The 57,671-nt window shown below is 37.8% G+C and carries 52 protein-coding genes (1 of these 52 running past the window's edge); 21 read left to right on the top strand and 31 right to left on the bottom strand.

Annotated features, from left to right (window positions below; translation table 11 throughout):
• Window positions 1–98: 98 nt before the first annotated feature.
• The 9 genes from SJ312_RS19670 to cpxR form a co-directional block, all read right to left on the bottom strand.
• Complete coding sequence (locus tag SJ312_RS19670) at window positions 99–917, bottom strand: glycosyltransferase (RefSeq protein ID WP_319868232.1); 819 nt, start codon at window positions 915–917, stop codon at window positions 99–101.
• 6 nt (window positions 918–923) lie between these two features.
• On the bottom strand, window positions 924–1,994 hold the full coding sequence (locus SJ312_RS19675) for a hypothetical protein (RefSeq protein WP_319868234.1): 1,071 nt from the start codon (window positions 1,992–1,994) through the stop codon (window positions 924–926).
• Entirely contained in the window at window positions 1,984–3,207 is a 1,224-nt protein-coding gene (locus SJ312_RS19680) for a hypothetical protein (protein WP_319868235.1), read from the bottom strand. Before SJ312_RS19680 ends, SJ312_RS19675 begins: the two co-directional genes overlap by 11 nt.
• Window positions 3,204–4,307, bottom strand: coding sequence for a glycosyltransferase (locus SJ312_RS19685; RefSeq protein ID WP_319868236.1), 1,104 nt, complete (start codon window positions 4,305–4,307; stop codon window positions 3,204–3,206). Before SJ312_RS19685 ends, SJ312_RS19680 begins: the two co-directional genes overlap by 4 nt.
• Window positions 4,304–5,554, bottom strand: coding sequence for a lipopolysaccharide biosynthesis protein (locus tag SJ312_RS19690; RefSeq protein WP_319868237.1), 1,251 nt, complete (start codon window positions 5,552–5,554; stop codon window positions 4,304–4,306). The genes SJ312_RS19685 and SJ312_RS19690 overlap by 4 nt, the downstream gene beginning before the upstream one ends.
• The gene (locus SJ312_RS19695; RefSeq protein ID WP_319868238.1) at window positions 5,551–6,624 is read right to left on the bottom strand and encodes a hypothetical protein; all 1,074 of its coding nucleotides are present in this window, start codon (window positions 6,622–6,624) and stop codon (window positions 5,551–5,553) included. The genes SJ312_RS19690 and SJ312_RS19695 overlap by 4 nt, the downstream gene beginning before the upstream one ends.
• Before the next feature lie 628 nt (window positions 6,625–7,252).
• Complete coding sequence (locus SJ312_RS19700) at window positions 7,253–8,689, bottom strand: capsule assembly Wzi family protein (RefSeq protein WP_319868239.1); 1,437 nt, start codon at window positions 8,687–8,689, stop codon at window positions 7,253–7,255.
• A gap of 471 nt (window positions 8,690–9,160) precedes the next feature.
• Window positions 9,161–10,531, bottom strand: a complete 1,371-nt coding sequence (cpxA, locus tag SJ312_RS19705) for an envelope stress sensor histidine kinase CpxA (protein WP_319868240.1) — start codon at window positions 10,529–10,531, stop codon at window positions 9,161–9,163.
• Window positions 10,528–11,226 (bottom strand): envelope stress response regulator transcription factor CpxR, encoded by a 699-nt coding sequence (cpxR, locus tag SJ312_RS19710; protein ID WP_004265224.1) that lies wholly within the window; start codon window positions 11,224–11,226, stop codon window positions 10,528–10,530. The genes cpxA and cpxR overlap by 4 nt, the downstream gene beginning before the upstream one ends.
• A 150-nt stretch (window positions 11,227–11,376) precedes the next feature.
• Between cpxR and SJ312_RS19715 the strand changes: the two genes are divergently transcribed.
• The 8 genes from SJ312_RS19715 (at window position 11,377) to pfkA (ending at window position 17,629) form a co-directional block, all read left to right on the top strand.
• Window positions 11,377–11,949 carry a Spy/CpxP family protein refolding chaperone gene (locus tag SJ312_RS19715; RefSeq protein ID WP_004265226.1) on the top strand — a complete coding sequence of 191 codons (573 nt, stop codon included), beginning with the start codon at window positions 11,377–11,379 and terminating at the stop codon, window positions 11,947–11,949.
• 256 nt (window positions 11,950–12,205) lie between these two features.
• Window positions 12,206–12,508 carry a type II toxin-antitoxin system RelE/ParE family toxin gene (locus SJ312_RS19720; RefSeq protein WP_096863599.1) on the top strand — a complete coding sequence of 101 codons (303 nt, stop codon included), beginning with the start codon at window positions 12,206–12,208 and terminating at the stop codon, window positions 12,506–12,508.
• Window positions 12,505–12,789, top strand: a complete 285-nt coding sequence (locus SJ312_RS19725; protein WP_004265229.1) for an addiction module antidote protein — start codon at window positions 12,505–12,507, stop codon at window positions 12,787–12,789. Before SJ312_RS19720 ends, SJ312_RS19725 begins: the two co-directional genes overlap by 4 nt.
• Window positions 12,790–12,871: 82 nt before the next feature.
• Entirely contained in the window at window positions 12,872–13,453 is a 582-nt protein-coding gene (locus SJ312_RS19730) for a HutD family protein (RefSeq protein WP_172767500.1), read from the top strand.
• A gap of 219 nt (window positions 13,454–13,672) precedes the next feature.
• Window positions 13,673–14,425 carry a M48 family metallopeptidase gene (locus SJ312_RS19735; protein WP_004265231.1) on the top strand — a complete coding sequence of 251 codons (753 nt, stop codon included), beginning with the start codon at window positions 13,673–13,675 and terminating at the stop codon, window positions 14,423–14,425.
• A 237-nt stretch (window positions 14,426–14,662) separates the two neighbouring features.
• The gene (locus SJ312_RS19740; RefSeq protein WP_094961883.1) at window positions 14,663–15,304 is read left to right on the top strand and encodes a lysophospholipid acyltransferase family protein; all 642 of its coding nucleotides are present in this window, start codon (window positions 14,663–14,665) and stop codon (window positions 15,302–15,304) included.
• On the top strand, window positions 15,301–16,245 hold the full coding sequence (locus SJ312_RS19745) for a phosphatidate cytidylyltransferase (RefSeq protein WP_319868241.1): 945 nt from the start codon (window positions 15,301–15,303) through the stop codon (window positions 16,243–16,245). Before SJ312_RS19740 ends, SJ312_RS19745 begins: the two co-directional genes overlap by 4 nt.
• A 406-nt stretch (window positions 16,246–16,651) precedes the next feature.
• Complete coding sequence (pfkA, locus tag SJ312_RS19750; protein ID WP_004265237.1) at window positions 16,652–17,629, top strand: 6-phosphofructokinase; 978 nt, start codon at window positions 16,652–16,654, stop codon at window positions 17,627–17,629.
• Window positions 17,630–18,159: 530 nt separating this feature from the next.
• Here pfkA and SJ312_RS19755 read toward each other — a convergent pair.
• Window positions 18,160–19,059, bottom strand: coding sequence for an AraC family transcriptional regulator (locus tag SJ312_RS19755; protein WP_319868242.1), 900 nt, complete (start codon window positions 19,057–19,059; stop codon window positions 18,160–18,162).
• Between the two features lie 404 nt (window positions 19,060–19,463).
• Here SJ312_RS19755 and SJ312_RS19760 point away from each other — a divergent pair, with 404 nt between their 5' ends.
• Window positions 19,464–19,967, top strand: coding sequence for a DUF4334 domain-containing protein (locus tag SJ312_RS19760; protein WP_004265242.1), 504 nt, complete (start codon window positions 19,464–19,466; stop codon window positions 19,965–19,967).
• A 172-nt stretch (window positions 19,968–20,139) separates the two neighbouring features.
• Window positions 20,140–21,183 (top strand): NAD(P)-dependent alcohol dehydrogenase, encoded by a 1,044-nt coding sequence (locus tag SJ312_RS19765; protein ID WP_110592813.1) that lies wholly within the window; start codon window positions 20,140–20,142, stop codon window positions 21,181–21,183.
• Window positions 21,184–21,538: 355 nt separating this feature from the next.
• Here SJ312_RS19765 and SJ312_RS19770 read toward each other — a convergent pair whose 3' ends face one another.
• The 5 genes from SJ312_RS19770 to SJ312_RS19790 form a co-directional block, all read right to left on the bottom strand.
• Window positions 21,539–22,483: a nucleoside hydrolase gene (locus tag SJ312_RS19770; RefSeq protein ID WP_319868243.1), complete on the bottom strand. Its 945-nt coding sequence runs from the start codon at window positions 22,481–22,483 to the stop codon at window positions 21,539–21,541.
• 36 nt (window positions 22,484–22,519) lie between these two features.
• Window positions 22,520–23,512, bottom strand: a complete 993-nt coding sequence (locus tag SJ312_RS19775) for an ABC transporter permease (RefSeq protein WP_004265248.1) — start codon at window positions 23,510–23,512, stop codon at window positions 22,520–22,522.
• Window positions 23,513–23,525: 13 nt separating this feature from the next.
• The gene (locus SJ312_RS19780; protein ID WP_319868244.1) at window positions 23,526–25,052 is read right to left on the bottom strand and encodes a sugar ABC transporter ATP-binding protein; all 1,527 of its coding nucleotides are present in this window, start codon (window positions 25,050–25,052) and stop codon (window positions 23,526–23,528) included.
• A gap of 72 nt (window positions 25,053–25,124) precedes the next feature.
• Window positions 25,125–26,087, bottom strand: a complete 963-nt coding sequence (locus tag SJ312_RS19785; RefSeq protein ID WP_319868245.1) for a sugar ABC transporter substrate-binding protein — start codon at window positions 26,085–26,087, stop codon at window positions 25,125–25,127.
• A gap of 10 nt (window positions 26,088–26,097) precedes the next feature.
• Window positions 26,098–27,342, bottom strand: a complete 1,245-nt coding sequence (locus tag SJ312_RS19790) for a PfkB family carbohydrate kinase (RefSeq protein ID WP_319868246.1) — start codon at window positions 27,340–27,342, stop codon at window positions 26,098–26,100.
• A gap of 690 nt (window positions 27,343–28,032) precedes the next feature.
• Here SJ312_RS19790 and ssuE point away from each other — a divergent pair.
• The 7 genes from ssuE to SJ312_RS19825 all read left to right on the top strand — a co-directional run bounded on the left by ssuE (window position 28,033) and on the right by SJ312_RS19825 (window position 34,427).
• Window positions 28,033–28,554: an NADPH-dependent FMN reductase gene (ssuE, locus tag SJ312_RS19795; RefSeq protein ID WP_004265252.1), complete on the top strand. Its 522-nt coding sequence runs from the start codon at window positions 28,033–28,035 to the stop codon at window positions 28,552–28,554.
• A gap of 64 nt (window positions 28,555–28,618) precedes the next feature.
• On the top strand, window positions 28,619–29,398 hold the full coding sequence (gene ssuC / locus SJ312_RS19800) for an aliphatic sulfonate ABC transporter permease SsuC (RefSeq protein WP_004265254.1): 780 nt from the start codon (window positions 28,619–28,621) through the stop codon (window positions 29,396–29,398).
• Between the two features lie 2 nt (window positions 29,399–29,400).
• Window positions 29,401–30,135, top strand: a complete 735-nt coding sequence (locus SJ312_RS19805; protein ID WP_405030007.1) for an ATP-binding cassette domain-containing protein — start codon at window positions 29,401–29,403, stop codon at window positions 30,133–30,135.
• 49 nt (window positions 30,136–30,184) lie between these two features.
• Window positions 30,185–31,336 (top strand): FMNH2-dependent alkanesulfonate monooxygenase, encoded by a 1,152-nt coding sequence (gene ssuD, locus SJ312_RS19810; RefSeq protein WP_004265268.1) that lies wholly within the window; start codon window positions 30,185–30,187, stop codon window positions 31,334–31,336.
• Window positions 31,337–31,383: 47 nt separating this feature from the next.
• Window positions 31,384–32,322 (top strand): sulfonate ABC transporter substrate-binding protein, encoded by a 939-nt coding sequence (locus SJ312_RS19815; RefSeq protein WP_319868249.1) that lies wholly within the window; start codon window positions 31,384–31,386, stop codon window positions 32,320–32,322.
• 248 nt (window positions 32,323–32,570) lie between these two features.
• Window positions 32,571–33,011 (top strand): PACE efflux transporter, encoded by a 441-nt coding sequence (locus tag SJ312_RS19820; protein ID WP_004265273.1) that lies wholly within the window; start codon window positions 32,571–32,573, stop codon window positions 33,009–33,011.
• A gap of 402 nt (window positions 33,012–33,413) precedes the next feature.
• Entirely contained in the window at window positions 33,414–34,427 is a 1,014-nt protein-coding gene (locus SJ312_RS19825; RefSeq protein WP_319868251.1) for a sulfate ABC transporter substrate-binding protein, read from the top strand.
• A gap of 213 nt (window positions 34,428–34,640) precedes the next feature.
• Here the strand turns inward: SJ312_RS19825 and SJ312_RS19830 are convergent, their stop codons facing one another.
• The 5 genes from SJ312_RS19830 to SJ312_RS19850 form a co-directional block, all read right to left on the bottom strand.
• A complete protein-coding gene (locus tag SJ312_RS19830; RefSeq protein WP_004265276.1) occupies window positions 34,641–35,597 on the bottom strand; it encodes an OmpG family monomeric porin in 957 nt (318 codons plus the stop codon).
• 123 nt (window positions 35,598–35,720) lie between these two features.
• Window positions 35,721–37,601 carry a glycoside hydrolase family 3 protein gene (locus SJ312_RS19835; RefSeq protein WP_319868252.1) on the bottom strand — a complete coding sequence of 627 codons (1,881 nt, stop codon included), beginning with the start codon at window positions 37,599–37,601 and terminating at the stop codon, window positions 35,721–35,723.
• Between the two features lie 425 nt (window positions 37,602–38,026).
• Window positions 38,027–38,971, bottom strand: coding sequence for an OmpG family monomeric porin (locus SJ312_RS19840; protein ID WP_153674053.1), 945 nt, complete (start codon window positions 38,969–38,971; stop codon window positions 38,027–38,029).
• 425 nt (window positions 38,972–39,396) lie between these two features.
• Complete coding sequence (gene tpiA, locus SJ312_RS19845) at window positions 39,397–40,167, bottom strand: triose-phosphate isomerase (RefSeq protein WP_036959102.1); 771 nt, start codon at window positions 40,165–40,167, stop codon at window positions 39,397–39,399.
• Window positions 40,168–40,345: 178 nt separating this feature from the next.
• The gene (locus tag SJ312_RS19850) at window positions 40,346–40,975 is read right to left on the bottom strand and encodes a DUF1454 family protein (RefSeq protein WP_172412255.1); all 630 of its coding nucleotides are present in this window, start codon (window positions 40,973–40,975) and stop codon (window positions 40,346–40,348) included.
• A gap of 35 nt (window positions 40,976–41,010) precedes the next feature.
• Here SJ312_RS19850 and SJ312_RS19855 point away from each other — a divergent pair, with 35 nt between their 5' ends.
• Window positions 41,011–41,430 (top strand): DUF805 domain-containing protein, encoded by a 420-nt coding sequence (locus tag SJ312_RS19855; protein WP_319868254.1) that lies wholly within the window; start codon window positions 41,011–41,013, stop codon window positions 41,428–41,430.
• 74 nt (window positions 41,431–41,504) lie between these two features.
• Here the strand turns inward: SJ312_RS19855 and fpr are convergent, their stop codons facing one another.
• Window positions 41,505–42,251: a ferredoxin--NADP(+) reductase gene (gene fpr, locus SJ312_RS19860; RefSeq protein ID WP_112308376.1), complete on the bottom strand. Its 747-nt coding sequence runs from the start codon at window positions 42,249–42,251 to the stop codon at window positions 41,505–41,507.
• A gap of 183 nt (window positions 42,252–42,434) precedes the next feature.
• Here fpr and SJ312_RS19865 point away from each other — a divergent pair, with 183 nt between their 5' ends.
• A complete protein-coding gene (locus tag SJ312_RS19865) occupies window positions 42,435–42,563 on the top strand; it encodes a hypothetical protein (RefSeq protein ID WP_256372551.1) in 129 nt (42 codons plus the stop codon).
• A 144-nt stretch (window positions 42,564–42,707) separates the two neighbouring features.
• Window positions 42,708–43,892, top strand: coding sequence for a multidrug efflux MFS transporter EmrD (gene emrD / locus SJ312_RS19870; protein ID WP_094961898.1), 1,185 nt, complete (start codon window positions 42,708–42,710; stop codon window positions 43,890–43,892).
• A 41-nt stretch (window positions 43,893–43,933) separates the two neighbouring features.
• Here emrD and SJ312_RS19875 read toward each other — a convergent pair whose 3' ends face one another.
• The 3 genes from SJ312_RS19875 to SJ312_RS19885 all read right to left on the bottom strand — a co-directional run bounded on the left by SJ312_RS19875 (window position 43,934) and on the right by SJ312_RS19885 (window position 50,322).
• Window positions 43,934–47,707: a hypothetical protein gene (locus tag SJ312_RS19875; protein WP_319868255.1), complete on the bottom strand. Its 3,774-nt coding sequence runs from the start codon at window positions 47,705–47,707 to the stop codon at window positions 43,934–43,936.
• A gap of 224 nt (window positions 47,708–47,931) precedes the next feature.
• Window positions 47,932–49,458: a glycerol kinase GlpK gene (gene glpK, locus SJ312_RS19880; RefSeq protein ID WP_004265295.1), complete on the bottom strand. Its 1,527-nt coding sequence runs from the start codon at window positions 49,456–49,458 to the stop codon at window positions 47,932–47,934.
• Window positions 49,459–49,461: 3 nt separating this feature from the next.
• Complete coding sequence (locus SJ312_RS19885; RefSeq protein WP_004265297.1) at window positions 49,462–50,322, bottom strand: MIP/aquaporin family protein; 861 nt, start codon at window positions 50,320–50,322, stop codon at window positions 49,462–49,464.
• A gap of 305 nt (window positions 50,323–50,627) precedes the next feature.
• Between SJ312_RS19885 and zapB the strand changes: the two genes are divergently transcribed.
• On the top strand, window positions 50,628–50,867 hold the full coding sequence (gene zapB, locus SJ312_RS19890) for a cell division protein ZapB (RefSeq protein ID WP_110592824.1): 240 nt from the start codon (window positions 50,628–50,630) through the stop codon (window positions 50,865–50,867).
• Between the two features lie 369 nt (window positions 50,868–51,236).
• Here zapB and rraA read toward each other — a convergent pair whose 3' ends face one another.
• The 7 genes from rraA to priA form a co-directional block, all read right to left on the bottom strand.
• A complete protein-coding gene (gene rraA, locus SJ312_RS19895; protein ID WP_004265300.1) occupies window positions 51,237–51,761 on the bottom strand; it encodes a ribonuclease E activity regulator RraA in 525 nt (174 codons plus the stop codon).
• A gap of 119 nt (window positions 51,762–51,880) precedes the next feature.
• On the bottom strand, window positions 51,881–52,804 hold the full coding sequence (locus tag SJ312_RS19900) for a 1,4-dihydroxy-2-naphthoate polyprenyltransferase (RefSeq protein WP_004265301.1): 924 nt from the start codon (window positions 52,802–52,804) through the stop codon (window positions 51,881–51,883).
• A gap of 187 nt (window positions 52,805–52,991) precedes the next feature.
• Entirely contained in the window at window positions 52,992–54,326 is a 1,335-nt protein-coding gene (gene hslU, locus SJ312_RS19905) for an HslU--HslV peptidase ATPase subunit (RefSeq protein WP_004265302.1), read from the bottom strand.
• 11 nt (window positions 54,327–54,337) lie between these two features.
• Window positions 54,338–54,868 (bottom strand): ATP-dependent protease subunit HslV, encoded by a 531-nt coding sequence (hslV, locus tag SJ312_RS19910; RefSeq protein WP_004265304.1) that lies wholly within the window; start codon window positions 54,866–54,868, stop codon window positions 54,338–54,340.
• A gap of 169 nt (window positions 54,869–55,037) precedes the next feature.
• Complete coding sequence (gene ftsN / locus SJ312_RS19915; RefSeq protein ID WP_004265307.1) at window positions 55,038–55,844, bottom strand: cell division protein FtsN; 807 nt, start codon at window positions 55,842–55,844, stop codon at window positions 55,038–55,040.
• A gap of 73 nt (window positions 55,845–55,917) precedes the next feature.
• Window positions 55,918–56,946, bottom strand: coding sequence for a DNA-binding transcriptional regulator CytR (gene cytR / locus SJ312_RS19920; protein ID WP_004265308.1), 1,029 nt, complete (start codon window positions 56,944–56,946; stop codon window positions 55,918–55,920).
• 341 nt (window positions 56,947–57,287) lie between these two features.
• Window positions 57,288–57,671, bottom strand: partial view of a primosomal protein N' gene (gene priA, locus SJ312_RS19925; protein WP_004265310.1) — the 3' end only. Its footprint extends 1,815 nt past the window's final position; only the last 384 of its 2,199 coding nucleotides appear in the window; the start codon falls outside the window, past its right edge; its stop codon occupies window positions 57,288–57,290.

Raw genomic sequence — 57,671 nt, forward strand, 5'->3', positions numbered from 1 at the left:
CGCTAATTCAATCTATTTCTGAAAATTTTATCCCGAAATTCGATTAAAAGGTGCGTCAATAACATGCGCGGACCGTGGATAGTTAGCATATTGAACCTTTATTTTCTTAATTTTTTATAAACTTTGGATAACATGTAAGTTGGTAATAGTCTAGGGAGACTACGCATGATGAAATTTGAATAGGCTCCGATAGGTGAATCAATATTTTTTTCTATTTTCAATTTTGCAAGTTGTAATTCGCTTTTTATATATACTAAGCCTTTTCGTCTTTTAACCATGGAATCGCCACCACGAACATTAACTAATACTTCATCAATATTACCTACTTGGTGACCTGCCGAAATAACTCTTATCCATAAGTTGTAGTCTTCCATATAAAGATGATGTTGATAGCCTCCAACAGATTCAATGACATCTTTACGAAAGGCTACGGTCATATGATTAAAAGGATTTCTTCGTTTTATATATTTCTTGATTTCATTATGACTAGCTGGAACTTTTCTCAAACCTAGTGAATTGGACATGCTGGAGTCAAATTCTTCTGTACAAGAACCGAAAAGTGAAATGTTAGGATTTTTTTGTATATATTCAATTTGTTTTATAAATCTATTAGGAGTACACAAATCATCTGTATCCATTCGAAATACCCAGTTATTTGAGCAGTACTTTAATCCTTCATTGAGGGCATTTCCTAAACCTACATTTTTAGGTAGCTGTACTGTTTTTATTAAGGAGAGATAACTTTTATCTAAATTATTAATATATGATTTAAGTTCTATACTCAAAGGCCCATCTAATATAATTAAAATTTCATTCGGTAAAATAGATTGGCTAAATATGCTTTTCAGACAATCATCAAGATAAACTGAATTTTCTTTATAATATAAAGACATTAGAACCGAAAAGTTATTATTCATATGCACTCAGTTTAAGTTTTTAATAAGTTGTAATAGTGGTTTTGAAGAGTTATTTTCATGTAAAAAAAACTGCGCTACTTTGTTTTTTTCTACAAATTCTTGTGGCTGAAAACCATCTAGTAGATTAAAGAAATCATCATGACTATTGTAGACATAAAGTATTTCTTTTAATTTTTCGGAATCGAAAAAAGATGATATAAATATAGGTATCTCCATCGATATAGATAATATAAGTTTCGCGGGGAATACTCCATCCATATTTCCGATATAAGGTATTATTATAGCGTCTGATTTCTCTAATATTTTTTTTGCAAGTATATTTTGGTCGCTTTCATAACCCATTATCTTTATGCTGTTAGGTAGGGTAATATCTTTATCGACTACTCCCCAAAAATATATATCAATGTTTCTCTCCAGTATTTTTTCAAATAGGGATATGTCTATATGCTTTGATATTGAACCGAAATAACAAATTGACTTTATTTCGTTTATCTCTCTCGGTTTTATTTGTAATGCTTCTATTGGCGTGATGATTTGAGTTACTTTATTGTTTTTCAAGTATATATCTTTAATAAAGAACGAGTCACAAATTATATTTTTAGAGTTTTTATATATGTATTTTTCGTTCTTATATAAGGATGTTGAATATCCTGACCATATAGAAAAGGCTCTAACACAATCGAAAATAAATTTATTGTTATTTTTTTTCAAAAGATAAACTGACAAATCAGTAGGGACGTAGCTTATTATTATGTCGTATTCTTTAGATAAAATGTCTCTATGAAAAAATATTGACAAGACTCTATTTATATAATAGCTGAATTTAATTGGTGGTATTTGCCAAGATGTTTTTATTTTTATTTTTTCTGGGGTTTTATTTTTATTTTTATTTTTATTTTTATTTTTATTGACTAATATATTCTTTATTTTTCCTAAGGAAGGAATAGTGGTTTTATTAGCCTGTAAAAAATCAACTTGATATCCATTATTAGCTAGAATACTGGAAAATTCTTGATGTCTTTGCCAAGTAGCATTCCAATGGATTCCTGAAATTACTAATGCTTTTTTATCTTTCATATAAGCGCTCTAATTTTTCGACTATGTCATTTTCATAATTATCTCCTGAAAAAAAATCTATATCAAAGAGATAATCAAATAAATAATAGTACAATAAATGTGGAGAAATAAGATACCTATAGAATGATTTTCCAAGGAACTCTACTTCTTTATCTAATAAAATTGCTTCAAATCCAGCAGTTGAGTTAATTACACAGACCTTGTCAGAATTTTTCATCAACAAAAAAGTATTCTCAGTTGATATTATTATGTTTCTTTCTTTTGATTTTTCTATTATGTTTTTTATGAAATCACTATTTTTTTCTGCAGGATGAAATTTAATTACCAGCCTTTTATTTTTTAATTCAGCTTGTTTTAAAAAGTAATCGATAGCTTGGCTGTTATCATAGTTGCTATTTATTTTTATCTGAGAGTCATCAGTTACTTGTAATGGTAGAAAGTAATATTTATAGTTTAAATTAACTTCAGTTGATGGTATTAATAAACTCTTGTTTCTTAATATGCCTTTTTTTCTGCTTTTATATTTTAACATGGAAAAAGATGGTATTTTAAATACTAGCTCTATTAGATTATAAAGCCGCCATTGAATTAGTTTTAATAAACCCATTTTTTTTGCTTGTTTAACAATGTGGGAACATTCTTTTTTCAAAATGTAATTTTTTTTCCAATCAATTAATTTCTCTTTTTGGATTTCATTCAATGAAGGGGTAACTTCTTTGTTGAAAAAGGTCTCTGCATGCTTATAGAAAGAAGATGATGCATTTGTTCCTTTAGTATCAAAAAAGGTTTTTCCATCTAGATTTGATAATTCGCTAAAATAAATTTTGAAATTTATATTTTTTTTTAATTCTAGTAAAAGAAAATCTTGGATATGATAGCCGTTGCCAGAAAAAACTATATCATTGTCTTTTATTTTGAGCTTGTGTAATAACATATCAAAATTATATGCAAGTTTGAGGCCTATTTCATAGCTGAAATGTTCAGATTTTATATCAATAGAATTTTTTATAACTTCACATTTATAAGTATTGGGAGGTGTTTTTTTCATTCTTAGTAAATATGTGGCTATTTGTTCTTTTTTAAAGAATAAATAACTGAATAAATCTTGAGTAATGATTATTGAATCATAACCAAGCTTCTTATATTCTTTTAAAATTGAATTGTATAAGTTGATTCTAAAAGGGCTGTATATAAAGAAAAATACTGTTTTCATTTTAAATCCAAATATTTTTTACAGATTATATCTATTTCAAATCTATTCATGTCAAATGAATCTATAGGGTAATCATGATCTGAAAATAATTTTAATGCTCTTATCAAGCTTTCTGTGGAGTTTACTGTATAAAGATACTTATCTAATGGAGGCAGCATTATTTCTCTTGGTCCACAAGGGCAATCAGAGGAAATTACAGGTGTTTTTAAAATCAGGGATTCGACAATAGTATTTCCAAATCCTTCTAGTAAGGATGCTGAAACAACTACAGTAGCACTTTTTATATAAATATAAGGGTTTGATACAAAACCTAACAAAAACACCTTTTCATTTAGATTTAATTCATTTATGAGGCTTATAATACTTTCTTTTTCAGGCCCATCACCAAGTATCAATAATGTATCATATTTATCTTTTACAGAATGGAATGCTTTGATAACTTCAGACTGATTTTTTATTTTATCTAATCGGCCTATATTAAGAATGTATTTACCATAGTTAGTTAAATCTAAATTTGTTTTTTGAGATTCTATTATTATGTGGCTTATATCAAATGGGTTATAAATTGTTTCTGCTGTGATATAAAACTCTTCTTTTAGGTCTGACTTTATTCCTTTAGATACGCAAACATTATTTTTTAAATTCCCAGCTAAGGAAATCATTAATTTATTTTTCCATTTAGATAAAAACCTTTTATTCTTAAAAAGTAATTCAGATTTTACCGAATGAAAAATGTTAAAGCAATTTTCACGTCGTAGATATAGAAACTGTAAAATAGAAGCTAAACTATGAATATATATATAATCATAGCTTTTTATATTTAACTTTTTTTTTAGGTAGTATATGAATATAGGAGATGTGATTGTATATGCTAGATTACCAAATAATTTTAGACAAAAAGAATGAAAGGTTCTAAATGCTTGTGGCATGTCTGATATATATATATTTATTCTTTTGTCCAAATTGTAAACATTAATGTTTTCCCATAGGAATATATCAACTTCATGGCCATTCTTTACTAAGTTATTTGAAATTTCTGATATTATTCTTTCTGCACCACCACCGTGAAGAGATGTTCTTATCATTAATACTTTTTTCATATGATTTTTTTCTTTCTTAAAAATTGAAATTTCCAACTAATATTCATGATTACTTGTATCAGTATAGCCATCAGCACACCATAAAACTGTAACTTTAGAGTTAATATATATAATAAAATTGAAAAAAATAAATTTATTGTAGCTGTACATGTAAACATTTGCCATCCGTTAGCTATGGATAAAAATGCACTATTTATTATAACGGATGAACCAATTATTACTTGTATTATTATATATATAGTGAAAAATATGTAATAATTAATGTATTGATTGGTAAAAAATACAGAAACCCAGTATTTGTAGCTCACGATTAGGCCGATAGATATAATGGCTAATACTATGAAACTAATGTAGAATATCTTCTTTATTATATGTTTGGCTAACTCTTCTTTTTTATTATTTATGACAGAAACTAACTCACTATAACTTGCCTGATATATTGGTTGTGTAAGTTTAGTGTAAGCGCCACCTATCTGTGTTAATATACGATAAAAACCAACAAGCTCTGAACCAAAATATTTATTTATAATAAATATGATCAGATCTCTAATTGGACTATCAGTTAGTATAGTTATATAAAATGGAAAACAGTATTTAAATGAATCTTTTATGTGTATTTTATTTTTTCTTATTTTTTTTATTTTAATCATTTTTAATATAAGTACTACTGAAAAAAGGTATGATATCAAATAAGAAACAAATACATAGATAAAAAAATCATGAACAGAATTGTGGGTGGTATTATTGGTAAAGTAAAAAATAAAAATAAAAATAAAAACAAGACTACATTGTAGTATTTGAATGATATTAATCAGTTTATGTTTGTTTTTATATCTAAAATAGCCAAAAAAAGCATTGTTTTGACTAAATATAATAATAAGAATACCAATGTCAGGTAGCTCTCCAGAGTAATTAAAAAAATGCAATATATTGTTTCCTACAAATATTGCTAATATTACGCCCGAAAATGAAAATAATAATTCACTAATGTAAAATGATAAAAATATATCACGCTCATTTCTCGTTTTATCATTTTGAAGAGTTCTTACTAGTGGCTGCCAAGCCTGAGTGCTAAATACTGAAGATAAAAATATGAAATATGCAAGAATAAATGTATATTGACCAAAGAAATCTATCCCGAAATTTTTTATTATAAAGGAAGATGTAAGGAAATTTAATATTGAGGTTGCTGCCCCTCCAATTAAGAGTATCTTAAATGAGTTGAATATTCTATTTATGTTATTCATTTTTTATTATTTCTAATAGATAGGTATAATAATACTAGCGTTATATTAAATTCTAGATTGAATAAAACATTTTCAAATAAGGAGTAACATAATATATAAAAACTAAGTATAAAAACCTGTGGTTCTATTTTCTTTTTATTTAATCCAGTTAGGTATAAGTAAAAAATAAATATAATATAAAAAAAACCATGATAAATAAGTAGGGGGATGTAACTATTATCTAGTGGAAGTAAATTTTCTTTATCTTCTAATGGTTGGCCAATTACAGATTGGAAAGATAATTCATTTGAAAGATAACTATTCCATATATATGGCCTATTGCTTAAAGCATAATTTAATATATAATCATCATAAAAATAAACGGCAATAATTAGTGTGATGAAAGAGAATATTAATATACTATTTTTTGTCAATAAACTCATTGCATTAGGGATTAATTTTATTAAATATATAGATATGAGTGATATTGAATTTACAGCTAAACCGGTACGAGATAGGGATATTGAATATATGATATATATCACAGCTATGTATAGCATTGTATCTATATAATTCCATCTTTCAAACCTTTTGTAAATATAACATAATGCAATAGGTGTGAAATACAGAAATACAGAGTTGGGATTTTTAAATCCTAGGTCATCACGGTTCTCTTTTATATTATCGATTAATCTATAGTGAATGTCTTGCGACGGTAATATATTTAAATGATTTAATAAAACTATTGCCAAAAAGTATAAAAAACTAATTATAAATATTAAGTTGATATATTTTTCTTTGCTTATCTTTTTGGAATTTAATAAATATAGAACTAAAATTATAAATTCCGGATTTAGTGTTGTTATATATGTTATTGAAGATGCAATCAAGAGTGCTATCTCAATCTTCTTTAAAGATTGGAAAAATAAACCAGTAAAAAGAATTAATATGTTTGCAGCTAGTAATGATTTTGTTATCTCTGGATAATCAAATAGACTGGAATACTTTTTTGATATTATTAATAATGTGGATATATAAAATATAAGATTAGGTATTATAAATTGTTTTTTTGAAATACTTGAGCTATGCATAGATTGTTGTTGCCTGATTATGAAATTTTTTTAATTTTATTGGATTAACCCATAGCTACCGCACTGGGTTGTCGGGTCCCAGAGCACCATTGAATTTGTAAATGCATACTTATTAATTGAAAACATTGCATTTTTTGCTAACTTGTTCAATTGATAAGCATAGCTTATTGTTTCTTGACTGCCAAAGGGTATGCCTCAGCATTTATTTGGTCAAGTAAAAAGCGCTTAATAATACCATTAAAGCTAGTTACTGACTATCACTGTGATAGTGTTAGGGAATAGTCCTAATGGGAGTAGTAATACAATAAATTATTTTAAATTATCAGGTTATAATCCTATTCTTACGCCTTGTATGTGATTATATATTTAAGTTAAGTTATTCCTTGTATATCATTGCTTTTAGTGTGGGTTTAATAAAAACGAGATGCTTATATCTCCATATTTATCCTAATTTAGAGTAGTAATAGATTAATAAAATGCTTAATTGATTATATTAATTCACTTGGCTATCGGTAGAAATTATATGTGTAATATATTTTTGACTAGGATGACAATTTTTTTTGGATAAAAAAACGGATTATGCCAAAACATAACCCGTTTTCGATTAAATATACTCAATGTGTGCCAATTACCACTTAAACGGCACGTTTACTGTAACGGCTGCACCTAAGTCATTGCGTGTTTCGTAATCAGTTTTAGATACCCAAACCTTCGCGTCAGTGCTGATGTCATAGCCAAAGTTATGCCACCAACCGAAATCAACACCTTTGATGGTTTCTGATTTAGGGAATAACTTGTTGCCATCAAAGTTAGATTTATTCACTTTCGCATACATGAGGCGGGTGCTGACACGGTTGTCATCATCGAGAGTGTATTCCACTTTGGTCGTGAGCATGCGCCCGTCACCGCCCATTGCGTGGCCTAGTGATGCACCTTGCTGATAGTAGCCTTCAGTATAGATAAAGTGGCGATACATGACGTTATCTTTATTCCACTCTGTGTGGGTGTTCGCGCCTTCAATATACCAATTTAGTGGCTGGCCCCATAAGGTGTGGTAGCCTTCGATACCACCCATAAAGGCGTTTTTCGATGGGAAGAGGTTAGCTTCGTCTTCACCGACCATTTGGCCATATAAGCTGACAGGTAGGTCGACTAATGGGTAAAGTTTTAGTTTGAAATCTAAACCGGCTAACTGGTTACCTGGGTCTTTGTTTTTGTCGCCTGTATTATCTTTCCCGCCCATGGCATCCCAGAAGGAATCCCAGTTATTAGGGCGGCCATCGCCTCCCCACATGACCACGCGTGAACCACCGAGTTCGAAGAAATCAGTTGGGTTCATGGTCATGCGCAGGCCAATCAGTTTAGTATTTTTGGGGTCATACTGTTTGAATTGTGCAGCTGTTAACTGATATTGCCATGAACCAATCCAAGAAAGCCATGGTGTTTCAAATGGGCTTTGGTCTGCACGCTGAATTAAGAAACCGGTCATAGGGCGTGCGGCATCAGTACGAATTAAGCTACCGTCGTGACCGGGGCCCCACCATTGTGGGATCTCACCAAAAGTTACCCACTGGTTCCAAATTTTTACACCACCATATGAACCATTGAGGTTGTAATCAGAACCATTTTCAACACGTAAAGCACGTTCGCCATTCGCGGTGAGGTTTAAGTCTACATCGTCAGTGCTGTAGTTACCTGAAACGGTATAGCGAATATCACTATATTCACTTTGAGCAAAGCCTTGTGGCATTGAGTTGTGGCTAGAGGCAAGGTGAGTTTCTAGTTGAACACTGTTTTTCTTACGGTCAAGGTTCTTTTTAATGCGCTGAATAATGGCTTCTTGTTCGCTATTAGTAATATTTGCATTATTTAAAGAACGCGTGATTTCTTCTTGGGACAGTGGCCAAGTGGATAAGCTAATTTGAATAACGTTACGTTCAGAAAGCCAAGCAAGGTCACTGCGTAAGTTGTTATCTGGTAGAACTAATCCCCCTGCAATGCTTTGTGCACTGATGGTTCCGAGCACAGCAAGTATTGCTAGCTTAGTGAGCTTGAAATTTTTCATTGATAAATCCATTTGAAGTTGAGTTCGCCTAATATTGAACAGGTTAATAAATGAAAACCTATAAATAGAGTTAAAATATGATTATTATCCGCCACATTATAAGTATCTTAATTTGCATTGAGTTGGGCTTCTGTGCTTTCTATTAATTCAGCTATCACACTTTAACTAAGTAATAACAGAATATCAGATTAATATGTTAGGTATAGGAATTAGTAACATATTAAGATGTAAAGCGATATGCTTTTTACTAGGCTAGTACGTTGCTAATTTCAAAAATTCTTTTCTATTATTCTTTTTTTTGCGTGTGAAAAACAGCAAAATAGAGTTTTATATTGGTTAGGTATTTGGGGGTTGTTGTTTTTAGATGCAATATAGGACTATTCCCTATTAATAGGTATAAGTTGACTGAAAAAATAAACCCCCATATTGAGAATGAAAATAAGGGGGTTTATTTGTATGAATAAAATTAATTTACCGGCCGTGTTCAGGTAGCCAGATTTGTAACCTTAAACCACCTAATGGGCTATCATCCGCCTTCACCCAACCTTTATGTTGTGTTATTGCGGTTTCAACAATTGCAAGACCTAAACCAGTCCCACCGGTTTCCCTGTCTCGAGCTTCATCCGTGCGGTAGAACGGACGGAAAATGTGCTCACGGTCAGCAGGGCTAACACCAGGGCCATCATCATCGACAGTGATTAAAATACCGTTATTTTCTTCTTTGAAATCAACGGCAATATGCGTGTGCGAATAGCGTAGTGCGTTACGCACAATATTTTCAAAAGCACTCCCGACAGCAGAAGGGTTGCAATATAGCGGCCAAGGTCCGGGGTTAGAAGTGACCTCGAGGGTTTTGTTCATTTGTTCGGCTTCAAAGCTAGCGTCATCTAAGATATCGCCCCAAAGTTCATCGGCTTTGATATTTTCACGCAAGATCTCGTTTTTGTGCTGGCTACGAGATAGCACCAGCAAATCGTTAATCATGCTATCTAGGCGATGGGTCTCGGTTTCGATGCGTTCTAACTCTTTACTTTCCCCATGGCGACGGCGCAATAAGGCTGTTGCTAGCTGTAAGCGTGTCAATGGAGTTCGTAATTCATGAGAAATATCAGAGATTAAGCGTTGCTGTGCGCTAACCATACCATCAAGGGCGCTGATCATCTGGTTAAAGCTATTCCCAGCAGACAAGAACTCTTGTGGGCCGGCTTCTAGCTCTGGGTGTGGCCGTAAATTTCCTTTCGCCACATCGTCGGCCGCCATTTTTAGCTTACGAGCAGGGCGGGCAAGACTCCAAGATAGCCATAATAATAACGGAGCACTGATCAGCATTGTGGCAATCAGTAATAAGAAAGGCCTATCAAACAATAAGTTAATAAAGTCAGATTGCGGGCTGCTTGCTGGGCGAACTAAATATAGCTGGTAGTGGTCTTCCCCATCGCGAATGGAGAATGGCCCGAGGATTTCAGCTCGTCCATATTTTTTCTTTTTCGGGTGATCTGCGTTATCGGACTGGCCAATAAAGTTACGTATCACCTGCATTTCACTTGGCATAGCACCAATCACACGGCCTTCACTGGTGACGATAATCAACCGTTGGCCGGGAGGTGCCCATTTTTTGATGGCGTTAGAAATACGCCGCCACCAAAGTAGGTCATTCATCGGAGCTTGTGCGAGTTCGGCTTCAATATGCTGCTCAAGCATCTCCCCTTGGCGTTGTTCACTTTCCATAAGGACGGTGATTTGCCGAGAGTCGAGCTTGGGCACCATCAGCACTAGCATTAATACTAGTGCGAGGGTAAACCAGAAGATCGCAAAGATCCTTGCGGTTAACCTGTTGATCATGTGGCAGAAACCATTAAGTATCCACGGCCACGTAAGGTTTTAAACCACGGCTGGCCATCAGTGCGTTCCGGAAGTTTGCGGCGTAAGTTTGAAATATGCATATCAATAGCACGGTCAAACGGTGTTAAGCGCTTCCCAAGTACTTCTTGGCTAAGGTGTTCACGAGAAACAACTTGGCCTAGGTGCTGTGCGAGCAGATATAACAACGTAAATTCGGTACCTGTTAAGTCCAAAATTTCATCATCAAAGCTGGCTTCTTGGCGGCCTGGGTTAAGTTGCAGTTTATCAACTTGTAAAACAGGGGTATTGCTATTGTCGCCTTGGGTTTGCTCGCTCCAGTTAGAGCGGCGTAATAAAGCACGAATACGCGCGACCAGTTCACGGTCATTGAACGGTTTAGGTAGATAGTCGTCTGCACCTAATTCTAGGCCCAGAACTTTATCTAGCTCACTACCGCGAGCCGTTAACATGATTACGGGGGTCTGATGGATTTGGCGCAGTTCTTTTAATGTCTCAATACCATTTTTTTTCGGCATCATGACATCAAGTAGTAACAGGTCAATGGATGAGTCAATTTGTTGTAATGCCTGTTCACCATCATAGGCGATGACAACATTGAAACCTTCCATTTCCAGCAGTTCTTTTAATAGCGACGTGAGTTCACGGTCGTCATCAACTAATAGGATTTTATGCATTTTTTAAGTCCTCCAACTGCCAAAATACGATAACAATCTGTACGATTCCATGACTTTACGTTCTTTTACATGCTCTGACGCTAGTTTGCAGCCACAGGTGTATATTTGTTCACATTGAATCACGAGCACAGTTCGGAGACAAGGTGTCAAATGCTGAGAACAACACATAGCAAAGTACATAATACAGTACATAAAACCGCAATGTTAGTTTTAGCTTCTGCGTTTGTGTTCGGGCCAGCGGTTGCTTTTGCAGAAGAGCCACAAAGTGCTGCAAATGAAAGTTCAACACCTTTGATGTTACAAATGCAGTCCGAGCCAACTACTACGCCGTCAGGCAATGCGGTTGTGCCCTTTCAACATCATGAGTTATTTAGCAGTGAAGAACGTGCCAGTACCTTTATGTTTAATGGTATCACGTTAAATGAAAAACAGCGCCAGCAATTACGTGATTTAATGGCAACACAGCGCCATTATCATGTTGATAACACTGCTTTAGTTAAAGAACGTGAAGCGCTGCACAAATTAATTATAGCGGATAGCTTTGATGACAAAGCGGTTCGTGAAGAGCTTGAAAAGCGAATGCAAAAAGAACTGGAACAACGTGTTGAAATGGCTCGAATTCACCATGAATTGTACCAGTTGTTAACGCCAGAGCAGAAAACTGAGCTTGAAAATATTCACCAACACAAAATGGCGGAATTTCAAGCGATGCAGTTTCAGTAAATTTAGTTGTTAGTACCTGTAGTAATGCCTGTAGTAATGCAAGTTAGTTAGTTTCATATATTGAGTTCCATAGTAAGTAGTGAAGTAGCAGTAAGTGAAGTTTTTCCTTGCCATAGACACCATCCCTGTCTTTTATAGCCCCTGTTAGGGGCTTTTTTTTTGTTTCTAAACTAGTCCTTTATTCATGGTTGTTAACTATAGTTGACAACTAAACGAAGATTGCTAAGATAAAAACATAAAGACAAGGAGCAGTCTTATGATCACGGTTCTAACAACGGAATGTTTTGATAGTTGGATCAAAAATCTTAGAGATATTCGAGCTAAAACTAAAATTCTAATGAGAATTAGGCGGTTAAAAAATGGAAATTATGGTGATGTTCAACCCATTGGTGATGGCTTTTCGGAACTGAGGGTACATGAAGGACAAGGGTATCGTGTTTATCTAAAGCAGAAAAACAATGTTATTGTAATTTTACTTTGTGGTGGGACAAAGGCAACGCAGCAGAAGGATATCCATAAAGCTAAACTTCTTTTTGGTGAAGTTGAGGGGGAACTATGAATACTAAATTAAAAGAATTTGATATCGCTGAGTATTTAAACAGTGAAGAAGAAATACAAATGTATCTAAACGAAATTCTAGAAGAAGGTGACCCTAGTCTAGTTCTCGCTGCACTTGGTGATATTGCGAAGGCAAGAAATATGAGCCAATTAGCTAAAGAAGTTGGAATGAGTCGTGAAGGTTTATATAAGGCGCTATCAGGACAGGGAAATCCAACATTTATGACGATTATAAAAATCGTTAATTCTCTCGGATTAAAGCTACAGTTTAAGAGTATCTAAAAAATAGCTTATCTATGATTAGGCTAGCCATTAGCTAAGCTCACTATAAAAATAACGTATCCACCAAAGTAGGGTTCACTTTATGACTCAGATATTAACGACGCAAGATTATCGCAATATGCCTTGGAAAAATGGCCAAGGGTCGACACTTGAATTGGCACGCAGTCATGGTGAAGGTTTAGATGATTTTGATTGGCGAGTGTCTATTGCAGATGTTAAAGCGGCGGGATCATTTTCGTTTTTCCAAAATAGACAACGTATTATTGGAGTATTGGAAGGGGAAGGACTTATTTTACATGTGGATAAGAACCCTGCGGTGACGTTAAAGCAAAAAGAGTTTTTTGCTTTTAATGGGGAAAGTGAGGTTTATGCGGAGCTTATCCAAGGTGCAATTCGTGATTTTAATGTCATCTATAATCCTGAAAAATATCAAGCCCGCTTACAATGGGTGAATACTGCGCTTATTAACTCTTGGGTCAGTGGAGCAAGTGAGATCTTAATTTTTAATATTACCCCTAATTTTGGGGTGACTATTAATTCAGATTGCTTTTATTTAAAACCATTCGAGACTCTACTAATCAAAGAAAATCGAGAGAATCTACAATTTACTATTGAGCAAAATACAGAAAATGATTTTTGCATTATTGAGTTATTTATTAAATAGTTAGAATTTTTTCACTCTAAATTTAAGTACTATTTGTATGAAGCTTATATAGTACTTATTATTGGAATAATATTCTGCCCATTTTGCAATTTTAGTCAAAACGTTATCAAATTCATATATTAGATAATTATGGCTTTATTCCTATTGTTATTTTTCGCAAAATTCATAGTCTTTAGCGTTGTTAAAAAATAATACCTATATACTAAAGGAAAATGTTCTATGAAGATGAAAGCGCTTGTGGCAGTTGCTGTTTCTGCTGTCATTTTAACGGGTTGTAAAAATTTAGACCAAGGGATGTTGACTAACTCAGGTATGCAATTATTCCAAGCGGCAACACTGAGTGATGCAGACGTTAAAAAATTCAGTGATGAATCATGTAAAGAAATGGATGCGCAAAACAAAATTGCACCAGCGTCTAGCAAATATGCAAAACGTTTAGATAAAATCGCAAAAGCATTGGGTAACGAAGTTGATGGTACCCCAGTAAACTATAAAGTTTATATGACTAGCGATGTAAATGCATGGGCGATGGCGAATGGTTGTGTACGTGTATACAGTGGCCTGATGGATGTGATGAATGACAATGAAGTCGAAGGTGTTTTAGGTCATGAAATGGGCCACGTTGCATTAGGTCATACACGTAAAGCTATGCAAGTTGCTTATGCAACGGTTGCTGCACGTACTGCTGCATCATCAGCGGGTGGCGTAGCAGAACAACTGAGCGCATCACAAGTTGCTGCACTGGGTGAAAAACTGATTAACTCACAGTTCTCTCAGCACCAAGAAAGTGAAGCAGATAACTTTTCTTACGATTTACTGAAAAAACGCGGTGTTAAAACTGAAGGTTTAGTTACTGGTTTTGAAAAATTAGCGAAAATGGGTAGCAGTGAAACAAGTATGTTTGATTCTCACCCACCATCAAGCGAGCGCGCACAAAACATCCGTGACCGTATTGCTGCTGACAAAAAATAATATTTAATTATTGATGTTAGTTGGATGTCATTCTGGTGTAGTAATGTGATGATATATTGCTACACCAATCACTTATTCCCTGCTGTTTATCTCAATATTACTTTTCTTATATTACAAATCAGAACTTATCCCGTTGTACTCCTGTAATTGACTCTCTATCTTGTTAATTAAACGATATTCAGGTTTTTTCGTAATTTTGCAAATTTTCGTTTGATAAAACGTTAGCAAGGAAAAAAGATGGAAAAAGTGCAGAGAATTTCTCTTTTAGCTAAGGGAATGGGCATGCTGTTATCGGGAACCTGCCGTTTATTAACTGGCGTTCGCACTCGTTGGGTCGGGTGCCAACCTTCAATGGCTTCACGTATTTATTATGCCAATCATTCCAGTCATCTTGATGGTTTGGTTATTTGGTCTGGGTTGCCGCCGTTAATGCGCCATTTTGTTCACCCTGTTGCCGCTAAAGATTATTGGGTTAAGACACCATTTCGGCGTTATTTAGTTAATAAGGTTTTTCGCGCTGTATTAGTCGATAGAAAAGGCGATAAGCCCGCACAAAATAATACATTAGCTCCTTTAGAATCAGTATTAGAGTCAAAGCATTCATTAATATTTTTTCCTGAGGGTACGCGTGGAGATGGGGAAACGCTAAGTCAATTTAAAAGTGGGCTCTACCATCTCGCGAAAAAATACCCTGATGTTGAAGTTGTTCCAGTCTATTTGGAAAATTTAAATCGTGTATTACCGAAGGGGTCAAAGCTTGTTGTGCCTGTGATTTGCTCAGCTATCGTTGGTAAGCCTCTGGAGCCTATTATGGAGAATGAAAATAAAATCGACTTTTTGCAGCGAGCCAAAGAAGCACTTGAGGAGCTAATGCCATGAGTATTGGGGACAGGGAATTAGTATTATTGTTGTCAGGTGTGTTTGGGATACTAGTATTTGCTAGTGTTATTGGTGGTATTCTTGCATATCGTTATTCAGGTGAAAAAAGTAACCCAACCATTGATAATTTGAATGCTCGTATCCGCGCATGGTGGGTTATGTGCATTATTTGTGTACTTGCTGTGGTGCTTGGCAATATAGGTGTCGTGATCTTATTCGCACTGATATCGTTCTTTGCACTAAGAGAGTTTATTACCTTAACGCCAACACGGCGAAGTGACCACGAGGCATTATTTTGGTGCTTCTTTGTTTTTATTCCATTGCAATATGTGTTGGTAGGTATTGAATGGTATGGGTTATTTTCAATTTTCGTACCTGTTTTTGTATTCCTTTTCTTGCCTACCCGTATTGCTTTAGCTGGAGATACCTTTCATTTTCTTGAACGCACTGCAAAAATTCAGTGGGGGATGTTGGTGGCTGTTTTCTGTTTAAGCCACGTCCCTGCGTTATTGATGTTGAATATTCAAGGCTATGAAGGCGAAAACGTAAAATTATTACTTTTCTTGATTATTGTGACGCAAATTTCAGATGTGTTGCAGTATGTTTTTGGCAAGTTAATGGGTAAGCGGCCTATTGTGCCTAAGTTGAGCCCAAATAAGACAATTGAAGGTTTTATTGGCGGAGTATTATCTTCAGTACTCATTGGTGTTTGTCTTTACTGGGTAACCCCGTTTAGCTGGTGGGTTGCGGGGCTGATGTCATTCGCTATTACCATTATGGGGTTTGTGGGTGGGTTATGTATGTCAGCAATTAAGCGTGATAATGGTATTAAAGATTTTGGGGCGATTATTGAAGGGCATGGTGGGATGCTGGATCGTATTGACTCATTGTGTTTTGCTGCGCCTATTTTTTTCCATTTAACGCGTTATTACTATACATAATACCATTTTATTTTCGTTTTTGTTCGTTAATCAAAAGAGCACCAAAATGGTGCTTTTCTTTTGTTTTATAGGTACAGCATCGAAGGAATTTAAGTGTTATCATTAATACTTAATTTTTATTTCAAACTAAGGTATGACTAGGGTAATACGCTGTATTTTGTACTCTAGGGCTTTTTTTACCTTGAAAGATTTACCTATTGGGGTGATCGGCTAGAATTATGTAAACTGGATCACAATAAAACATAAAAGCTTGATGGAAAGCAGATGCATAATTCACTCTTTGCCGTATTATGCTGTTAGGTGAATCAATTCAGCACTAGTCAGTCAGTGTAATTAGCGTTAAAAAGATTAACAGCGTAACGGTTTTATCGATTTGCAATTTTATGTTCATTAATCAGAGGTCATCATGGTCAAGCAGATTAAAAGAATTGGGGTTTTAACGAGTGGTGGTGACGCGCCAGGCATGAATGCCGCTATCCGCGGTGTGGTTCGTGCGGCACTAGGTGAAGGTTTAGAAGTCATGGGTATTTTTGACGGTTACCTTGGCTTATATGAAAACCGCATGAAGCAATTAGACCGGTATAGCGTGTCGGATATGATTAACCGTGGTGGTACCTTTTTAGGTTCAGCTCGTTTTCCACAATTCCGTGATGAAAAAGTGCGTGCAGTCGCATTTGATAATCTGAAGAAAAACCATATTGACGCATTAGTTGTCATCGGTGGTGATGGCTCTTATTTAGGGGCTAAAGCACTGACGGAAGCAGGGTTCCCATGTATTGGTCTACCGGGAACGATTGATAATGACGTTGCTGGCACAGACTATACCATCGGCTATTTTACTGCCCTCGAGACGGTTGTTGAGGCCATTGACCGCCTTCGTGATACTTCGACTTCCCATAAACGTATTTCGATTGTTGAAGTCATGGGGCGTTACTGTGGTGATTTAACATTATCTGCTGCGATTGCAGGGGGCTGTGAATTCTTAGTATTACCTGAGCAAGAAATGGCTTTTGACCGCGAAGAACTGTTATCTGAAATCAAGCGTGGCATTGAAAAAGGTAAACGCCATGCGATTGTCGCTATTACCGAACACGTTTGTGATGTGGGTGAGTTAGCGAAATATATAGAGCAAGAAACACATCATGAAACTCGCGCAACGGTTCTAGGCCATATCCAGCGTGGCGGATCTCCAGTTGCTTATGACCGCATTTTGGCATCACGCATGGGAGCTTATTCCATTCAACTTCTGTTAGAAGGCTATGGCGGGCGCTGTGTTGGTATCCAAAATGAAAAATTAGTTCATCATGACATTATTGATGCTGTTATGAATATGAAGCGCGTCTTTAAGAAGGATTGGTTTGATACGGCGAAGAAGCTGTACTAATTCTTCCTCTTCTTTTTCTTCGTCATATTTTGAGCTGTGACGTTGTTGGCAGCTCTCGGTTACTCGGGTCACATACTTATGTATGCACCCGAGCCGCCGCCTAGTCACAACTCAAACTATTTGGAGAAACTAGCGGGATATATAATGAAAATCAATCAAATGCAGTTCAATGCTTAATGGGATAGTTATTTGATTATTTGAAGTCCATTGCTTGTCAAAAGTATTTATAAAAATCACAAATAGATTTATTTTACATAAGTAGTAAATATAGTTTGTATATTTTCAATATTGGGTTATGGCAACAATCGGTCCACAATTGGAAGGGTAGGTAAAGCGACAATTATGATATAGATGCAAATTTTCAGTGTAGTACGCTATTCCGTGCATACGTGTCGATGAAGGATATGGTTGCACTTAATTGATGTTAATTTGATGCACTTGTATTATGAGTGTTTTGGGTTGGGTAACTTATTAATTGTATTGAGTAATTATGCTAACGATGAGCTTAAGCTTCATATAATAATTTTTAGTTAATGCTTACCTTTTTGAGAAAAGTTTGCTCTGAACAGTTTGTTATCTCGTCCTGGTGAAATATTAAACATTCGCGAATATTCACGGGTGAACTGCGATACACTGTTATAACCAACTGCAGAAGCTGCGTGAGTGATACTCACACCATTTGTTAACATCTGATTTCTAGCATGAATTAGGCGTAGTTGTTTCTGAAATTGTAGAGGGGTAAGTGTGGTGAGTAATCTGAAATATTTATGGAATACTGGTACGCTCATACCTACGCTACTGGCTAGTTCTTTGATTTTGATTGGGTACATAAAATCATTACGCAATTTTTCTATTGCACGACTCACTTTCACAGAATGACTGTCCATTGCACCAAGAGCCCTGATGGCTTCTCCATGCTCACTCCTGAGCAACCAGTAATGTAACTCACGTATTAACCCTTTACCAAGGATGTTAAGTGCTTCATGTTCTTCGAACAGCCTTACCAGACGACATGCAGTATCTGCCACATTAGTTCGAATGGGTTCAATATGGATATTACTTGCCGATCGATTTCTCTTAATTTTCATAGCGCTCAAGAGTTCACTAAGGAGCGAAATATCCAGTTCTAGAACAAGTGAATAATAGGGCTCTCCAGCACTAGCCTTTGTTATCAGGCCCTCTATAGGAATATCTGCGGATATAACCATCGCTTCTCCGGGACCATACTCAAAGCTGTTAGAGCCTGTTGTTATACGTTTTCGTCCCTGTAACATCATCGCGACAAGTGGCCTTGATACTGCTACCTGTAATTCTCCTTGATGGATAGAGCGTACGATAGTCAACCCCGAAACAGGTGTAGTAATAACACCGTTAAAAACGGCCCGAGCATCGGCATAGTGACGGCAGAGATTTAATAGTTCGTTGTTCATATAGTGTTTCCAAGCAAGATCATATGTGAATATTATGTTTTTTTCACACTTGCAACACCATATTTCCCCCCTTAAATGCCATAAAAATATTATCAGGCAAAAAAATATCCAATATCAGGCAATGCAGTACTCCTAAATTCCTTTACTGTATATGTATCGACAAGGCAATAAAAGTAAATACATATAATGAGCAAAATTTCTTTCGGAATAAGGGCCCACCTCTAATCCTATTATTTCTAATACTCAGCTTAGCGATAAAATCATTGATTCCTAAAAAGGTAATGAAGAGTAGTAAAGAAAGTTATAGCCGAAATTCTGTTTATAGATATTGAAACTTTAGATGAGTAGGTAATCTGAGACTGCTTATATCAGACTAAGACTTTTAACTTATAAGGTATATTTATATGAATAATATTCAAAAATTTTATGATCTACGTTCTAAAAATTCTATTATAGATGATTCAGTTTTACTGAGTCTTTTTGACTCCCTTCCTATAATTACATCAGATGAGATGTTAGGTAAGTGGAAAGGTGGTGATTTCAAAACAGGTCATTGGGGGAATAAAGCCTTAGCGGAAATGAAATGGTACGGTAAATGGTTTAAAAGCAAATTTGATGTGCTTCCAATCATTTGTTTCAATGATGAGGGTAAACTTTTTTCTAATAAGATAATGAAAGGAGAAGCATCTATTCTTGATGTGAGCTTTAGAGGAAAAACGTCTGCAACCATGATTTATGATGGAGTGCCAATCTTTGACCACTTTAGGAAAGTCGATAATAATATTGTTTTCGGGCTAATGGATGGTAAGCATATTGAAGGGTTTCCCGACATTGTTGATAACGGTAAATACTATTTCTTTTTTCTAGAAAGAATAGCCAAATATCCTGCTAAGTTTATTGAACAATAAAAAAACACAATTTTAATTGTGTATTAGGAGTGAGTGAATAAGCCACTTTATATTATATAAATTTTATATTTAAGATATAAAGAGTAAATGATATTTAATTTATTTAAAGTCTGGTTTATTCGCGCTGTCATTAAATCAATCATTAATTTATATAAAAAATAAAGAGAATACTATGTCGATAAAAATACTTGGGTATGCAGCTAAAAGTAATAAAAGTCCACTAGCTCCTTTTGTTTTCGAACGTCGAGATCTTCGCGAAGATGATGTTTTAATTGATATTGAATACTGTGGAGTCTGTCATACTGATATTCATCAAAGTAGAAATGATTGGGGTGTTTCTCAATATCCTATTGTTCCTGGACATGAAATTGTTGGACGTATTTCTAATATAGGAAATAAAGTTTCAAAGTTTAAAGTTGGTGATATTGTAGGAATTGGATTTATAGTAGATTCTTGTCAGGACTGTACATATTGTAAATCAGATTTGGAACAGTATTGTGAAGAGGGTCCAACTCAAACCTTTAATAGTTTAGATCGTTATGATGGACGAATGACTTATGGAGGATATTCTAAAAAAATTGTTTGCAGTGAAAATTTTGTTGTAAAAGTACCTAAAAATTTAGATTTAAAAGCAGTTCCACCAATATTATGTGCTGGTATTACAACTTGGTCTCCGTTAAGGCATTGGAAAGTAGGTAACGGAACTAAGCTTGCTATTGTGGGATTAGGTGGCTTGGGTCATATGGCTATTAAACTAGCTCATGCTTTAGGGGCAGAGATTACATTAATAACTAGTTCAAAATCCAAAATAGCTGATGCGATCCGTTTAGGTGCCCATCATGTTGTGTTATCAACAGATGAAGCTAAGATGGCAGAGATTAAAAATCAGTTTGATATCATCATTGATACTATCCCTTATGAGCATGATTTAAAACCATATGTTTCTACATTAACATTAGATGGAACATTGGTTCTTGTTGGTTACATCGGTGAATTTAACACGAGTTCAGTTCCGTTATATCTTGGAAGAAAATCTATTTCGGCTTCATTAATCGGTGGTATTAAAGAAACTCAGGAATTACTTGATTTCTGTGGGGAACACAATATTGTTGCAGAGATTGAGTTGATTAATATAGAAAATATTAATCAAGCATATGAACGTATGTTGAAACGTGATGTTAAATATCGCTTTGTAATCGACAATAGTTCGTTCTGATAATGTTTTAGTCGATTCTTGTAGCGCGGCAGAATTGATTGTATTTATGCCAATATGATATGAAAAGCACCATTACAAAGTTTAATTAAGGTATTAGGCTGAGCTAGAAATCTCATTTCAGAGACTCATTGCATGAATGCATTTGGTTCTGCCGCATTAAGAATAAGTAGGGTAATTTAGTTGCTTTCCAGGATGAGTTACTCATGACTTTAATTTGAAAAGCGTTCAAATGTCTTCACTATTTCACTAATATCATTGCTCTATGCATCCGCTGATATCTGGTTTATTTGTTAATACAGATTACCTCTATAGAAATTAATGAGTAAACCACCCGCTATGTGGGGTGGTTATCACTCTATTTTCCTAATTGCTCAAGGGAATCAATAAACATATCCCATAATTGCGGATTATCTAATTTAGTGGCAGCTTGGGTATGGCATTCTGCTTTAATGGGTAGACGAAAATCTGTGACTGTCATTCCCGTTGTTAGAGCACCTTGCAATTCAATATTAATTGGAGCTTTGATTGTTTCCATTATCGATGGGTCGATAACATAAGCAACAGCGCATAAATCATGAACTGGGGCATGGTCACTATGTCCTTTTTGCTGACGATAACTAGCAGTGTAGTTATTGAGGGACTCAACAACAAAATGGCTTAGTCGAGTATTTAACGCCTTAATCTTTTCTATGATTTGGTCATCTGGGCGTGCTTGATAGGCTAGGTCTAATCCAACCATTGTGATAGGCCAAGTTTCATTAAATACGATATGGGCGGCTTCAGGATCTATGAGGATATTAAATTCAGCAACAGCTGTGCTGTTGCCTGTATGGTAGCCACCCCCCATTAAAACTACCTCTTTCACTAATCCTACAATTTCTGGCGCCTTTCTTGCTGCTAATGCAATATTTGTAAGTCCCCCTATCGGAACGAGAGTTACTGTTTTTGGCGGATGAGATTTAATGGTATCAATAATTAAGTCAACGGCATGTCGTTTATCAATAGGTAGTTTAGGTTCTGGAAGTTGTGACCTATCAATACCTGTTACTTTATGAGTTTTTAAACCTTTTTGTATTGTCCTGACTAAAGGGCGAGAACAACCTGCTGCGATAGGAATATTATTTGCACCGATTAATTCCATAACAGCGCGTGTATTATAAGTGACTTCATCTAAAGTTTTGTTTCCAGCAGCCGTTGTTACGGCAAGTAAATCAATATTCGGATTACCTAATGCTAAAAAAATAGCCATTGCATCATCATGACCGCGGTCACAGTCGATAATAATTTTATTTTTAGACATTTTTTTTCCTTTTATTAACATTTAGTAGGTGGTTGTTTAGCTCTTGTTTAAATGACTACGGTATGTATCAAGTACCACTGCAACGATAATTACGGCTCCTGTTATAAAGCGTTTTGTGGGCTCGCTTGCACCAACTTGTGCCAACCCAGCAGCCAGAACGGAAATAATCAATGCTCCAAGAAAAGTACATATAATTGAACCTCTTCCTCCCATCAAGCTTGTACCGCCTATCACAACAGCAGCAATAACCTGTAGTTCCATTCCAACACCACTATTTGGGTCAGCGGCCTCAAGGCGCGCCACTTGGAACAGTGAGGCCAAACCAGATAATCCTCCCATAAGTGCAAATACAGCGATCTTATAAGGCCCGGGATTAATGCCTGATAATCGGACCGCTTCTTCATTCGTACCAATACCAATCAAATGACGGCCAAACACAGTTCGAGTTAAAACTAAATGCCCGACTATAATGACTACTATGGCAATAATAAAAGAAGGGGATACTCCGAAGAAAACCGGGTCGGCAATATAATCATAAATAGAACCAATATAGGCCGTTCTAGAGTCAGTCAACTGATAGGCTACTCCTCGAGCCATTTCCAACATTCCGAGAGAGACGATAAATGCGGGAATACGCCAAGCAACCGTAATGAAGCCCGTTAGTGATCCAACTAGTGTTGCGAGCATTACACCAGAAAGAGCTGCTAGCCATGGGGGCCATTGGAAATTTAAATACGTTACGCTTACCACAGCTGCTGCAAGAGCCAACAACGATCCAACGGAAAGATCTATACCTGCAATAATTAATATGAATGTCATCCCAACAGACATAACAATTAGGTCAGGGATTTGATTCGCAATAGTACTAAAGGTATTCATGCTTAAAAAGTGTGTGCTAAGGCATGAAAATAGCACTATCATCGCCAATAACGCGCCGATTAATCCGATGTAGCTATTTAACTCTTTCAATGATGTATAAGGGGTTTCTTTTGTTGTTGCCGCTTGTTTAGTCGATAATTTGTTATTCATTTTTTATCCTCGGCTATTCGCTAGAAGTATTTTCTACATGCTGATATGCAGAAAATGCTGCTGCTAAAATTTGCTCCTGACTCCAGTCACCACGTGAAAAGGTATTCACTAGTTTGCCATCTGAAATTACTGCAATACGGTCGCAAATGAGCATGAGTTCGCGTAAATCACTGGAAACGACAACAATGCCTTTTCCCTTAGCCGTCAACGCATTCAGTAACTGGTAAATATCTTGTTTTGCACCAATATCTATACCTCGAGTGGGCTCATCAAATAAAATAATCTGACAATCTCTTTCTAACCATCGGCTAATTAATACTTTTTGCTGATTACCTCCTGATAAACTCTTTACAGGCTGCGAAGGATTTGTCGCGCGGATGCCTAAGTTTTTAATATATTTATTTGCTAAATTGGTTTCATCAAGTGAGTTAACGATTGATAGAAAGCTTGTTTTATCGCTATTACCCAAGGAGATATTTGCTGCTATAGATTGTGGTAATAAAAGGCCTTCGCCTTTACGATCTTCTGTAACCAATGCGATACCGTGCTTAATTGCATCCTTAGGAGATCGTATTACTACGGTTTTTAACGGATCACCAACCTGTAATGTGCCGCTGTCGATTTTATCAGCACCGAAAATAGCGCGTAAAAGTTCTGTTCGTCCAGAACCTACTAGACCGCTAATACCTAATATTTCACCACTGTGTAGCGTGAACGATGTATCCTGAATAATTCTTCCACGCTTAAAGTTTTTCACTTTCAAGATCGGATGACCGACCTGGTGCTGATTTAAATTAAATGAACTTTTTAAATCACGTCCGACCATCAGTGAAACTAGCTGATCACTGTTATAGCGTTTAATATCATCCACACAGACTAGGTGGCCATTCCGTAGTACTGCAATATCATCAGCAATTACCGCTAATTCATCTAATCGATGGGAGATATAAATCAATGAAACACCTCGGGCTTTAAACAACATTATCTGTTTAAACAGTAATTCAACTTCACGGTTACTGAGCATTGCTGTAGGTTCATCAAGAATAAGAACTCGGCTTTCGCCAATTAAGTTTCTTGCGATTTCAATCATCTGTTGATGGCCAATGCCTAATTTACCAACAAGTGTATTAGGATCGATCGATTGCAATCCAACCATGGCCATCACGGGTTGAGCTACTTCGTTTAACTTTTTCCGATCAATCCAACCAAATCGGTGAGGAAGCTGTTCGAGAAACAGATTTTCTGCTACCGATAGTGTGGGCAGTAAATTGAGTTCCTGCATCACCATGCGGATACCCAATTTTTCAGCATCTTTCCTGCTGTTAGGCGTGTAAGGTTTTCCCTGATAAATAATTTGTCCAGAGGTTGCGCTGGTTAGTCCTCCAATTATTTTGGCTAAGGTACTTTTTCCGGCGCCATTTTCCCCAGTCAGAGCCAATACTTTTCCTGAATATAATGCTAGTGTCACATCCACTAAGACAGGTTCACTATAGGTTTTACTTATTCCGTGTATTGCGAGGATCTCTTGCCTATTTTTCATATCCTGACCTTATCGGGTAAGCTGCTCTGATATCCGAAAGGTGCAATACCAAAGCAATGAACCATGATTAACCTATTGTTTAATAATAAGTTTTATTGGGGTCTCAATATTGCTGGATAAATCACTTTGTTTTTCACCATTTTTGAGCGCATCAAGTGCGGCATCAATGCCAAATACAGCTTGCTGGGAAGCGAATTGATCTGCTGTTGCTAATACTCGGCCATCATTCAACATCGGCTTAATTGCTTCGATATTGTCATAACCTACCACCAGAACCTGTCCTTTTTTTCCAGCTGAACGAATTGCAGAAACTGCACCTAATGCCATGTTATCGTTATTTGCTAACAGTGCTTTGATATCGGGATATTCACTCAGCATTGCAGCGGCTACCACATTAGCGTTGTTTATTTCCCATTGACCGGATTGAATAGAAACCACTTTCATTCCGCCCTCAGCCATTGCTTGCTGGAATCCCTGAGTGCGTTGTTGAGAGTTACGGGAGGTTGGAATGCCTTCAATAATACCTACTTGATCACCTTGTTTAAGGTGCTTTACTAAATAATCACCAATATCTTTAGCTCCTTTTTGATTATCAGGACCAACAAAAGGAATATTTAGATTTTTATCTTTGAGTACACCTTCATCAAATTTATTATCAATATTAATAACGATTATTCCTGCATCAATTGCTTTCTTAACTACAGGTAGGATTGCTTTAGAATCAGATGGTGCAATGATGATAGCATCCACTTTAGATACAATCATTTGCTCTACAATCTGGATTTGATTTGCCGTATCCGTTTCGTTCTTTATTCCATTAGATATCAAATCAAACTTATCTATATTTTTTTTCTGATAATCTTTTGCTCCTGTCTCCATTGTCAGAAAAAACTCGTTTGCCAATGATTTCATGACTAGGGCAATTTTTGGTTTATGCGTCTGCGTATCGGCGGCAAATGCAGGTATGATGAAGAAGGAGGAAAGTGCTATTCCGACAGTTGCACCGATAATGCGATAAAACATTTTATTTTTCATTTGGTTATTCCTATAGGCTTAGGGGACTGAATAATTCTCTAAACAATTGCTGCTTACGGTGATAAACGAGCGAGTTACTGGGCATGTTTGATGCGCCTTTACGTTCAACTTTCAACGATGCAAACGCAGAAGCATACTGCGCTGCATTGACGAGCTCTTTACCGTTAGCAATGTATGCAGCTAGTGCTCCAGTAAAAGCATCGGCAGCTCCACTGGTATCGACAACAGCTGATTTATAGGCAGGAATATGGGTATAAACTTTGCCATCAAAGATTAGGCAACCTTGATTACCTAACGTGATAATGACGGATTTTGCACCTTGAATATGAATGCTTTTGGCTGCGTTTTTTGCCGCATTAATATCGTCAATAACTACTCCAGATAATGCTTCGGCTTCAATTTTATTTGGTGTAATAATATCTATTAAATGCAATATTTCTTTGATTTCTGGAACATAAGGGGCTGGGTTCAATACAACAATAGCTTTCCCAAGTTTTGCCTGCATTATTGCATAACGAGTTATAGGGAAATTGTTTTCTAGCTGAGTCAAAAATACTCTGCAATTACGAATGATATCAATATCTAATAAAATGTCCTCTTCGGTAAATGTTTCGTTGGCACCAAGAGTGACACTGATCATATTGTCACCAGTAGCATCAGAAACCCATACGATTGCTATTCCAGTTGGTGACATTTCATTTATAAGAAAAGAAAATGATGAAATCTCAGTCTTTGTTAAATACCTCTTGGCTTTTTTTGAAAACTCATCTGAGCCTAATTTAACCGTTAAGTGAACGTTATTATTAATTTTAGCCGCAGCGATAGCTTGGTTTGTCCCCTTTCCTCCGGCATAAAAATGTGTTGCAGAAGCCCGTATGGTTTGACCAATCTGGGGTAGTGCTGTTATTTCAGAGACAATATCAACATTAAACGAACCTAGGATGTAAACACTTTCATTAATATAGCTGTTTTGTGTAGTTCGATTTGAATTTGGTGCAATATCCTTGCCGCTTTTAAAGCCGTTTAATATCGTTTCTGTAAACGATTGTTCAAATAAGGATTCGTCATCTGGTGTGTTTTTTAATTGTACGCCACCATGAAACAATGAGAATAGTGTACTTTGGCATAGCTCATTTAAGTCATTACGAATAGTTCGAGTAGTTACCGATAATTCTTTAGCTAATTCGCTAACATAAGCTTTTTTATCAGTTATCAACTTAATTCGAATAGCTTTTTGTCGTTCTTGTTTTTTCATAAATACTCACCTCCAAGTTTTATAATATTAAATTAATGCTAATGTTTATTGAGTGACGTTCAAAAATAAACACATAAATTGGAATTTTTTTTTCCGATTTGGGTAATTAGTTAAATGTTCAGGAAGCTCGAATAAAAATCTAGTGTCAACGGATTACAATCTATAGTTATAATCCGTAATCTATACACTCTCCTTGCATTTGTTACAAATAACAAATAAGTCAGTTTTTCAGGGTGTTTCATACTAAAAGGTAATTACGATGCCGCCTATGAATTTATCAAGCGAGTATTAAAATTTTCCACTACTGAGTGACAGCTAAAATATTCAGCATTGATAAATGTGTCTATTACAGTAATGTGATTTTCCACTTAATTAAATCGTAATAACATAAAATGATTAAAAATCAAATGCATCAGTAACTATTCATTCAATCCTGTAACTCTGGCCAGTTACTTTTAATTACTAATTAGGCTAATATGAAATTCAATAATTCTGCGAATTCTAATTTTAAAGCAAGTAGTTTTGGTATTTTTTTGATTTTTTGCATCCTGTTCAAAATTTTAAATCCGATAATAATTAAAAAGCAATTCTTTTATATCGATTATAGTATTACTAAGAACAAAAAATTATTTCTTTCTCATAGGCTAATTCGATAAATATTAAGAGTCAGTTATCAATAGAGAGGTTAATATGAATATTCTTATTATTTCAGGAAGTCCAAATTCGAAATCACTTTCATCTGCCTTACTTGATTATATTCAGCAATGGCTTGGTGAATATAATGTATTGATTGAACGGGTTAGTGTGAATGAATTTGATTCAAGTGTGTTATTAAAAGCAGAATATCAACATTCTCAAATAGAATTGTTTATTAAAAAAGTTAATAGAGCAGATGGTGTTATTATAGCTTCCCCCGTTTACCAATCATCGTATAGCGGTGTGTTAAAGTCATTAATTGACTTATTACCACAAGGTTCATTTGCTAATAAAAGAGTATTGCCAATTATGTCTGGAGGCAGTGAATGTCATCAATTAGCCTTGGATTATGCTTTTAAACCCTTATTGATGGCATTAAAAGCTGAAGAAATTATGATTGGAATTTATATTAGTAATAAACATTCAAAGTATTCTGAGCAATCTCAGAAATATATTTTTAATGATGAGATTATTGGTAGAGTAAATAATACTTTACGTTTTTTTATCGCTCACTAAATAAAACTAGGAATTATATATTACAAGCTGAACTATACTCGATTGTTGGATTGGGGGAATAAAAATGAGCTATCAACGTAATTTATTTTTGAGTTGGCTAGTGCCTTTAGCTTTACTGATGATTTGGCAATTTTCCGTAAATTCAGGCTGGGTATCAAACCGTATATTACCAGAACCACTTCAAGTAATGAATGCGGGGTGGAGGTTAATAAAAAGTGGTGAGTTATGGGAAAATATGGTTGTCAGCACATTACGTGCCTCTATCGGTTTTATTATTGGCGGCTCGATAGGGCTTATTTTAGGACTAATTACAGGGCTATCCCGATTAGGTGAAACTTTATTAGATAGTTCGATACAAATGATCCGCAATATACCACATTTGGCACTTATCCCTTTAGTTATTTTATGGTTTGGTATTGATGAGAAAGCTAAAATATTTCTCGTCTCATTAGGTACTTTTTTCCCTATTTATTTAAATACATTACATGGCATTAGACATATTGACCGCGGTTTGATTGAGATGGCAAAAAGCTATGGACTAAATGGATATCAACTATTCCATCACGTTATTTTTCCAGGGGCACTGCCATCAATATTGGTTGGTATCCGTTTTTCTCTTGGGCTGATGTGGCTAACATTGATTGTTGCTGAAACCATTTCTGCAAATGCAGGGATCGGATATTTAGCAATGAATGCGCGCGAGTTCCTCAGAACTGACATTGTAGTATTTACCATCATTGTTTATGCCTTACTGGGTAAAATAGCAGATTGGTCGACCTATTTATTAGAAGTTGTACTTTTGCGTTGGCATCCTACTTGGCAGAAAAAAAAGGTTCCAGCATGATGATAAATCAACCTATTAGAAATGAAGGCATTACAGTTAATGTTAACCAGATTACTCAACAGTTTGGTGCTCATGAAGTACTTAAATCCCTTAGCTTTACAATTCCTGCAGGGCAATTTGTCGCCATTGTTGGGCACAGTGGCTGTGGTAAGAGTTCCTTATTACGCCTAATAGCTAATTTAGATTTTCCCTCGTCAGGGGAAATCACGAGCGAAACACTATCACTAGCTCATTTTTATAATAATACACGCATGATGTTCCAAGAGCCGCGATTACTACCATGGAAAAAAGTTATCGAGAATGTAGAGCTTGGACTTAAAGGAAAATGGCGTAATGAGGCACTTGAAGCGCTAGATGCCGTTGGACTGCTTGATAAAGCTAATGAATGGCCTGCAACATTATCTGGTGGACAGAAACAGCGTGTCGCATTAGCAAGAGCACTTATTCATCGTCCTCGTTTACTATTACTTGACGAGCCTTTAGGTGCACTTGATGCATTAACTCGAATAGAAATGCAGCAGTTGATCATTAAGCTATGGCAAGAATACAAATTTACCGTTGTGCTTGTAACACACGATGTGCATGAAGCTGTGTTTACCTCTGAACGAGTATTGATGTTAAAGGATGGCGGGCTGTATTTTGATTTACAAGTAAATGAAGATTATCCCAGAACACTGACTAACTCTAGGTTGATTGAACTTGAATCGAAGGTATTGAGTGCACTTACAGAGTTTTAGAGGTATTAAAAATAATTTCTGATTGTTATCAATTGAATAGGGATTAAACATGACAGCACAGCAAGAACTACAGATATTTTGGTTTTTACCGACGCATGGAGACGGGCGCTATTTAGGCACTCAGAAAGGTGCTCGTCCCGTGACATTACCTTATTTGCAGCAAATTGCTATCGCAGTGGATAGTTTAGGTTTCCATGGTGTGCTGATCCCAACAGGTAAAAGCTGCGAAGATTCGTGGTTAATTGCTGCAGCATTGGTTTCAGTGACCAAACAATTACGTTTTTTAGTGGCGGTTAGACCAGGTCTTCAACCCCCTTCACTAGCTGCTCGCATGTCCTCTACTTTGGATAGACTATCAGATGGACGATTATTGGTAAATGTGGTTACAGGAGGTGATCCGATAGAAAATAGAGGTGATGGGATTTTTTTAAATCATGAAGAGCGATATAAAGTGACAAAGGAATTCCTTGAAGTTTATAAACGGTTGATCCGTGGAGAGCAGCAAGTTAATTATCAAGGAGAACATATAAATGTTGAAAATGCAGGATTGCTATTTCCACCAGTACAACCATTAGGTCCTCCATTGTATTTTGGTGGCTCATCGCCAGCTGCGTTAGCGGTTGCAGCAGAACATATTAATACATATTTGTCATGGGGCGAACCAATTGCTGATGTAACTGAAAAAATTACAGCTGTGCGGAAACTAGCAGATGAAAAGGGTAACCAATTGGAGTTTGGAATTCGCTTACATGTGATAGTGCGAGAAACAGAGCAAGAGGCTATTGATGCGGCGAATAAGCTGATTTCACATCTTGATGATGAAGTGATTGCTCAAGCTCAATCTATTTTTTCGCGTATGGATTCAATGGGGCAGAAGCGTATGCAAGCACTCCATAATGGCTCTAAAGATAGCTTATTTATTGCACCTAATTTATGGGCCGGTATTGGTTTAGTTCGAGGCGGAGCCGGAACGGCTTTAGTTGGTTCACCTGAGCAAGTTGCAGAACGAATTAGGGGATATCAAGCCGTGGGTATTAGTAAGTTTATTTTTTCAGGTTATCCGCATTTAGAGGAAGCACACCGGTTTGCAGAGTTAGTAATGCCGTTATTACAAGGACTAAAAGAGTTCTCTTTCTCTAGTTCATGTATTAATACTGGGCCATTTGGTGAAACAATTGCTAATGATTCAAGGCCAAAATAAGTGAGTGAAAACTATTTGAGGTAATTAATCCTATCAGGAGTCTTACTATGAAAAAGTTAATACTATTTGCTTCATTATTACTGATTTTCATCTACCCCAACTTTATTTTTGCAGAAGCGAAAAAAATTAATATTGGGTATCAAAAATCCAATATTTTTGCAATATTAAAATATCGAGGTTCGTTAGAAAACGAATTTAAAAAATATGATGTTAATATTAATTGGATTGAATTTCCCGCAGGACCGCAAATGTTAGAAGGGTTAAATCTAGGAAGTATTGATTTAGCCGCGACGGGAGATGCACCACCTATTTTTGCTCAAGCAGCACAAGCTGATTTTGTCTATTTAGGTCATTCACCGGCTAATCCCAAATCAGAGGCAATTATTGTTCCTGAAAATTCATCAATTAAGTCTATCAATGATTTAAAGGGAAAACGGATCGCATTAAATAAAGGTTCTGATGTGAATTATTTACTTTTGGCCGCATTGCAACATGCGGGGCTTAATTACAGTGATATTATCCCAGTTTATTTACAACCATCAGATGCGAGAGCAGCCTTTGAGAAAGGGGCAACTGATGCATGGGCGATTTGGGATCCTTTTTTAGCTGAAGTTGAAACTAACTTGTCAGTCCGTCAAATCGTTAATGGTGAAAATTTAGTTCCTCATTACACCTTTTTCCTTGCTAGCCGTAACTTTGCTGAAAAAAAAATTAAATATGTTGAAGTAATTATTGAGCAACTAATACAACAAAGTGAATGGGTTAATACACATCCTCAAGAAACCTCAGAAGTCTTATCAGTATCAACAGGGCTAAGCAAAGATATATGGTTAAAAGCATTACAACGCGCAAATTATGGGTTTATTCATATGAGTGATGATTCGTTTGCGAAGCAACAAAAAATTGCAGATATTTTTGTAAAAGCACGTCTAATTCCTGAACCTGTTGATGTTAAAAAAGCACAATGGATAATTAAGGAAAATTAATTTTTTAATAAAAATATTTAAATCTAATAATTGATAAAGTTTTATATAAAGTCGCCAGCTTAATACGAGAATATTTAACACGGTTTTTCGTATAATCAGATGTTTTACTACTTAATGTTATATCATTTGCCGCTTTCTAGTAGATGAAATTGTCTCCTGCGATAAAAACTTAAGTGGCTGAATTTTATTAATATTGACGAATATTTACTCTGTCATTTTATTGGTAATAATATATTGGAGGTGGAGAAATGCAGGGAATAAAACGTAGAATTGTATTTATAACGATTTATGAAGTTATTGGTTGGTTTATTTCCGCATTGGCACTGGCTTTTCTTTCTGGTAATTCAGCAGGAACTACAGGGCCATTAGCCTTAGTAATAACTACTATTGCCGTTAGTTGGAATTTTATTTTCAATACCGCATTTGAATATTGGGAATCGAAACAAAAATCACGTATTAGAACATTTAGACGCCGTTTTGTTCACGCTATACTTTTTCAAATAACACTAGTTGCTTTCTTAATTCCTTTAATTGCATGGTGGCTGTCAATTAGTCTTTTACAAGCATTAATATTCGATTTTGCCTTAATTATTTTTATCCCAATTTATACTTTCTTTTTTAATTTGGCTTTTGACAAAATCTTTGGTTTACCAAAATCAGCATTGCCGCAGGAAAATAAAATGACATGATAATGTCAAGGTTGTGTTTCCTTCTATTTGTTACCTAAGGAAACATTGATAATAGGGTACTCTTGTAAATAAGGAAATAGATTTAAACGTTTTTATCCTATTCTAGGTTGCAGATCAAATACTCTATTTACCAAATATACTTTTTCAGAAGGCTGGCCATAATAAAAATGGCCAGCTGACTTTTGCGAACGCTAATATCGCTTAAACCCTTTTGAGTGTTACATGGCTTTTTCCTAATGTGGAATAAACGATACGTTTTAAAAGAGGGTTATTTGTAAGTCTTTATCTTTTATTCTTTGTTCACATATTCCTCATTCTTATAAGTTTTTCTTTTTAATTATTTCCCGTAATTGATGCTATCTGTCAGCCTCTTCTTATCATAAATTTAATGAGGAAATGTGGATGACACGTTCATGGCAGGTAACAAAATCACAATTTACGACGGCATTGCTATTGCTGCTAGCAACAGGGGCTTGGGCGAAAAATATTCAATTGTTGAATGTGTCTTATGATCCGACTCGTGAGTTTTATCAGCAATATAATCAGGAGTTCAGTGATTATTGGAAAAAGAAAACGGGCGATACCGTTACCGTTCGGCAATCTCATGGTGGCTCAGGTAAGCAAGCCATATCAGTGGTGAATGGATTAGAAGCCGATGTTGTTACCTTAGCTTTAGCCTATGATGTTGATGCTATAGCACAAAGTGGCCGTATAGATAAAAATTGGATAAAAAAGCTCCCCGATAATTCAGCTCCTTATACATCGACTATCGTCTTTCTCGTTCGTAAAGATAACCCGAAAAATATCAAAGATTGGGACGACTTAGTCCGCAAAGACGTTTCCGTGGTGACACCAAACCCGAAAACCTCCGGCGGAGCACGTTGGAATTACTTAGCAGCATGGGGCTATGCGTTAGATAAAAATCAGCAAAACCCTGAAAAAGCGAAACAATTCGTTAAACAGCTCTATAAAAATGTGGAAGTACTCGATTCGGGGGCTCGCGGCGCAACCAATAGTTTTGTTGAACGCGGTATAGGTGATGTATTAATTGCTTGGGAGAATGAGGCTTTACTCGCTATCAATGAGTTAGGGGAAAGTGGGCAGTTTGAGATAGTGACGCCAAGTATTTCGATTCTTGCTGAGCCAACTGTCGCTGTTGTTGATAAAACTATCGATAAACGTGACCGCAGGGCAGTTGCCGAAGCTTACCTAGAGCACCTCTATTCAGTTGAAGGGCAGGAAATTGCAGCGAAAAACTACTATCGTCCACGAAATGTGGAAGTGGCTAAAAAATATCAGCAGCAGTTTCCTGAGCTTAAGTTACTGACGGTAGATGAAAGTTTCGGAGGGTGGCAAGCGGCACAAGCAACTCATTTTGCGAATGGGGGGGTGTTCGACGAAATCATCCAACGCTAATACTCTTCATATTTCGCACTGTAGCGTTGTTGGCTACGTTCGCTAACCCTAGTCACATACTGGTGTATGCTTCTAGGGATTAGCTTTTCTTGCCGCCTAGCTACAGCACGAACTATTTTGAGTAATGATAGTTAAGGGCGGGTATAATAAAAACAGGATTAAAATGGGGTATTATTCCTAGCCTGTGAGGGGCAGACTAGGAATGAGGTTAATTTATTGCCACTGGTATTTGACACCTAACTGGCCAAGATAAAATGTTTGGCGGTTGTTGCCACCTGAGGTGATACCTGCATTTTTTGGGTTTTCCCAAGTACTAGGTTCAACTGCGAAGCCGCCCCATAGTGTTAGTTTTGGTGTTAAGTTATAAAAAACTTGTGTCCCGACACGGTAGCCGTCTTTAACTTTCTGGGTAGTGCGTTTGTTACTATCGTAGTTATGTTCATTTAAATAATAACGAAAATAAGGCATTACGCTCCAGTCCTGATTTAACGTGATAGGAAAATAACCGCGAATTTGGTTTTGTTCCCATGTCTTATTAAAGTCTTTATCCCATGTCCAATCGGTGTATAGATAGACTTTGGCGGTTGCAGAGTCGTTGACCTTATAAACAAGTCCGTGTTCGGATTCCCACTCATAACTATTGGGGGCATGGAAATTATCGTAATGGTAAACCGCATCCCAAAAGTTAAATGCCCACTTATCATTGAAATTGTATGTCCCGCTAGGCATTAACCAAAACATAGTATTCGATGGCCGTGCCTGTGTGCCCGGTGCGGAGTCATTTGATTCCTTACGATAGGTGACATTCAAATTGAACTGACCAATATCGCTCGCATACATTTTCCGAGTAGCGCCAATTTGCGTACGATTACGAATAAAAGAATCTTTGGATGTTGAGAAATTGTGGTTGTAGCTTCTTAATGATTCCTTATGTTCCAGAAAAAAGCTCCATTTTGATTCAGGATTCGCTAAAAATAGCTGGCCAACCATCGTGGTTTTGTCGTAGACCTTACGACCGCTGGTATTATGGTGTCCTTCAAATTTTTCGAGTTCCATATAGACGTTGGAAGAAACGCGCCAGTAATCATTATTGACCTGATCAGCTGCGAAAACGGATGTTGTCAATCCTGTGAGAGTAACAAAAAGTAAACCATTCAGTGAAGTTTTCATTTTAACCCTTTAATTTTTATGTATATTTTATTTTTTATGCCTTAGTCCAAGGCGTTAGTGTCTGGCCTTTATACCGTGGGGTATAAAGGCTAAATCATTGTTAATAATTAATAGGTTGTGTAATTAATTGATTGTGGAGTAGGTTTCACCATGACCATAAGGGAACAGCACTTTGTTACCTTGTGAGTTTTTAATATTAACGGGTAGCAACCCTTGAGGTGGGTTTAGCGGCTGGCCGTGAGTGTTAGCAAATAATGTCCGTAAACCGCTGCGAATATTGGTTTCTAACGAATTGCGGTTATTATTGGTGATATCAAATCCGGTAATACCATAGATGGCAATATTTGCGTTTACATCGTTTAGGTATGCAATGTCATAGGGGTTACGTGAAGAGATAACAACAATAGGGGTTTTAAGTTGGTTTGCAGCATCAATGATAAGCTGAGCATTCGTTGGCGTATCCTTTAAATTGTAGGTCGTCAGTAATACCAAATCTTGGTTTTGAACCAGTTTTTTTGCTTCATCTTGAGTTAGCGTATTTTCATTCAATTTAACGACACTTTCGCCTGTAATAATAGCAACCCCCGTTTCCTGTGCGATATCATTTAACTGTTTTTGAATTAAGGTATTGCGTGGCTTTTCATCAGAAATAATGAAAATTCGATTCAGCGGTTTTAATTGATAGGGCAGCACATTCTCATTTTTAATTAATGTGATAGCCTGCTCAGAAACCATATTTTCAATATCTTTATGGCCTTTTGATGCGACGACTTGTTCTGCCTTCACTAAGTCTATTGGTTGTGCTGTAATTTCTTGCTGAAGCTTTTTCAGCACTACACGTTTTGCGGATTCATCAATACGTTTTTTCAGTTCTGGGTTTTTCTCTGCTTGTGTTTCTAAATAGCGGTACATGTTATCTAAACGAGAAACCGCTTGGGAGTCCCACATTTTAATTGGCATAAGAATAATATCTGAGCCAGCGAGTAACGAGGTTTCTACCGCCCAATTAATATCGAAGTTGTCAGCAATAGCCCCCATGTCCATGGCATCTGTCACTATCAAGCCGTCATAGTTGAGCTCATCGCGTAAAATACCATGCAAAATAGGTTTGGAAAGCGTCGCTGGGGTGCCAACTTGTTTACCTGCAAGTGTGGTGATCTTATCGTCATCCAGTGCTGGTACAATGATATGTGCGGTCATGACGGCATCAGCACCATGAGATAACGCGTATTTGAATGGGACGAGTTCAGTGTCTCGCCATGTTTTCGCGTCGGAATTAACAACGGGTAAATCAACATGGGAGTCAGCAGAGACATTTCCATGACCCGGGAAATGTTTAAGTGACGTCAATAAATTATATTTATGAATGCCTTGAATATAGCTGGTGGCCAGAGTGCCAACTAAATTTTTATCATCTGAGTATGAGCGTACCCCAATCACTGGGTTATTTTGGTTGTTATTAACATCAACAACTGGGCCAAAATTGATATTAAAACCAAGACTGGATAGCTCATAGCCGTGGATCATCCCTGTTAGCTCTGCGAGGGCTGGGTTACGTGTTGCGCCTAATGCCATATTTCCGGGCATTTCGGTGCCTACGCGTAAGCGGGTGACATAACCCCCTTCTTGGTCGGTACCAATAAATAGTGGAAGGTTACTGCGGGAAGATTGAAGTTTATTAATTAACTCCACAGTTTGTGGTGTATCAATCAGATTTTCTCTAAATAGGATCACCGAACCGAGATGGTACTGATTGATAACCTTAGAAACTTCATCATTCATAACGAGAAAAGGAGCGGGTTCTCCATGGCTGTCTTTATTCCAATATCTGAAATCTAACATGAAGAGCTGACCAATTTTCTCAGCCTCGGACATATTATTTACTATTTCTTGTGCAGACTTTTGTTTGTCTTGCCATAATTCATTCAATTGGGCTTGTGTTATTGGGTTAGCCATTGAAAATGCACTGAAAATACAAGCACTAAGTAAAGTGAATTTCTTCATTTTTCATTTTCCCTAAGTTATTTTTCAAAAAATAATAAGTGGCTGGATATATTTATGATGTGAGAGTGCTCACAGTTGATAGTATTCTCTCTTTCAGAGTAAGAGGAATAGCGTACAAATAGATAGAGAAGGGGTCTTTATTTATCTCATTGATATTAAATAGCAAATTATCAAGAATAATTAATTTTAACCTAGAATAATTTCAACTTGATATTATTTTGTTATGTGACGTAAGTATAAATTATAATTAAATGGTATTTAAATCGACGGTAGAGCGTAAAAAATTAATGTTTTCACTAATTATTTGCTTTTTAATATATTTTATTCTTATATTTAAGTAGTTTTCTAATTTAAAATATATAAGCCATATGATATTTCACATGGCTTATTTTTTTAAGAGAAATAAGTTAGTTACAAACCAAAGGTTACCATTGGTATTTTACGCCAATTTTACTTAGGTATAGCGTTTGTTTATTATCATATCCTGACGTAATTCCATTCTTTTTAGGTGATTTCCATGTTGAAGGCTCATAGGCAAACTCACTCCATAAAGTCAGTGATGGGGTGACTTGGTATTCCACGAGAGAGCCAATGCGGAAGCCATTTTTAATTTCCTGTGTTAAATAATTATTTTTATCATAGGTATTTTCTTGTAAGAAATAACGTGCATAGGGGGTGATTTTCCAGTTGGGTTTAATGGTAATGGGTAGGTACGCACGAACTTGTGATTGTAAAAAGCGGGTGCTGAAATGTTTATCCCATTGGTTATCAATATAAACAGTGAATTTTGCTTTTAATGCATCTGAATATTTATAGGTCACACCATATTCGGTTTCTGCTTCATGGCTGCTGTCATTGAAATAATTACTGTAATAAAAATAAGAGAGCCAAAAGTTAAAAGACCAATTATCATTGAAACGGTACTCGCCGGCAGGAGTTAAGCCATATAAACGATTCGAAGAACGTGCTTTGGTGTTGGGTTCGACATCGTTTGACTCTTTTCTGTAACGAAAACCAAGCTCTAAGTCTGATGTTGGGGTGTTAATCATTTTCTTGATAGCATCAATTTGCGTGCGATTTCTAATGTAAGAATCCCGTGAAGTCGTGAAGTTACGGCCATGATTCCTTAAAGATTCGCGGTGTTCAAGAGCAAAGCGCCAGGCAGATTGCGGGTTGAAAAGCTTTAGTTGCCCAACGGTGCTGATTTTATCGTAGACTTTATTATTAAATGAATCCCGTTGTCCTTGATATTCTTCTATTTCCAAATAGATATTGGTATTAACTCGCCAAGAGTCATTATTTAATTCAGAGAAACAAATTGTAGGGAATATAATTATGATGCTATAGATTAAACCAACTATATATTTCATATTTATCCTTCAGGGTGAGTTTTATTAGTGTTAATTATCTAGTTGAGCGATTAGAGAGATAAATGTGTATTAACTTTTATAGATTGTCTACCGTTATTATTTAATAGATGATGAATGGTATATATAAATTAAAAATCTAATAAGTTGCATCTTGTTGTTATTTTTGGGAGTTTTATTATTGTCGGTATAAAGGTGTATTTTTATTTATAACTTTATTTAAGATTTTTAATCATATGTTTATTTGTTAGTTTTAAATTTAATTAATAAATATTAATTAAATTTAAAACTAAGTGGTAATTGTATTATATGGTTGGTAATTATGAGAATAATAAAAATATTGATGTGATGCTTTTATTCATGTTGGAATTAATTAAAATAAAAAACCGCCAATATTTGGCGGTTAATCTCAAGGTATTAAAATAACCTTATTTAGATTTTTTCGCTTCAGCAGCCGCTTTAACAATAACAGCAAAAGCGTCAGCTTTCAGAGAAGCACCACCCACTAAGGCACCATCGATATCTGGCTGGGTAAATAGCTCAGCTGCGTTGCTGGCATTAACAGAGCCGCCGTATTGGATGATAACTTGTTCAGCAATGGCTGCATCTTTTTTCGCAATATGAGTACGAATAAATTTATGGATTGCTTGTGCTTGTGCTGGTGTTGCTGATTTACCTGTACCGATAGCCCAGATTGGCTCATAAGCGATAACGGCACCTTGGAAAGCTTCTGCACCTAAAGAATTCAATACGGCATCGATTTGACGAGCGCAGACTTCTTCGGTTTTACCCGCTTCATTTTCAGCTTCAGTTTCACCAATACACAGTACTGGGATCAGACCTTGTTCTTTTAAGACAGCAAATTTCTTAGCGACAAATTCATCACTTTCGTTGTGATAAGTACGGCGCTCTGAGTGGCCGATAATGATGTATTTGGCGCCAACATCTTTTAACATTTCAGCAGAGGTTTCACCTGTAAATGCACCTGATAGGTTAACGTCAACGTTTTGTGCACCTAATGCAATGCGACTGCCTGCTAACGCATGTTTAGCTTGAGTCAAATAAATCGCAGGTGGTGCAATAGCCACATCACAGCCATCAACGCTGCTGAGTTCATTACGCAAGCCAGCGACGAGGTCATTGACCATCTGTGTGCTGCCGTTTAGTTTCCAGTTACCCATTACCAATGGATGTCGCATGTTATTTCCTCCAACCAGAGAGTTTGAATGATTAATCAATAAGTTATTCATCACACGCTTATGTTACACGCGTAACGTGACAATGTTGTCGCCATTCACCTTCTGCATTATAAGAACAATGGATAATAATAGCTTTGCTTTTCATCATGCTTGTTCTTAGAGCGTGATCACAGTCAGTTTAGGGTGTTTGTTGTTCTAGCTTAATCGGTTCAACAGCAAAAGTAAGCACATTATTGTCACTTTTTACTAAAATATATCTTAAAGCGCCTAATCGAGCTTCTTCCGCGTGAGTTGCACTATTATTGGCAATAAATTTATTTAAGGCTTCCGTAAGCTCAGGGGCTTTATCCAGTGAAACTTCAGGGGCAAATATACGGACCATTGCCATGGTATAACTTTCCATTAATTGTCGATTTTTTTGGTTTTCTTGTGGGTTATCAGACGGTAGTAATGTGATCTGTAAACTTTTAATTTTTTCACTTCCGCGTTCTAACACCGCAGAGGAATAAATTTGTTGGTTAATTCGAGAAGCTGCTCGAATATAGGGAGCTGCGATATCTTGGCTAGCAATTACTTTATATTCATGAAGATATAAGTCTTTGTATGCTTGATTGAATTGGTTACGTAATTCAGGAATAGTGAGGTTAAAAGAAGGCGCATCAGGGGCCAAATAGGAGACCTCAAAGTCAGTATCTGGCAGCGTTGGGACTTTTTGAGCAAAAGCCAGTTGTGGCACACTAAGTACAAAAATGGTTATGATGGCGTATACAGAACGAAATAAAGTTTGGGTCATTTTTGAGCCACTCATTTTTAGTTTTCCACATTGTATCAGGATTATAGGTAATGACATTACAACAATGGGCTTTTTCCTTCAAAGGCCGTATCGGTCGCCGGCCATTTTGGGTAGGTATTGCAGTCATTTTTATTTTAATGACGGTAATTGCCCTGTTACAAAATGCACTGCTATTCTCTGAAACACTTGCTATATCGTTATTTATTTTACTACTTTACCCTTTGGCCGCTATCTTTGTGAAGCGTTTACATGACCGTGGAAAATCGGGTGGGTGGTTTGCGCTGATTTTATTGGCATTTGCTCTTTTTTCAATCGACGTCAGCCAATTTGAACCTGTATGGCAATGGGGGATAGGGCGCTTTTTACCATTATTAATTACTATAATAATGGTACTTGATTGTGGAGCTTTTGTGGGGATGGATGGTGTTAATCACTACGGTGAAGAAACAGAAACGGTGGATTATTTATAGCGTCAATGCCATGTAGTCCGACTACCATATAACATGAATGCTACCCTGAAAATATTTCAGGGTAGCATGCTAAATTACCAGTATTGCTCACTCGAAATATGGCCAGGTTTGCGGCGTAAATGTTTAACCATGTTACGGTTATTTTTTAGTGTATCGCGAGTGTCCCTGACCATTTCAGGGTTACCGCATAGCATAACGTGGCAGGTGTCAGGCGAAAGGGCTAGGCCAACAGCGTCTTCGAGTGCATGATTTTCAATTAAGGCTGGAACACGGCCATATAATGAACCTGTACATTGTTCGCGGCTCACCACGGTGACAATTTTTAATTTCCCTTGATATTGTTGTTCCAACTTTTTCATTAAGGGCAAATAACTTAAATCTTTCTCATAACGGACAGCGTGGAGTAAAACAATGTTCTCGAAGCGCTCAAGGTCTTTGCCTTCCTGTAAAATAGACAAAAAAGGCCCAATGGCGGTACCTGTTGATAACATCCATAAATTTTTACATTCGGGTATTTCGTCTAAAACGAAGAAACCCGCTGCTTCATCCGTGATCTGTAACGTATCATCGGGTTTTAATTGTGCTAATTTTGGGCTAAGTTTCCCTTCGGGGACGATGACAAAATAAAATTCAAGTCGGTTATCACTAGGTGCGTTGACGTAAGAATAAGCTCGCTGAATACGTTCGCCTTCGATTTCGAGTGCCAGTTTGGCGTATTGTCCGGCGGTAAAGGGTTTAATTGGCGCCTCAATGACTAAGCTGAATAATGAATCAGTCCAAAATTTGGCTTCAATCACTGTTCCTGTTACCCAATTTGCCATAGATCCCACCTCTTCATATTTTAAAATCGACCATCTGAAAAATAACTCATTTTTGATGTGAATGAGCCAAAGCATGGTTCACTAGGATTTAATACTAAAACAGTTCATTATTTATGCTTATCGATAATGTGTTCCAGTGTTTTATTCTTAATATTGGTCTATTTTAAAGTTCAATGTACAGTTATGTTGACAATGCTGGCGAATATTACTGCCATTGTTGAAAAATATAAAATGTCGCACTACTACGAAAAGATGGCTGCTTTTGTTATCTTAGTCACACTCAAGCAAAACGCATTATTTGCTATTTATTAAAAATGGCATAAAAGCGTAGAGCAGTATTTTTATATTGATAATTAAGCACCTAAATAATTTTGCGTTATTACAATGAAATAATGCGGCGTTATTTTGTGTCCGAAATAGCGTGCATTTGAATTATTGGATGTATTTGAGAGAAAAATGAGAAAACTGGAACATTTTAATTTGCTATTAATGCTAATTGCATTGGCAGCAGTCGGCCAAATGACACAAACTATTTATGTTCCTGTCATTGCTGAAATTGCCGCTTATTTTAATGAGCCCTCTGGTGCTGTTCAACAAGTAATGGCGGCTTATTTATTTTCTTATGGTTTTTCGCAGTTAGTTTATGGGCCGCTATCTGACCGAATTGGTCGCCGACCTGTTATTTTAACCGGTTTAACGATTTTCTTATTTTCAACGGTTGTGGCAATTTTCGCGCCAACGCTAAATATACTTACAGTGGCAAGTGGGTTACAAGGGCTAGGAACTGGTGTTGCCGGTGTAATGGCAAGAACAATGCCTCGTGACTTATATAAAGGCACAGCGCTGCGTTATGCAAATAGCCTATTAAATATGGGGGTGTTAGTCAGCCCATTATTGGCTCCCATGTTTGGCGGAATATTAGCGCACTTTTGGGGCTGGCATGCTTGCTATATTTTCCTATTTATCTTAGGAGCCTCAGTATTATTGAGTATGTATCGTTGGCTACCAGAAACGCGGCCGGTTTCCCCAGAAAAGCACAGAATGTTGGCCTCATATCGTGAATTACTTTCAAGTGGTTCATTTCTCTCTTACCTTGCCATGCTAGTTGGTGCGTTAGCTGGGATAGCGGTATTTGAAGCCAGCAGTGGTGTATTGATGGGTGGTGTATTAGGGCTAAGCAGTATCACCGTGAGTATTTTATTTATATTGCCGATTCCTGCCGCTTTCTTTGGCGCTTGGTATGCAGGGCGAGAGGGAAAAACGTTTTATAATTTGATGTGGCACTCAGTGCTTATTTGTTTATTGGCTGGCTTTATGATGTGGGTGCCAGGCTGGTTTGGGATTATGAATACATGGACATTGTTAGTCCCAGCAGCGGTATTTTTCTTTGGCGCTGGTATGTTATTTCCCTTAGCAACGACAGGGGCTATGGAGCCTTTCCCTTATTTGGCAGGTGCTGCAGGAGCACTTGTTGGCGGCTTACAAAATGTCGGTTCAGGTGTTGCGACTTGGGTTTCCGCCTTGTTACCACAGAACGGGCAGTTTAGTTTAGGATTGTTGATGTTTTTAATGTCGATGCTTGTATTGTTGTGCTGGTTGCCTTTAGCAAAACGTATGAATCACTCAGAACGCATGGTTTAATAGTATATGGTCAGGCTGCAAAAGACAGCCTGACCATCAAATTACGCGCTTAGCAGTATATCAGCTTGCTTTTGTGGCGGAATTGATAGCACCGATGAATACAAGGAGCTAGGTTCCTCTTCTGGCATTGATGATATAAGTTCCGGTAAAATGATTCCAGAATTAAATATTACCGGTTGGTTGGCATCTAGAAATTTTGTATTTTCTGCTAATTGCCCTGTTGGATTTTGAGTGTTTTGTTGGAGCCAAATCAACTTCGGTGCCGTGTTGTCCTGCAAGTGTTGATCAATATGAATGAGTATTCCATCCAGTTTTAACTCAGGGGTGCTGTCTATCGTGCCTTTTATTGTTAATTGATTTTGTTGTACTGAAAAATACCATTCCTCTATTGGTATGCTTTCTTGAATTTGTTTTTGGTCATCACTTGTCCTTAGTGTGACCCAAAAAGAGTACTGGCCATCAGGCAAGTTTAGGTGAGTAATATCCACCGTTTGTTCGAAGTTTACATCAGCAACTAAAGGTTGCTCGACTGTGTAGTAGATCACATCGGGTATTGCTGAGTAATGCCTTGCGTGAGTATCAAGGTGATTGAGCGCAATAAAGTTCAAAGAGGTATCAACCTGCGAATCTTGGCCAAATGGGTCAGATAATGAAAAATATTGTTGATGTAACCGGCCTTTTTCAACCCACTTGGCGCAAAGTGCACTTTTTGAGGTGATTTTGTCGAGATTGACTTTACCTGTCGAAAAATCAATTAAGCCTTCTTCTGTTGCTGCCCAGTAAATAGGGGCACCTTGCCAATAATTATCGAGAATCAGCTGGTTGGGTAATAAATAGCCATCACTGTTTGTTAATACACGGCAAGCTAATGAATCCGGGTTGTTATAGTGGGAGATCAACTGCCCAAGCTCTTTTTTGTAGTTCAATTCATGTACAGTAAACTGAACCAATTCGCCTTTATCTGCAATATTGAAGCTCTCTGTACGTCGGATTTGCAATACTTCGGTCGATAACCCATTCGGAGTTGCATAAGTGACGGTTAATGCATAGTCACCATTAATATCAAATGGACGGCCAACCCCTGTTTTTAGGTTATGGTAATCGGCCGGCAAGCTTCCTATGGTACGGTCAACCGTGATGGTGCTATAAGGGTGTGGGGTATTATCTGCCATTTTAGTAAACTGATGCTGTATCCAATAAATCGCTACATCACGTTGATGAGGGAATTGCTCAATTTGCGTTAGGTGATAATATTTTGAGTAATTCTGTTGAGTTAGTGTGACCCATTGTTTGTTAATTTGATCCCAGCGTTGATAAAAGCCGTCTCCTGCAAACCCGCCATCTTCAGTATCCTCCCCTTTAGTTTTATTGCTTTGCCAGCGTATTCTTTTGCTTAAAAATTGGTGAATTTTTTGGTTGTAGACATCAGGATGAGGCAAAAATGCATCATAAGCACCGCTCCTAAAAGGCACAAAACTAGAAAACATGGTCGGCATAGCCTGTTTTAAGTGACTATGGAGATCGTGATAAGTGACATAATATTGCCTAGATTGGTTATAAGCTGGGTTTTTGCCATGGCTGTGAGGGTCGTAAGGGTATACTAACTTATCATCATCACCTAGTTTATTGGTATGAGGCAAGCCAAGACCGTGACCAAAAATCTCATGAAACATCACGTTAGGTTCATGAACTCCGCCACCGTTGTTGGGCGACCCAAGCCCTAATAGCGCAGTGCCAACATTTGAAGGTAGGGTTTCAATCGCAGTATATTGATAATCAGAATCAGCATTGTTAGCAGTTTGGTATTTATGGCTCTTATTATAAGCCCAAAAGATTTGTGCACTGGGGTGATAGTCAATCTCTTCAGGGTTATCATAATGAGGATGAATAAACGGAATGGTGTTGCTATTGGTGTTAGTCCTAAGTGGCGTTAAGCTTGGGTGACTCACTGTAGCAGGAAGGCTATGCACTGTCAGCTGCCCAATAGGCAAAATTGTCGCTGCTTCCTGCCCCCAGCTTAAAGGAGAGTAGGGATAAATGCCATGACCTTGTTGATATAAACTGTGATTATCAACCTGAACAATTAGATGGCTATCAAGGGTAACATTAGGTGAAAATAGACCATATTGGTTGGTTTCTTCGGTGATAATGGGTTTGCCATTAACAGTGATAACAAGGTTGATATCCGGTTGTATCCACTCGCCTTTTAGCGGAGCAGTAAAGCGTTGCTGATGCCAATTTTGTGCGGAAACATTCATCTTTTGGGGGAGCGCTGTTAATTTTTGGGGCAAATGATCCGGGCCAGTTAGTCTCACTCGACCTAATATTTTTCTTTCTTTATTGCTGACGATGGCTTCAATATTAGGGGATTTAGCCGCCGTTTCGCTAGTAATTTCTACATTCAATAACGCCCAGCGGTTAGCCGTTAAGCTCATATGCTTATCGGTCATATTCTGCAGGTGAGTTTGCGCAAGTTGAATATGATGGATTTGCATATCACTTGGTGTTGGGTTGTAACGCCGTTGAGGTTCATGATAAACAGGGTCTGGAGTGGAATATGTGCGTTTACCAGGAATGCGCAGTTGTGGTGCATTTGCGGTTTGTAACTGAATGGAAAAGGGTTGGGATTGCTGCCCGTTAGGTAGCATAGCAATAAAATCAAATTGATCTGAGTGGGTTTTAAATTTTGCATTATTGGCAATGTATTGCCATTCGTTGGTGGTGTTATTTAGCGTTAATTGACCAAATTTGGGCTGCTCAAGGATTTTGTAACCCTTAATATGGGGGCTATTTGGTAGTTTTCCTGTTATGGCACCTACAACTAACTGATTTGGGAGCTCATCTGGGTTTTCTGCTACTAAAATAGGTAGAATTTGAGGAACGCTTTCTTGCGCATCATGTCGAGAGATCGCCGGTTTTGTTTGTTTCAATTGGAACTGGCGAAAAATGATATTTTCACCAACAAGTTTTAAGGTATTCTTTTCATAGCGGATTTTAACCGCAGGAAGCTGATTTACTGCCATTATTTTATTTACATCGGTTTCGACAGAATGGGCAATCTGTTGCCAAGATGATGTTTTTGTAATTGGAACGTCATGTAAAGACAACACCTTGTTATACTTCATATTTTCTATAGATATTGAGAAATATTGGCTGTTTTTTCGTAACTCATCGGTTAGCTTCAATGAGTTTATTGCTTGGGTTGGTAGGGTGATAATTTGCTGGAAACTGTGATTTTCTAAGGTGCGGCTGGCTTGCTCAATAGGCTCTACTGGATTAATTTCATCAATGAGTTGTTGGGTCGATGCTGATAGTTTTTTGTGTTTATTTTTGACTATCAATAAACTGCCGCCGGTGAGTTCCAACCAATGGCGAACTAGCTCGACTTGTTTGTCATTGGCATTTTCAGGCAAGACGACGATATTATAATGGCGATGCCATTGCCCGCTTGGTAATAATAAATCAGCGAGCTGAGCTTGTGCTCTGGTTTCTCCATTAATCCATTCATGGGGTGAATTAAAGCCTTCGACAAATAAATTTTGCTTGGGGTGGAAACTAAATCCAGAGAAATGTTCAGTATCGAGGGCACTTAATAAATAAGTTTTTTTATTTTCATCCGCTAAGCGAGGTTTATTGCTTAACCAACTGAATAACTTAAATGCTTTTTCGCCGTCAGCTGATAGTTCAGGGTTATCCTTTAATGCATTTATTAAGGTGGTATCTTGCCGAATAATTGCCACTCTCCCTTTTTTATACCATCCTAGTTGTAAGTTGTCTTGCTGTATCTCATCAGCAAATATTTTAAGGTTATCCATTACCATAATCCATTTTTTGAGGGTTAATTTTGAATTTTATTGAAATATTATTCTAAATAAACTGCAAAAAACGGTCTAATTTATTATTGTTTTAATAACTGCATTTTCATTGATTAACTAATTAGTTATTAGAAGAAAGTCATACTTGTAGGGATAAAATAAAAAAGGCCATATGATTCATATGGCCTTTGGGATATTAGAAATAAAACAGATTAAAAGATGGATTAGCCACGATCTTCCCACTCTTGGGCACGAGCTACGGCTTTTTTCCATCCCTCGTATTTGAAATTACGTTCCGTCGTTTCAATACCTGGTTTGAATACACGCTCAATGGTCGCCTTGCTCTGTAACTCATCAAGATTACTCCAGAAACCAACGGCTAAGCCTGCAAGGTAAGCGGCTCCCAATGCAGTGCTTTCTCGCACTTCAGGGCGTTCAACAGGAGTACCTAAAATATCTGACTGGAATTGCATTAAGAAGTTATTGGCGACAGCGCCACCATCAACACGTAGTGCTTTTAAGCGCTCACCTGAATCTGCTTGCATTGCATCAAGTACATCACGGGTTTGATAAGCGATAGATTCTAATGTTGCACGGATAATATGGTTGCGGTTTGCACCACGTGTCAGGCCAAAAATAGCACCGCGCGCATATGGGTCCCAATATGGAGCTCCCAAACCAGTAAAGGCAGGAACAACATACACGCCATTGCTGTCTTTCACTTTAGTGGCAAAGTACTCTGAGTCTGTTGATTCATCAATTAATTTCAATTCATCACGCAGCCATTGGATAGAGGCACCTCCGACAAATACAGCGCCTTCAAGTGCATAATTGACTTCACCTTTTGGGCCACACGCGATAGTCGTCAGTAGGCCATGATTTGAACGTACAGCAGTCTCTCCCGTGTTCAGAAGTAGGAAACAGCCTGTTCCATAGGTATTTTTGGCCATTCCTGATTTGACACACAGTTGGCCATACAGAGCGGCTTGTTGGTCTCCCGCCATTCCTGAAATTGGAATACGAGTCCCACCTTTCCCCCCAATATTGGTTTGCCCGTAGACTTCGGAAGAAGGGCGCACTTCAGGAAGCATTGCTCGTGGAATATTGAGCGCTTTGAGAATTTTGTCATCCCACTCGAGGTTACGGATATTGAACAACATGGTTCGAGAGGCATTTGTATAGTCGGTGACATGAACACGCCCTTGTGTCATTTTCCAAACGAGCCAAGTATCGACAGTTCCAAACAGTAACTCCCCTTTTTCAGCTCGCTCACGTGCACCTTCAACATGATCTAAAATCCATTTGACTTTTGTACCGGAGAAATATGGGTCAACAACCAGACCGGTGTTTTGGCGAATATACTCTTCTAAATCGCGGTCATTTTGTTTCAGATGGGTACAAAAGTCAGCAGTACGGCGACATTGCCACACAATTGCATTATAAACAGGCTTACCTGTGGCTTTTTCCCAAACAATAGTGGTTTCACGTTGGTTAGTGATCCCAATCCCAGCGACTTCATCGGTACGGATATCCGCTTTAGCGAGTACTTCCACTAGTGTTGAGCTTTGTGATGCCCAAATTTCCATTGGGTCATGTTCCACCCAACCTGGCTTAGGATAAATTTGGGTGAATTCACGTTGTGAAATACTGACAATATTCGCATCATGGTCGAGTACGACAGCACGTGAGCTGGTTGTGCCTTGGTCGAGTGCAACAATATACTTTTTCGCAATAGTGGTTTCAGTAGTCATAATTTAAGCCTGTTCCGAGGATTTGGTGTTTTTAACGGATAATTTTTCTGTTTTGGTCTCTTCTTCACATACCATGCAAGGTAAGTGGCGACCAATCAGTTTGCGATAGGCGAATGCGCCTAGCAGACCACCAACAATAGGTGCTGTCAATGGGACAAGGAAATAAGGAATATCGCGGCCACCAGTCAGAGCGATATCACCCCAACCAGCGAGATAAGCGACAACCTTTGGACCAAAGTCACGAGCAGGGTTGAGTGCGAACCCAGTGAGCGCGCCAAATGACCCACCGATAACGGCAATCAAAATACCGATTAACAATGGTGCAAGTGGGCCACGTGGGACACCATTGCCATCATCGGTTAGCGCGAGTATTAAGCAAACAAGAATGGCCGCAATAATGACCTCAATAAAGAATGCATGAGGAACACTAATTTGTGGTGCTGGGTAGGTTGAGAAAACACCCGCAGTAAATAAGCTTTCTTGTGAGCCTCTAATGATGTGATGGACTTGGTCGTAATCGAAAAATACAGGGGAATACATTGAGTAAACTAATGCGGCAGCAAAGAAACCACCTAGCATCTGTGCGATGATATAAGGAACAACTTTGCGCTTATCAAAACACGCGAATAGCCATAGTGCGAGAGTAACGGCTGGGTTTAGGTGGGCACCCGAGGTGCCAGCGGTTAGGTAAACGGCTAAAGCAACGCCAAAGCCCCATATAATACTAATTTCCCACAGGCCTAGTTGTGCGCCCGCTATTCTAACGGCAGCAACACAACCTAGACCAAAAAAGACCAGTAGCGCAGTCCCTAAAAACTCTGAGATGCACTGACCCGTGAGTGATGTAGTCGTCATTTGGCTCATATGTTTCTATCCTACGAAAATGAAAAATATTGTAATGTTTTTTTAAGTTAAGATTTTCTAATCGAAAATCATTAACTGTAAATTTATCGTTAAAGAACATAAACGAGAAATATCGAAATTGAAAAGTGTGTGTTACATCACTAAAGCGAAACAAAACAATCAAAAATAGTGATGGATTCGACCTTTGTGATGTGATCTGACCAGTGTTTTTTAATGAAGGTTATTACGATTCAGAAGGAAGGAACTGGACACAGAGGATCATGCTACTTACAATCGTGTAAAAGCTGATAAGGGAGACCAGAATTATGTCATTTGAAGTATTTGAGAAACTAGAATCCAAAGTGCAACAAGCGATTGATACAATCACACTGTTACAAATGGAAATCGATGAATTAAAAGATAAAAATGGTGCGTTAAGCCAAGAGCTTGAAACAGCAAAATCAGGCACGGATTTACTGGTGCGTGAAAATGAACAGTTAAAACAAGAGCAGCAAGCTTGGCAAGAGCGTCTTCGCACTTTGCTCGGTAAGATGGAAGAAGTGTAATTTCTCGTCATACTTCGCGTTGTAGGGGTGTTGGCTTCGTCTCTTCGCCCTAGTCACATACTTATGTATGCTCCTAGGGTCTTATCGACTTTGCCGCCTACCTACAACACGAATTATTTAGAGAAATTTTTGTTATATCTCGCATTGTAGGGGTGTTGGCTTCGTCTCTTCGCCCTAGTCACATACTCATGTATGCTCCTAGGGTCTTATCGACTTTGCCGCCTACCTACAACACGAATTATTTAGAGAAATCTTTGTTATATCTCGCATTGTAGGGTTTAGAGAAACTTTCGTCATACCTCGCGTAGTAGAGTATAAAAATAAGGGCTGCAAATTATTGCAGCCCTTATTTATAGAATTTTTAACGGATTATGCGTCGATATTGTCATCTTCGACAAAACCGTTGTTCTCATAAGGTGTTAATGGCTCTTCAGAAAGGATAATACCGGTGTTATCGGCATAAAGGTAATCACCTGAAAAGAAAGTCACACCGCCGAAATTAACACGAATATCACTTTCACCGATGCCTTCATCTGGACAGCCTGCCGGCATCGCAGCAATAGCTTGAATACCGAGGTCGAGTTCCATCAGGGTATCTACCTGACGAACCGCACCGTAAACCACAATTCCTTCCCAGTGGTTGTCAACAGCTAGCCTTGCAATTTCAGCATCAATAAGTGCCTTACGGACAGAACCGCCCCCATCAACGAGTAGGATACGCCCTGTACCATCCTCTTCCAGCAAATCATACACTAGGCCGTTATCTTCAAAACACTTAACTGTAATGATTTGACCGCCAAATGAAGTACGTCCACCAAAATTGGAGAAAAGGGGTTCTACCACGTTGACGCTTTCTTGGTAAATATCGCAGAGTTCGGAAGTATCATATTTCATAGGAGTTAGGTCTTTTTTGCTGCAAGAGGCAACCAGTATATCCCTTTTGAACTGTACTTGGCAAAGTTACCCGCCTAAAAATAGGCGGAAAAAGTCAAAAAAACGACAAATAGTGAATATTATTTGCTCATTACGACGCCGATGGAAAATAAAACGTTGGTCACGAGTGCGGCTTTCACCATATTTTCCAATAGAGGGCGCATACCTTCGGGGGTTGGGTCGCTGAGAACACGGCGTAAATGGTTCATTAGCATTGGTACGGCGAGTAAAAATAGCCAACCGCTCCAGCCGTGTAAATAAATTAGATTAAAAAAGGCCAAACATAAAATAGCCGCAACAATAATAATGGTGTGATAAATTCGAGCCCCTTGGGGACCTAAGCGCACTGCTAAGGTATTTTTACCTGCTTTAATATCATTTTCGATATCACGCATATTATTGATATTCAATACTGCGACAGAGAGCAACCCACAAGCCGTTGCGGGTAGGACAGTGATGATATTAAAACTATTTGCTTGTAAATAATAAGTCCCAATAACACTTAGCCAGCCAAAGAAGATTAAAACAGAAATATCCCCTAACCCTAGGTAGCCATACGGTTTTTTGCCCACGGTATAGGTAATAGCAGCGACGATAGCAATAAGCCCTAATGCGACAAAACCAATGGCATCCTCGGGTTTTTCACATGCGACAATAATTAACAGTAATCCGGAAAGGCAGGCCGCTGTAATATTTAGCTTGAGCGCCTTTTTCATATCCGCTTGCGTGATAACGCCTTTTTGCATGCCACGTAATGGACCAATGCGTTCAGCCGTATCAGAGCCTTTGACCGCATCACCATAGTCATTCGCAAGGTTAGATAAAATCTGTAATAAACCCGCTGTGATAAGTGCTAATAAAGCGACAGGCCATTTAAAATTATTAGTTAAATAAGCGAGTGCAGAGCCTGTCACAATCGCAATCACCCCTAATGGTAGGGTTTTAGGGCGGAGACTTTCAATCCAAGCTTGTTTACGACTTATTGTTGAGGATGTCGACTGCATGCAGTTACCTATAATTCAAACTCTTTAGAGATGTGATCTTAATAATTTAATAACCCATCATATAGAGAGATACCTGAGTATTTTCAATGCAATGGGCAGAATATTTCATAGAAAAAAGTGCAGCGATAAAAGCTGCACTTTAGTCGATGTATATTAAGGATACATGAAAACCAGATAATTAATAAGATTATAAAATAAATCTACTCAAGTCTTCATCTGCCACCAGCTCATCTAAGTGCTGTCTGACATAGTCTGCATCGATTTGGATAGTTTGCCCGTTACGGTCACTGGCATCGAAAGAAATATCTTCCATTAAGCGTTCAAGCACTGTGTGTAAGCGACGAGCACCAATATTTTCGGTTGACTCATTCACTTGCCATGCTGATTCTGCAATTTTACGAATACCGTCAGTCGTGAATTCAATATTCACGCCTTCTGTTGCCATCAGCGCTTTATACTGTTCAGTTAATGAGGCATTTGGCTCAGTCAAAATACGCACAAAATCTTCAGTTGTCAGAGCTTGTAGCTCAACGCGAATTGGCAAGCGGCCTTGGAGTTCAGGGATTAAGTCTGATGGGCTCGAAACTTGGAATGCACCTGAAGCAATAAACAGAATATGGTCAGTTTTGACCATGCCGTGCTTAGTGGAAATGGTACAGCCTTCGATTAATGGCAGTAAATCACGTTGAACCCCTTCACGGGATACATCTGGCCCCGAACTTTGGCCACCGCGTTTACAAATTTTGTCGAACTCATCGATGAAGACGATACCATTCTGTTCAACCGCTTCAATCGCTTGTTCTTTTAGCTCTTCAGGGTTGACTAATTTAGCCGCTTCTTCTTCAACTAGCAGTTTGAATGCCTCTTTGATTTTCATCTTACGAGGTTTCTGTTTTTGGCCTGCTAGGTTTTGGAACATGGATTGTAACTGGTTAGTCATCTCTTCCATGCCTGGAGGTGCCATAATTTCAACACCCATAGGGGATGCAGCGACTTCGATTTCAATTTCTTTATCGTCTAATTGGCCTTCACGTAATTTCTTACGGAATGCTTGGCGGGCTGGAGAATGCTCATCCGTTGGTTCAGATTGCCCCCAGTTATTTTTTGCTGGTGGGATAAGAACGTCTAAAATACGTTCTTCAGCCATTTCTTCGGCGCGATAGCGATTTTTTTCGATAGACTGTAAACGCACCATTTTAACGGCAGAGTCAGTTAAATCGCGAATAATCGAGTCAACTTCTTTACCAACATAGCCGACTTCAGTAAATTTGGTCGCTTCAACTTTGATAAATGGCGCATTGGCTAATTTCGCAAGGCGGCGGGCAATTTCAGTTTTACCTACCCCTGTTGGCCCAATCATCAAAATATTTTTTGGGGTGACTTCGTGACGTAATACTTCGTTTAACTGCATACGGCGCCAGCGGTTACGCAGAGCAATTGCAACAGAACGTTTGGCTTTATTTTGGCCAATAATATGATTGTCGAGTTCGCTGACAATCTCGCGTGGAGTCATTTCGGACATACTAGCAATCCTTATGATTTTGAAGAAATTTCTTCAAAGTTGACATTATGGTTGGTGTAAATGCAGATATCCCCTGCAATAGCGAGCGCTTTCTCAGCGATTTCTTTGGCACTTAAGTCTGTATTTTCTAACAAAGCACGTGCGGCTGATTGCGCATATGGGCCACCGGAGCCAATCGCAATTAAGTCGTTTTCCGGTTGAACCACATCACCATTACCCGTAATGATCAGTGAAGTGTGTTCATCAGCGACAGCTAACAAGGCTTCTAATTTACGAAGCATGCGGTCGGTACGCCAATCTTTAGCAAGTTCAACGGCCGCTTTCGTTAAATGGCCTTGATGCAGTTCGAGTTTGCGCTCAAACAGTTCAAATAATGTGAATGCGTCTGCGGTGCCACCGGCAAATCCGGCAATGACTTTGTCGTTGTATAAACGGCGAACTTTGCGGACATTACCTTTCATGACGGTATTACCCATCGTCGCCTGTCCATCACCACCAATTACGACCTGGCCATTACGGCGAACACTTACGATTGTTGTCATGAGTTAGCCCCTGGTTTTATTACAAAAAAGAATGCGGTTAAATGTGATTTTCAAAAGATTAAATTCAAGTGATAGTTGTCTAATTAACTATCACTTGAACTAGGTTGAAGACACAAAGTACCGCTCATGAGTACATTAAAACAGTACATGGGGGGGAAGGAGGAATTTTTCAACCCCCAGAAGCACGAAGAATACAACCGGAAACACCTGCACCTGCTGCGCGGTCACGCATTTTTTCGGCAGTGGACTTGGAATAAGGTCCTAAAACGATACGGTGCCAACCTCCACCTGCGCTTACACGGCTTTCAATACCTGAGAATGCTAAAGTAGCTTGAACAGACTCGGCTTGTTCTGCTGTACGGAATGAACCACATTGAACAACCATATTTTGCAAGCTGTTTGTCGGTTTAGTGCTTGGTGCCGTTTGTGGTTGAGTTGCAGGCGCGGTTGGTTGAGCCTCAAGTTTTGGAGGGATATTGGCCGCCGGTTTACGTTGTACTGGCTCGATAGGTTGAGCAGGCTCATTGATGAGCACTTGTGAACGCGGCACTGGTTTACCGTTTGCAGGTATTTCTTGCAAGTTAGTGACAGGCTGGCGTCTGTCAGAATCAATTTGCTCTAATAGCTGGCGCTGTTCAGGTGTTAAATCTGATGGGCGCACAATATTATTCCCCGTGCTCGGCTGTTGAATATTTGGCATATCCACACCACGACGTTCGAGTTCCTTAATATAACGCCAACGTTCTTCAGGCTTTGGTGGAAGCGTACTACCCGGTGTTGTGGGAGTGGCTACCTGAGGTTGTGGTGTGTCCTTTTTATTTTGAGTGATATAAAACAGGCCGCCAACAAATAGCACGACAATCGCGACAGCAACAACCAATGTTGTCATTGGTAGTCCTTGTGCTTTCTTTGATTTACCTTTGCTTTTTTTACGGGCGGATGAGCGCCCTCGAGCTACATAATCTTTTTGTGCCACGCTATTAATTCACTAGTTATCAATTGTTAGTCATCATTTGGGTTAACATGTTACTTAACCTGAGCAACTTTGACTAGCTTTTAGGCGCTTTTGTGCTCTCTCTAATGATTAAATCAGAATCTAGGAGACGTGAGCCTGGATTAACATTGTGCCCATGAATCTGTTCAAGTAGTAATTGCATCGCATGATGGCCAATTTCAGCACGAGGTTGGTTGATAGTCGTTAGGGCTGGCAAGGTATATTTTGCTTGCTCTAAGTTATCGAAACCAACAAAAGAAAGGTCATCAGGGAGCTTTAAGCCCATTTTTTTCGCTTGCCACATCGCACCAATTGCCATGATATCACTATGGCAAAAGATAGCTGTCGGTGGTTCAGGAAGTGACATCAATGTTTTCACTGCTTCAGCGCCACCCTCATGGGTAAAATCACCACGAATAATATAATTTTCACGCAGTTTTTCACCTGTGCGTAACATGGCTTTTTTATAACCTTCTAAACGATATTGGCTTAAAGGCATATGGTCAGGGCCTGCAATACAAGCGATCAGTTTATGGCCTTGTTTTTGTAGGTAATGTGTTGCGTTAAATGCGGCGGTGAGGTTATCGATATGTACGGTAGGCAGTTTTAGCTCAGGTGCGAACTCATTGGCCATCACAATTGGAGGGAGGTTTTTTTGCTCTTCGGTTGAGATATCGAATGGAATATTGGAACCCAGTAAGACCATGCCATCAATTTGTTTGGTAATAATGAGATTAATAAAAGCATTTTCTTGTTTTTCTTGGTGTTTACAGTCCCCAATCAAAACAAAATAGCCTTCTTGAGCGGCAATTTCTTCAATGCCGCACACGACATCACTAAAGAAAGGGTCGCGAATATTAGGAACGAGTACAAGAATAGTCTTTGATTCATTGCGCTTATAGCTTCTAGCAAGGTTATGAGGATAATAGCCAACATCCATCACCGCTTGTTCGACTTTTTGGCGTGTTTGCAAAGAAACTTTTTCCGGGTTCATAAGTGTTCTAGACACCGTCGCTGTCGAAACGCCCGCGGCACTAGCAACATCTTTCATCGTTGCCGTGTTATTGTGTTTTTTACTTTCCACAACGCCTTCCTTAGATTGATTTAATCGTTTGCTTTTTTTGAATGGCGCAAGTACGTCATTATTAGTGGTTATTCTAATTGGTTTCTCAAGAATATCTGTTACCTAGTTTGCATAAAAAATGTGACTTGCGTCATTTTTTAGAGCTACTTCGCAAATTTTGAAAATAATTCTAAGGGCAAAAAGATAAATGAAACTCAATGTGTATGAAAAATACTCAATTTGGTCGTTTAGAATTATATGGCAAATAATTCAAATTTATCAACATGCTGCAAAGACAATACTGGTATGGCCTATAAAGTTAAATGGTTAGGTAAAATGAATCCTTTAGCATTGATAATGAGTTAACAATCGGTCGGGTCCACATCGATGTTCCATTTTACTTTGCGACTTTCTGGCTGTTGAAGAATTTCTGGCAACAGTTTCGCCATAAATTGTTGTAAATAAAGCCGCGAAGGGTGTTGCAATAGCAATTGCCAGCGGAATCGCCCGCCACGTTTGGCTTGAATCGACGGCGAGGGGCCTAAAATCCACATTTTGGCATCACTTTGTGGATGTTCACTAATATATTGCCGTACATTTTGCAAAAATTGGCGCGAATCTTGGTTATTGTGGTCTTCTGAACGGATCAATATATGACTGGTGTAAGGTGGTAACATTGCGATTTGCCGTTCTTCCATTGCTTCTTGGGTAAATGCGTGATAACCCTTTTCAAGAAGCGTGAGCAA

It is taken from the genome of Providencia sp. CIM-Carb-044, assembly GCF_033901115.1.
Lineage (GTDB): Bacteria > Pseudomonadota > Gammaproteobacteria > Enterobacterales > Enterobacteriaceae > Providencia > Providencia hangzhouensis.

Bases quoted from the DNA above. Each gene is read 5' to 3' on its own strand.
- SJ312_RS19720 (WP_096863599.1), top strand. From the start codon at position 12,206: ATGATCACGGTTCTAACAACGGAATGTTTTGATAGTTGGATCAAAAAT.
- SJ312_RS19780 (WP_319868244.1), bottom strand. From the start codon at position 25,052: ATGAAAAATAGGCAAGAGATCCTCGCAATACACGGAATAAGTAAAACC.
- SJ312_RS19855 (WP_319868254.1), top strand. From the start codon at position 41,011: ATGACATTACAACAATGGGCTTTTTCCTTCAAAGGCCGTATCGGTCGC.
- SJ312_RS19675 (WP_319868234.1), bottom strand. From the start codon at position 1,994: ATGAAAGATAAAAAAGCATTAGTAATTTCAGGAATCCATTGGAATGCT.
- zapB (WP_110592824.1), top strand. From the start codon at position 50,628: ATGTCATTTGAAGTATTTGAGAAACTAGAATCCAAAGTGCAACAAGCG.
- SJ312_RS19685 (WP_319868236.1), bottom strand. From the start codon at position 4,307: ATGAAAAAAGTATTAATGATAAGAACATCTCTTCACGGTGGTGGTGCA.
- SJ312_RS19790 (WP_319868246.1), bottom strand. From the start codon at position 27,342: ATGAAAAAACAAGAACGACAAAAAGCTATTCGAATTAAGTTGATAACT.
- SJ312_RS19770 (WP_319868243.1), bottom strand. From the start codon at position 22,483: ATGTCTAAAAATAAAATTATTATCGACTGTGACCGCGGTCATGATGAT.
- SJ312_RS19840 (WP_153674053.1), bottom strand. From the start codon at position 38,971: ATGAAATATATAGTTGGTTTAATCTATAGCATCATAATTATATTCCCT.
- SJ312_RS19835 (WP_319868252.1), bottom strand. From the start codon at position 37,601: ATGAAGAAATTCACTTTACTTAGTGCTTGTATTTTCAGTGCATTTTCA.
- pfkA (WP_004265237.1), top strand. From the start codon at position 16,652: ATGGTCAAGCAGATTAAAAGAATTGGGGTTTTAACGAGTGGTGGTGAC.
- SJ312_RS19670 (WP_319868232.1), bottom strand. From the start codon at position 917: ATGAATAATAACTTTTCGGTTCTAATGTCTTTATATTATAAAGAAAAT.
- SJ312_RS19775 (WP_004265248.1), bottom strand. From the start codon at position 23,512: ATGAATAACAAATTATCGACTAAACAAGCGGCAACAACAAAAGAAACC.
- SJ312_RS19785 (WP_319868245.1), bottom strand. From the start codon at position 26,087: ATGAAAAATAAAATGTTTTATCGCATTATCGGTGCAACTGTCGGAATA.
- SJ312_RS19740 (WP_094961883.1), top strand. From the start codon at position 14,663: ATGGAAAAAGTGCAGAGAATTTCTCTTTTAGCTAAGGGAATGGGCATG.
- tpiA (WP_036959102.1), bottom strand. From the start codon at position 40,167: ATGCGACATCCATTGGTAATGGGTAACTGGAAACTAAACGGCAGCACA.
- cpxA (WP_319868240.1), bottom strand. From the start codon at position 10,531: ATGATCAACAGGTTAACCGCAAGGATCTTTGCGATCTTCTGGTTTACC.
- SJ312_RS19815 (WP_319868249.1), top strand. From the start codon at position 31,384: ATGAAAAAGTTAATACTATTTGCTTCATTATTACTGATTTTCATCTAC.
- SJ312_RS19850 (WP_172412255.1), bottom strand. From the start codon at position 40,975: ATGAGTGGCTCAAAAATGACCCAAACTTTATTTCGTTCTGTATACGCC.
- SJ312_RS19725 (WP_004265229.1), top strand. From the start codon at position 12,505: ATGAATACTAAATTAAAAGAATTTGATATCGCTGAGTATTTAAACAGT.
- SJ312_RS19765 (WP_110592813.1), top strand. From the start codon at position 20,140: ATGTCGATAAAAATACTTGGGTATGCAGCTAAAAGTAATAAAAGTCCA.
- SJ312_RS19865 (WP_256372551.1), top strand. From the start codon at position 42,435: ATGTTGACAATGCTGGCGAATATTACTGCCATTGTTGAAAAATATAAA.
- fpr (WP_112308376.1), bottom strand. From the start codon at position 42,251: ATGGCAAATTGGGTAACAGGAACAGTGATTGAAGCCAAATTTTGGACT.
- SJ312_RS19715 (WP_004265226.1), top strand. From the start codon at position 11,377: ATGCTGAGAACAACACATAGCAAAGTACATAATACAGTACATAAAACC.
- emrD (WP_094961898.1), top strand. From the start codon at position 42,708: ATGAGAAAACTGGAACATTTTAATTTGCTATTAATGCTAATTGCATTG.
- ssuD (WP_004265268.1), top strand. From the start codon at position 30,185: ATGACAGCACAGCAAGAACTACAGATATTTTGGTTTTTACCGACGCAT.
- SJ312_RS19735 (WP_004265231.1), top strand. From the start codon at position 13,673: ATGAAGATGAAAGCGCTTGTGGCAGTTGCTGTTTCTGCTGTCATTTTA.
- rraA (WP_004265300.1), bottom strand. From the start codon at position 51,761: ATGAAATATGATACTTCCGAACTCTGCGATATTTACCAAGAAAGCGTC.
- ssuE (WP_004265252.1), top strand. From the start codon at position 28,033: ATGAATATTCTTATTATTTCAGGAAGTCCAAATTCGAAATCACTTTCA.
- SJ312_RS19885 (WP_004265297.1), bottom strand. From the start codon at position 50,322: ATGAGCCAAATGACGACTACATCACTCACGGGTCAGTGCATCTCAGAG.
- SJ312_RS19700 (WP_319868239.1), bottom strand. From the start codon at position 8,689: ATGAAAAATTTCAAGCTCACTAAGCTAGCAATACTTGCTGTGCTCGGA.
- hslV (WP_004265304.1), bottom strand. From the start codon at position 54,868: ATGACAACAATCGTAAGTGTTCGCCGTAATGGCCAGGTCGTAATTGGT.
- SJ312_RS19745 (WP_319868241.1), top strand. From the start codon at position 15,301: ATGAGTATTGGGGACAGGGAATTAGTATTATTGTTGTCAGGTGTGTTT.
- cpxR (WP_004265224.1), bottom strand. From the start codon at position 11,226: ATGCATAAAATCCTATTAGTTGATGACGACCGTGAACTCACGTCGCTA.
- hslU (WP_004265302.1), bottom strand. From the start codon at position 54,326: ATGTCCGAAATGACTCCACGCGAGATTGTCAGCGAACTCGACAATCAT.
- SJ312_RS19820 (WP_004265273.1), top strand. From the start codon at position 32,571: ATGCAGGGAATAAAACGTAGAATTGTATTTATAACGATTTATGAAGTT.
- ssuC (WP_004265254.1), top strand. From the start codon at position 28,619: ATGAGCTATCAACGTAATTTATTTTTGAGTTGGCTAGTGCCTTTAGCT.
- SJ312_RS19755 (WP_319868242.1), bottom strand. From the start codon at position 19,059: ATGAACAACGAACTATTAAATCTCTGCCGTCACTATGCCGATGCTCGG.
- glpK (WP_004265295.1), bottom strand. From the start codon at position 49,458: ATGACTACTGAAACCACTATTGCGAAAAAGTATATTGTTGCACTCGAC.
- SJ312_RS19695 (WP_319868238.1), bottom strand. From the start codon at position 6,624: ATGCATAGCTCAAGTATTTCAAAAAAACAATTTATAATACCTAATCTT.
- SJ312_RS19875 (WP_319868255.1), bottom strand. From the start codon at position 47,707: ATGGATAACCTTAAAATATTTGCTGATGAGATACAGCAAGACAACTTA.
- SJ312_RS19730 (WP_172767500.1), top strand. From the start codon at position 12,872: ATGACTCAGATATTAACGACGCAAGATTATCGCAATATGCCTTGGAAA.
- SJ312_RS19830 (WP_004265276.1), bottom strand. From the start codon at position 35,597: ATGAAAACTTCACTGAATGGTTTACTTTTTGTTACTCTCACAGGATTG.
- SJ312_RS19760 (WP_004265242.1), top strand. From the start codon at position 19,464: ATGAATAATATTCAAAAATTTTATGATCTACGTTCTAAAAATTCTATT.
- SJ312_RS19690 (WP_319868237.1), bottom strand. From the start codon at position 5,554: ATGAATAACATAAATAGAATATTCAACTCATTTAAGATACTCTTAATT.
- SJ312_RS19825 (WP_319868251.1), top strand. From the start codon at position 33,414: ATGACACGTTCATGGCAGGTAACAAAATCACAATTTACGACGGCATTG.
- SJ312_RS19680 (WP_319868235.1), bottom strand. From the start codon at position 3,207: ATGAAAACAGTATTTTTCTTTATATACAGCCCTTTTAGAATCAACTTA.
- SJ312_RS19900 (WP_004265301.1), bottom strand. From the start codon at position 52,804: ATGCAGTCGACATCCTCAACAATAAGTCGTAAACAAGCTTGGATTGAA.